Source organism: Rhizobacter sp. P2_G4 (genome assembly GCF_056403575.1).
On sequence record NZ_JBFUFG010000003.1, the window covers coordinates 628,268 to 684,928 of the forward strand.

The 56,661-nt window shown below is 66.7% G+C and carries 50 protein-coding genes (2 of these 50 only partly in view); 21 read left to right on the forward strand and 29 right to left on the reverse strand.

Going from position 1 to position 56,661, the window contains the following annotated elements:
• Positions 1–693, reverse strand: the 5' portion of a protein-coding gene (locus tag AC1DYS_RS15740) for a hypothetical protein (protein ID WP_477900699.1). Its footprint begins 183 nt before the window's first position; only the first 693 of its 876 coding nucleotides appear in the window; it begins with the start codon at positions 691–693; the stop codon falls past the left edge of the window.
• A 170-nt stretch (positions 694–863) separates the two neighbouring features.
• On the opposite strand from AC1DYS_RS15740, the gene AC1DYS_RS15745 reads away from it, so the two are divergent.
• Both AC1DYS_RS15745 and AC1DYS_RS15750 read left to right on the forward strand, forming a co-directional pair.
• On the forward strand, positions 864–1,937 hold the full coding sequence (locus AC1DYS_RS15745; protein WP_477900855.1) for a glycosyltransferase family 4 protein: 1,074 nt from the start codon (positions 864–866) through the stop codon (positions 1,935–1,937).
• 40 nt (positions 1,938–1,977) lie between these two features.
• Positions 1,978–4,146: an amylo-alpha-1,6-glucosidase gene (locus AC1DYS_RS15750; protein WP_477900701.1), complete on the forward strand. Its 2,169-nt coding sequence runs from the start codon at positions 1,978–1,980 to the stop codon at positions 4,144–4,146.
• Positions 4,147–4,178: 32 nt separating this feature from the next.
• Here AC1DYS_RS15750 and AC1DYS_RS15755 read toward each other — a convergent pair whose 3' ends face one another.
• Positions 4,179–4,457, reverse strand: a complete 279-nt coding sequence (locus tag AC1DYS_RS15755; protein WP_477900703.1) for an acylphosphatase — start codon at positions 4,455–4,457, stop codon at positions 4,179–4,181.
• A gap of 141 nt (positions 4,458–4,598) precedes the next feature.
• Here AC1DYS_RS15755 and AC1DYS_RS15760 point away from each other — a divergent pair, with 141 nt between their 5' ends.
• The 3 genes from AC1DYS_RS15760 to AC1DYS_RS15770 all read left to right on the forward strand — a co-directional run bounded on the left by AC1DYS_RS15760 (position 4,599) and on the right by AC1DYS_RS15770 (position 7,319).
• Positions 4,599–5,072 (forward strand): nuclear transport factor 2 family protein, encoded by a 474-nt coding sequence (locus tag AC1DYS_RS15760; protein ID WP_477900705.1) that lies wholly within the window; start codon positions 4,599–4,601, stop codon positions 5,070–5,072.
• 133 nt (positions 5,073–5,205) lie between these two features.
• Entirely contained in the window at positions 5,206–6,606 is a 1,401-nt protein-coding gene (locus AC1DYS_RS15765; RefSeq protein WP_477900707.1) for a hypothetical protein, read from the forward strand.
• A gap of 68 nt (positions 6,607–6,674) precedes the next feature.
• Positions 6,675–7,319, forward strand: a complete 645-nt coding sequence (locus AC1DYS_RS15770) for a DUF4142 domain-containing protein (protein ID WP_477900709.1) — start codon at positions 6,675–6,677, stop codon at positions 7,317–7,319.
• Between the two features lie 25 nt (positions 7,320–7,344).
• Here AC1DYS_RS15770 and AC1DYS_RS15775 read toward each other — a convergent pair whose 3' ends face one another.
• The 4 genes from AC1DYS_RS15775 to AC1DYS_RS15790 all read right to left on the reverse strand — a co-directional run bounded on the left by AC1DYS_RS15775 (position 7,345) and on the right by AC1DYS_RS15790 (position 10,279).
• Positions 7,345–7,617: a hypothetical protein gene (locus tag AC1DYS_RS15775; RefSeq protein ID WP_477900711.1), complete on the reverse strand. Its 273-nt coding sequence runs from the start codon at positions 7,615–7,617 to the stop codon at positions 7,345–7,347.
• A gap of 88 nt (positions 7,618–7,705) precedes the next feature.
• Positions 7,706–8,119, reverse strand: coding sequence for a response regulator (locus tag AC1DYS_RS15780; RefSeq protein WP_477900713.1), 414 nt, complete (start codon positions 8,117–8,119; stop codon positions 7,706–7,708).
• Positions 8,120–8,249: 130 nt separating this feature from the next.
• The gene (locus tag AC1DYS_RS15785; RefSeq protein ID WP_477900715.1) at positions 8,250–9,431 is read right to left on the reverse strand and encodes a DUF4382 domain-containing protein; all 1,182 of its coding nucleotides are present in this window, start codon (positions 9,429–9,431) and stop codon (positions 8,250–8,252) included.
• Positions 9,428–10,279 carry a DUF6502 family protein gene (locus AC1DYS_RS15790; protein ID WP_477900717.1) on the reverse strand — a complete coding sequence of 284 codons (852 nt, stop codon included), beginning with the start codon at positions 10,277–10,279 and terminating at the stop codon, positions 9,428–9,430. The genes AC1DYS_RS15785 and AC1DYS_RS15790 overlap by 4 nt, the downstream gene beginning before the upstream one ends.
• A gap of 242 nt (positions 10,280–10,521) precedes the next feature.
• Here AC1DYS_RS15790 and AC1DYS_RS15795 point away from each other — a divergent pair, with 242 nt between their 5' ends.
• The 4 genes from AC1DYS_RS15795 to AC1DYS_RS15810 all read left to right on the forward strand — a co-directional run bounded on the left by AC1DYS_RS15795 (position 10,522) and on the right by AC1DYS_RS15810 (position 15,569).
• Positions 10,522–10,788: a DUF4242 domain-containing protein gene (locus AC1DYS_RS15795; RefSeq protein ID WP_477900719.1), complete on the forward strand. Its 267-nt coding sequence runs from the start codon at positions 10,522–10,524 to the stop codon at positions 10,786–10,788.
• A gap of 20 nt (positions 10,789–10,808) precedes the next feature.
• Positions 10,809–12,050, forward strand: coding sequence for a vanadium-dependent haloperoxidase (locus tag AC1DYS_RS15800; protein ID WP_477900721.1), 1,242 nt, complete (start codon positions 10,809–10,811; stop codon positions 12,048–12,050).
• 7 nt (positions 12,051–12,057) lie between these two features.
• Positions 12,058–12,867, forward strand: a complete 810-nt coding sequence (locus AC1DYS_RS15805; protein ID WP_477900723.1) for a class I SAM-dependent methyltransferase — start codon at positions 12,058–12,060, stop codon at positions 12,865–12,867.
• Positions 12,868–12,953: 86 nt separating this feature from the next.
• Entirely contained in the window at positions 12,954–15,569 is a 2,616-nt protein-coding gene (locus AC1DYS_RS15810) for an ATP-binding protein (RefSeq protein WP_477900725.1), read from the forward strand.
• A gap of 67 nt (positions 15,570–15,636) precedes the next feature.
• Here AC1DYS_RS15810 and AC1DYS_RS15815 read toward each other — a convergent pair whose 3' ends face one another.
• The 3 genes from AC1DYS_RS15815 to AC1DYS_RS15825 form a co-directional block, all read right to left on the reverse strand.
• The gene (locus tag AC1DYS_RS15815) at positions 15,637–15,972 is read right to left on the reverse strand and encodes a hypothetical protein (RefSeq protein WP_477900727.1); all 336 of its coding nucleotides are present in this window, start codon (positions 15,970–15,972) and stop codon (positions 15,637–15,639) included.
• A gap of 110 nt (positions 15,973–16,082) precedes the next feature.
• Positions 16,083–17,078, reverse strand: a complete 996-nt coding sequence (locus AC1DYS_RS15820) for a cytochrome-c peroxidase (protein ID WP_477900729.1) — start codon at positions 17,076–17,078, stop codon at positions 16,083–16,085.
• 201 nt (positions 17,079–17,279) lie between these two features.
• Positions 17,280–18,350: a host attachment protein gene (locus AC1DYS_RS15825; protein WP_477900731.1), complete on the reverse strand. Its 1,071-nt coding sequence runs from the start codon at positions 18,348–18,350 to the stop codon at positions 17,280–17,282.
• Positions 18,351–18,524: 174 nt separating this feature from the next.
• On the opposite strand from AC1DYS_RS15825, the gene AC1DYS_RS15830 reads away from it, so the two are divergent.
• The 3 genes from AC1DYS_RS15830 to AC1DYS_RS15840 all read left to right on the forward strand — a co-directional run bounded on the left by AC1DYS_RS15830 (position 18,525) and on the right by AC1DYS_RS15840 (position 25,236).
• A complete protein-coding gene (locus AC1DYS_RS15830) occupies positions 18,525–20,582 on the forward strand; it encodes an AsmA family protein (protein WP_477900733.1) in 2,058 nt (685 codons plus the stop codon).
• A 296-nt stretch (positions 20,583–20,878) separates the two neighbouring features.
• Positions 20,879–23,371, forward strand: a complete 2,493-nt coding sequence (locus AC1DYS_RS15835; RefSeq protein ID WP_477900735.1) for an alginate lyase family protein — start codon at positions 20,879–20,881, stop codon at positions 23,369–23,371.
• A 440-nt stretch (positions 23,372–23,811) separates the two neighbouring features.
• Entirely contained in the window at positions 23,812–25,236 is a 1,425-nt protein-coding gene (locus tag AC1DYS_RS15840; protein ID WP_477900737.1) for a glycoside hydrolase family 43 protein, read from the forward strand.
• A gap of 68 nt (positions 25,237–25,304) precedes the next feature.
• Here the strand turns inward: AC1DYS_RS15840 and AC1DYS_RS15845 are convergent, their stop codons facing one another.
• From AC1DYS_RS15845 to AC1DYS_RS15855, 3 genes are all read right to left on the reverse strand, one after another.
• Entirely contained in the window at positions 25,305–26,330 is a 1,026-nt protein-coding gene (locus tag AC1DYS_RS15845) for a ribonuclease Z (RefSeq protein ID WP_477900739.1), read from the reverse strand.
• An 18-nt stretch (positions 26,331–26,348) separates the two neighbouring features.
• Complete coding sequence (gene ftsH / locus AC1DYS_RS15850) at positions 26,349–28,388, reverse strand: ATP-dependent zinc metalloprotease FtsH (protein WP_477900741.1); 2,040 nt, start codon at positions 28,386–28,388, stop codon at positions 26,349–26,351.
• A 103-nt stretch (positions 28,389–28,491) separates the two neighbouring features.
• Positions 28,492–29,724 carry a PQQ-dependent sugar dehydrogenase gene (locus tag AC1DYS_RS15855; RefSeq protein WP_477900743.1) on the reverse strand — a complete coding sequence of 411 codons (1,233 nt, stop codon included), beginning with the start codon at positions 29,722–29,724 and terminating at the stop codon, positions 28,492–28,494.
• A 171-nt stretch (positions 29,725–29,895) separates the two neighbouring features.
• On the opposite strand from AC1DYS_RS15855, the gene AC1DYS_RS15860 reads away from it, so the two are divergent.
• From AC1DYS_RS15860 to AC1DYS_RS15870, 3 genes are read left to right on the forward strand one after another with little or no spacing between them, the layout of a single operon-like run.
• On the forward strand, positions 29,896–30,573 hold the full coding sequence (locus AC1DYS_RS15860; RefSeq protein ID WP_477900745.1) for a PIG-L deacetylase family protein: 678 nt from the start codon (positions 29,896–29,898) through the stop codon (positions 30,571–30,573).
• On the forward strand, positions 30,563–31,471 hold the full coding sequence (locus AC1DYS_RS15865) for a glycosyltransferase family 2 protein (RefSeq protein WP_477900747.1): 909 nt from the start codon (positions 30,563–30,565) through the stop codon (positions 31,469–31,471). The genes AC1DYS_RS15860 and AC1DYS_RS15865 overlap by 11 nt, the downstream gene beginning before the upstream one ends.
• A gap of 28 nt (positions 31,472–31,499) precedes the next feature.
• A complete protein-coding gene (locus AC1DYS_RS15870) occupies positions 31,500–31,676 on the forward strand; it encodes a hypothetical protein (RefSeq protein WP_477900749.1) in 177 nt (58 codons plus the stop codon).
• Positions 31,677–31,722: 46 nt separating this feature from the next.
• On the opposite strand, the gene AC1DYS_RS15875 is transcribed toward AC1DYS_RS15870, so the two are convergent.
• Positions 31,723–33,927, reverse strand: coding sequence for a copper-transporting P-type ATPase (locus AC1DYS_RS15875; protein WP_477900751.1), 2,205 nt, complete (start codon positions 33,925–33,927; stop codon positions 31,723–31,725).
• Between the two features lie 253 nt (positions 33,928–34,180).
• On the opposite strand from AC1DYS_RS15875, the gene AC1DYS_RS15880 reads away from it, so the two are divergent.
• Positions 34,181–36,283, forward strand: coding sequence for a LamG-like jellyroll fold domain-containing protein (locus AC1DYS_RS15880; protein WP_477900753.1), 2,103 nt, complete (start codon positions 34,181–34,183; stop codon positions 36,281–36,283).
• 118 nt (positions 36,284–36,401) lie between these two features.
• On the opposite strand, the gene AC1DYS_RS15885 is transcribed toward AC1DYS_RS15880, so the two are convergent.
• Positions 36,402–36,779 carry a cupin domain-containing protein gene (locus AC1DYS_RS15885; RefSeq protein WP_477900755.1) on the reverse strand — a complete coding sequence of 126 codons (378 nt, stop codon included), beginning with the start codon at positions 36,777–36,779 and terminating at the stop codon, positions 36,402–36,404.
• 117 nt (positions 36,780–36,896) lie between these two features.
• Here AC1DYS_RS15885 and AC1DYS_RS15890 point away from each other — a divergent pair, with 117 nt between their 5' ends.
• Complete coding sequence (locus AC1DYS_RS15890) at positions 36,897–37,280, forward strand: hypothetical protein (protein WP_477900757.1); 384 nt, start codon at positions 36,897–36,899, stop codon at positions 37,278–37,280.
• A 66-nt stretch (positions 37,281–37,346) separates the two neighbouring features.
• Here the strand turns inward: AC1DYS_RS15890 and AC1DYS_RS15895 are convergent, their stop codons facing one another.
• Positions 37,347–37,814 carry a hypothetical protein gene (locus AC1DYS_RS15895; protein ID WP_477900759.1) on the reverse strand — a complete coding sequence of 156 codons (468 nt, stop codon included), beginning with the start codon at positions 37,812–37,814 and terminating at the stop codon, positions 37,347–37,349.
• A 118-nt stretch (positions 37,815–37,932) separates the two neighbouring features.
• On the opposite strand from AC1DYS_RS15895, the gene AC1DYS_RS15900 reads away from it, so the two are divergent.
• Entirely contained in the window at positions 37,933–39,225 is a 1,293-nt protein-coding gene (locus AC1DYS_RS15900; protein ID WP_477900761.1) for an SDR family oxidoreductase, read from the forward strand.
• Positions 39,213–39,692 carry a DUF2269 family protein gene (locus tag AC1DYS_RS15905; protein ID WP_477900763.1) on the forward strand — a complete coding sequence of 160 codons (480 nt, stop codon included), beginning with the start codon at positions 39,213–39,215 and terminating at the stop codon, positions 39,690–39,692. The genes AC1DYS_RS15900 and AC1DYS_RS15905 overlap by 13 nt, the downstream gene beginning before the upstream one ends.
• On the opposite strand, the gene AC1DYS_RS15910 is transcribed toward AC1DYS_RS15905, so the two are convergent.
• Both AC1DYS_RS15910 and AC1DYS_RS15915 read right to left on the reverse strand, forming a co-directional pair.
• Positions 39,665–40,240 carry a diguanylate cyclase gene (locus AC1DYS_RS15910; RefSeq protein WP_477900765.1) on the reverse strand — a complete coding sequence of 192 codons (576 nt, stop codon included), beginning with the start codon at positions 40,238–40,240 and terminating at the stop codon, positions 39,665–39,667. The genes AC1DYS_RS15905 and AC1DYS_RS15910 overlap by 28 nt on opposite strands.
• Positions 40,241–40,278: 38 nt before the next feature.
• Positions 40,279–40,779, reverse strand: a complete 501-nt coding sequence (locus AC1DYS_RS15915; RefSeq protein WP_477900767.1) for a DUF2231 domain-containing protein — start codon at positions 40,777–40,779, stop codon at positions 40,279–40,281.
• Between the two features lie 263 nt (positions 40,780–41,042).
• Here AC1DYS_RS15915 and AC1DYS_RS15920 point away from each other — a divergent pair, with 263 nt between their 5' ends.
• Entirely contained in the window at positions 41,043–41,432 is a 390-nt protein-coding gene (locus AC1DYS_RS15920; RefSeq protein WP_477900769.1) for a hypothetical protein, read from the forward strand.
• Positions 41,433–41,550: 118 nt separating this feature from the next.
• Here the strand turns inward: AC1DYS_RS15920 and AC1DYS_RS15925 are convergent, their stop codons facing one another.
• From AC1DYS_RS15925 to AC1DYS_RS15960, 8 genes are all read right to left on the reverse strand, one after another.
• A complete protein-coding gene (locus tag AC1DYS_RS15925) occupies positions 41,551–43,278 on the reverse strand; it encodes a DUF885 domain-containing protein (RefSeq protein WP_477900771.1) in 1,728 nt (575 codons plus the stop codon).
• A gap of 209 nt (positions 43,279–43,487) precedes the next feature.
• Positions 43,488–44,798, reverse strand: coding sequence for a xylose isomerase (gene xylA / locus AC1DYS_RS15930; RefSeq protein ID WP_477900773.1), 1,311 nt, complete (start codon positions 44,796–44,798; stop codon positions 43,488–43,490).
• Positions 44,795–46,258 carry a xylulokinase gene (xylB, locus tag AC1DYS_RS15935; protein WP_477900775.1) on the reverse strand — a complete coding sequence of 488 codons (1,464 nt, stop codon included), beginning with the start codon at positions 46,256–46,258 and terminating at the stop codon, positions 44,795–44,797. Before xylB ends, xylA begins: the two co-directional genes overlap by 4 nt.
• Complete coding sequence (locus AC1DYS_RS15940; protein WP_477900777.1) at positions 46,255–47,019, reverse strand: ATP-binding cassette domain-containing protein; 765 nt, start codon at positions 47,017–47,019, stop codon at positions 46,255–46,257. Before AC1DYS_RS15940 ends, xylB begins: the two co-directional genes overlap by 4 nt.
• A complete protein-coding gene (locus AC1DYS_RS15945; protein WP_477900779.1) occupies positions 47,016–48,149 on the reverse strand; it encodes a sugar ABC transporter permease in 1,134 nt (377 codons plus the stop codon). Before AC1DYS_RS15945 ends, AC1DYS_RS15940 begins: the two co-directional genes overlap by 4 nt.
• A 110-nt stretch (positions 48,150–48,259) precedes the next feature.
• A complete protein-coding gene (gene xylF / locus AC1DYS_RS15950) occupies positions 48,260–49,285 on the reverse strand; it encodes a D-xylose ABC transporter substrate-binding protein (RefSeq protein ID WP_477900781.1) in 1,026 nt (341 codons plus the stop codon).
• Positions 49,286–49,360: 75 nt separating this feature from the next.
• Positions 49,361–50,656, reverse strand: a complete 1,296-nt coding sequence (locus AC1DYS_RS15955; RefSeq protein ID WP_477900783.1) for an ROK family transcriptional regulator — start codon at positions 50,654–50,656, stop codon at positions 49,361–49,363.
• Between the two features lie 143 nt (positions 50,657–50,799).
• On the reverse strand, positions 50,800–51,447 hold the full coding sequence (locus AC1DYS_RS15960; protein ID WP_477900785.1) for a phosphoribosyltransferase: 648 nt from the start codon (positions 51,445–51,447) through the stop codon (positions 50,800–50,802).
• 158 nt (positions 51,448–51,605) lie between these two features.
• Between AC1DYS_RS15960 and AC1DYS_RS15965 the strand changes: the two genes are divergently transcribed.
• The gene (locus tag AC1DYS_RS15965) at positions 51,606–51,896 is read left to right on the forward strand and encodes a YegP family protein (RefSeq protein ID WP_477900787.1); all 291 of its coding nucleotides are present in this window, start codon (positions 51,606–51,608) and stop codon (positions 51,894–51,896) included.
• Positions 51,897–51,918: 22 nt separating this feature from the next.
• On the opposite strand, the gene dsbD is transcribed toward AC1DYS_RS15965, so the two are convergent.
• The 4 genes from dsbD to AC1DYS_RS15985 all read right to left on the reverse strand — a co-directional run.
• Positions 51,919–53,757 carry a protein-disulfide reductase DsbD gene (dsbD, locus tag AC1DYS_RS15970; protein ID WP_477900789.1) on the reverse strand — a complete coding sequence of 613 codons (1,839 nt, stop codon included), beginning with the start codon at positions 53,755–53,757 and terminating at the stop codon, positions 51,919–51,921.
• Complete coding sequence (locus AC1DYS_RS15975; RefSeq protein ID WP_477900791.1) at positions 53,757–54,845, reverse strand: hypothetical protein; 1,089 nt, start codon at positions 54,843–54,845, stop codon at positions 53,757–53,759. Before AC1DYS_RS15975 ends, dsbD begins: the two co-directional genes overlap by 1 nt.
• Complete coding sequence (locus AC1DYS_RS15980) at positions 54,842–56,383, reverse strand: pectate lyase family protein (RefSeq protein ID WP_477900793.1); 1,542 nt, start codon at positions 56,381–56,383, stop codon at positions 54,842–54,844. Before AC1DYS_RS15980 ends, AC1DYS_RS15975 begins: the two co-directional genes overlap by 4 nt.
• 99 nt (positions 56,384–56,482) lie before the next feature.
• Positions 56,483–56,661 carry the 3' portion of a glycoside hydrolase family 6 protein gene (locus tag AC1DYS_RS15985; protein ID WP_477900795.1) on the reverse strand. Its footprint extends 1,513 nt past the window's final position, so the window shows 179 of its 1,692 coding nt (coding positions 1,514–1,692); its start codon lies beyond the right edge, outside the window — the gene reads right to left on this strand; it ends in the stop codon at positions 56,483–56,485.

The window sequence follows — 56,661 nt, forward strand, 5'->3', positions numbered from 1 at the left end:
CTCTGCGACACCTTGCATGCCGCCAACGAGCACGGGCGCACTGGCGGCGCTACCCGCTTGAACTGAGAAGCCGACCTTGTCCTTGCCGGAGCCGGCTAGGTAGGCGTTGGTGGCCATGCGCGCTGCCCAGCCGTTGGCATAGGCATACGACAGGTGCACGAAGCTGCGTGCATCGTCCACCGGCATGGCCTCGAAATTCAGGTGGTAGTCGTGGGTGCCGAGCGGCCCTTGGTCCGCGCTCAGTTGAACTTGCAGGTAACGGCCCGCATCCGAGCGCGCGCTGTAGCGGAACTGAATCTCGAATGCATCACTCAGCGGTTGGTCGAATCGGCGCACGACCGCGGCGCGCACGGTGTGGTCACCTTCCTGGAACGTGCAGCGCTTGATGTTCGTTTGCAGCGACAAGATGTCGCACCAACTGCCCGCCGTGGCCAAGGTTTGGGCGACGCGCGCGAAGGGTTGGTCGAGGATGGCGTAGACCTCGCCTGACGGGTCTTCGGCAGACGCTTTCGACTCCACGAGCATCGGTCGACGGAAGGCGCTTTCGGCCAAGGCGTGTCGACGCTGCTCTAGCGCGGCGCGCAGGTCCGAACTGTTGTCGGCAGCAAGCGCCGGCACCTGGGCCGCAGCAAGCACCGCCCCGACGATGAAGCTGGCGGCCGTGACCAGCCCGCGCCGTCCCGGCGTTGTCATCGGTCGCGTCTGTCGATTTGACATGACGCAAGACTATCGGTCGGGCCATCGCCACTCCGTCAGTGCCGGTCGCAAGCGTGTGTCAGACAAGGGCGGGTAGGCCTGCGGGCCGAAAAATGGAATGCAAATTGCCGCTTCCCCGGGTACGGACCACCGACTGGTGTCGCACCATGAAGATTGCACAAGTCGCCCCGCTTTTCGAAAGTGTTCCGCCCCATGCCTACGGAGGGACCGAGCGCGTCGTCTCGTACCTCACCGAAGCGCTGACCGAACAGGGCCACGAGGTCACGCTCTTTGCGAGCGGCGATTCGGCCACTGCAGCCACCCTCGTGCCGATGGTGGAGCGCAGCCTTCGCCTCGACCCCCGGCGGCCCGACTGGGTCATGCGCCACGTGATGATGGTCGACAAGGTGTTCGAGCAGGCCGCAGCCTTTGACGTGATTCATTTCCACATCGACTTCCTGCACTACCCGCTCGCCCGGCGCAGCAAGACGCCCTGCGTCACCACGCTGCACGGGCGACTCGACATCCCGGACCTGCGGCCGCTCCATGCACAGTTCGGCACGCACCCGCTCGTGTCGATTTCAAATTACCAGCGCCGGCCGCTGTGGAACGCGAACTGGTGCGGAACGATTTACCACGGCCTGCCGAAGAGCTTGTATCGTTTTCATGAGCGGCCCCAAGACTACTTCGCGTTCATCGGCCGCGTGTCGCCGGAGAAAGGGGTGGACCGCGCGATCGACATCGCACTCGCCTGCGGAAAGCCCTTGCGCATCGCGGCCAAGGTCGACGCCGCCGATGAAGCGTATTTCAGGCGTGAGATCGAGCCCCGGCTCGCGCATCCGCTGATCGACTACATCGGCGAAATCGGCGACGACGAGAAGAGCGATTTCCTCGGCAACGCACGCGCGTTGCTGTTTCCCATCGACTGGCCGGAGCCCTTCGGCTTGGTCATGATCGAGGCCTTTGCCTGCGGAACGCCGGTGGTGGCCTTCGGTGCCGGGTCGGTGCGCGAAGTCATGCAGAACGGGGTCACCGGATACGTGGTGGATGACGTGGCAACGGCAATCGAAGCGGCGCGAGCCATCGAGCGCATCGATCGTCGCAGTTGCCGCCAGGTCTTTGAGAAACGCTTCACCGCCGAGCGCATGGCCCAGCGCTATGTGCAGGTGTACCAGGCCTTGCTCCGAGCGCCCGAAACCCCTGCCGGCAGTAGTACCGAAGATGCCCAGTTGCCCCTCTGATGGCGCAACATTGGCGCAAGCGCCTACCGGAGGAGCCAGCGTGAGCGACATCATCCAGATCGGAAACCAGTGGTATGTGGTGGCCGCCGCAGCGCGCGCCGATGAGAACCCGCACGTCGTCAAGAGCGATGACAGCTTCGCGCTGTTCGACCGCTTCGGCGACATCCGCGGCTGGGGTTCGGGCGAGCAGGGGCTGTACCACGAAGACACTCGCTTTCTGTCGCAGCTCGAGTTCTCGATCAACGGCGTGCGGCCGATGTTCCTCGGCGCGACGGTGAAGGAGCGCAACAACCTGTTGATCGTGGAGCTGATGAACCCCGACCTGACCGCGGGCGGGGCGCTCAGCGTGCTGAAGGGCGAGATCCACATCTTCCGCGCGAAGCTGCTGTGGGACGGTGCTTGCTACGAACACATCCGCCTGAGCCACCATGGGCTGGAGCCGGTGGACGTGGAAGTGGCGCTGCGCTTCGACGCAGACTTCCGCGACCTGTTCGAGATACGAGGCACGACGCGGGAAAGGGAGGGCCAGCGCATGGCCCCGGTGCGTCGCGCTGACGGATTCGAGTTCGGCTACCTCGGGCTCGATGGCCGCCGTCGTGCGAGCCGCATCAAGCTCGCGCCGGCGCCCACGTCGTGGGGTGAGCGGGAGGCGCACTACGCCTTGCACCTAGAGCCGCATCAGGATGTGCACCTGTACTGCACGGTCGAGTGCAATGTCGAGGAGCGAGCGCGCCCTCGCGCCGAGGGCTACGACGCTGCATTCCAGGCGAACACCAAGGTGCGGGCGCAAAACGAAAGCGTGAAGTGCCAGATCGAGAGCTCCAACCCGCTGGTGGACCGGTGGCTCGACCGATCGGCCTCTGACCTCGCGATGCTGACCACCGATCTGCCGACCGGGCCGTATCCGTATGCCGGCGTTCCCTGGTACTCGACCACCTTCGGGCGCGACGGCCTGATCACGGCGATGGAGTACCTGTGGATCGATCCGTCGCTTGCCCGTGGCGTGCTCTCGTTTCTGGCCGAGTCGCAGGCAACGTCGGAAGATTCGGAAAGCGATGCCGAACCCGGAAAAATCTTGCATGAGGCGCGCAAGTGCGAGATGGCGCGTACGCGTGAAGTGCCGTTCGAGCGCTACTACGGCACCATCGATGCCACACCGCTGTTCGTCGCACTGGCCGGCGCGTACTGGCGGCGCACCGCTGACCTCGCCTTCATCCGCAAGCTCTGGCCCAACATACTCGCCGCGCTGCGCTGGATCGACGAGAGCGGCGACCAGGACGGGGATGGCTTCGTCGAGTACGCGCGGCGCAGTTCGCGTGGCCTCATTCAGCAGGGTTGGAAAGACTCGCACGATTCGATCTTCCACGCCGATGGGCGCCTGGCCACCGCACCCATTGCGCTGTGCGAAGTGCAGGCCTATGTCTACCAGGCCAAGCAGTCCGCCGCCGAACTTGCCGCGGTGCTGGGCGAAGACGAGATGGCGGCCCGGCTCGAGATCGAGGCGATGAGGTTGCGAAAGAACTTCCAGCAGCAATTCTGGTGCGACGAGCTGGGCGCCTATGCGATCGCGCTCGATGGCAACAAGGAGCCGTGCCGCATCGCCTCATCGAATGCCGGGCATGCCTTGTGGAGCGGGCTGGCGTCGTCCGAGCATGCCGCACGCATGGCGCGCCGCTTTGGCGAGCCGGACTTCTTCTCGGGCTGGGGCGTGCGCACGGTGGCCAGCGGCCAGGCGCGCTACAACCCCATGTCGTATCACAACGGGTCGATCTGGCCGCACGACAACGCACTCATCGCCGCCGGCCTCGCGCGGTATGGCCACACCGACGCGGCGTTGCAAGTGATGGGTGGTTTGTTCGAAGCCACGCTTCACTTTGCGCAGCACCGCATGCCGGAACTCTTCTGCGGCTTCGGCCGGCGTGATGGCGAAGGCCCGACGTTGTACCCGGTGGCCTGTGCACCTCAGGCCTGGTCGGCGGCGGCGGTGTTTGCGATGCTGCAGGCCTGCCTCGGACTGGAGATCGACGCGCCCCGCGGCGTGCTGTCGTTCAGGGCGCCGCGCCTGCCTTCGTACATCGAATGGATCGAGATGCGCGATCTGCGCGTCGGCGAATCGAGCGTCGATCTGCTGCTGCAGCGCTACGAGCAAAGCGTCGGCGTGCAGGTCAGCCGCAAGCGCGGCCCGCTTGAAGTGCGCGTGGCGGTGTAGGGTCGTTCAGGTGCAGAGCAGGTCCGCTCCGCTTACGCGGTAGGCCGTTGCTCGAACGAGTCGAACGACCCTTCTCCGGGAAAGACCTCGACGGACGTGACGGCCGCCGTGGCGGGGCCCTTGCGCGCCCAGCTCATGAGCCGTTCGAGCGCCACGGACGACCCTGAAACCATCGCTTCGACGGACCCATCGCGACGGTTGCGCACCCACCCGCGAATGCCCAGCCGGCGCGCCTCCCCGACCATCGACCAGCGGTAGCCGACACCCTGGACAACACCCCGGATTTCGAGCCGCAAGACTGTGTTCTCCATGGTCATTCACTCGAAGTGCTCATTGCGCCAGCGTAACGGAAAGCCGGAGCGTGGTGGCGGAGGCGATGAACGTGTCCGTTTTCGGCCAGCGGCTTGTTGCCGCGTCGATACGATTTGGTGCTCACTCATCCAAGGAACACCGTGAGCCCGAAGGAAACGGTCATTGCGCTTTATGCCGCGTTTGCGTCCGGCGACCCGAAGCGGATATCCGATCTGCTGCATGAGGATGTCGTCTGGGTCGCACCACCCGGCAACGCCACGCAGGTGGCACTCGGCCTGGGACGGCCGGAAGACGCGGGGCCGCCGGATGGCTCGAACAACCTGGGGCACCGCGAGATCGTTCAGTTCATGGCGCACAACTTTGCGCGCTTCTTCTTGCGGCCGAGCAACGAGTTCCGCGCCATGGTGTCGGAAGGACCGATCGTGTTTGCAGAGCTCCGCATCTCTGCGGAGCTGCCGCATGGGCGTCGCTACGTGAACGACTACTGCTTTGCCTATGAAGTGCAGGACGGCAAAGTCCTGCACGTGCGCGAATACATGGACACGCGCGGCGGGTGGGCGCAGGTGTTCGGCGACGAAGAACCGAAGGTGCTGCTGGAGTTCGTTGAACGATAACCTTTCCCGTTTTTTCGGCAAACCGGCCCGATGCCAGCAAATCGCGAACGGCCCGGTTCGTAGACACGCTCCGTGCCCTCGCTCGGAACACCGTTTGCTCACGGGTTCTCCAAGACCAACAAGGAGAATTCGCGTGCATCTGCTCAAACACATCGCGCGGCTGGCAGCGGTTCCGGCGGCTGTCGTCGCGGTCAACGTCGGCGCTGCAGACCCCTTGCCGCCCGACACCACGTACCGGCCGCTGCCCACGCAGCCGTTCTCGGATGTGAAGCGCATGGACGAAGCGCAGAAGCCGAAGGTGATGCAGCGGCAGTCCGCGTTGCTGGGCCAGCGCTACGACCTGGCCAACCGGCCGGTGCCGGGCGTGATGATGTCGGGCGGCAGAAAGGCCGTGCAGGGCGGCGTTCGGGTGCGGCTGCGCGACGGCACCAGCTGGGACCGGCTGGCAGCGATGAGCCCGCAGGAGATCCGCGACCGGGGCCTTTTGCCCGACGGCTTCAAGCCGCTGCCGCACGTGAAGCAGGCGACGGGCGGGCAGGTCTTCCCGCAGAACCAGATCGACGAGATCAACCGGCTGGAGCAGCGCGACCTGCGGCGCTTCGATGTGGACCTGGACCTGCCCGACCACCTGACGCCGGAGTTCCCGCCGCCGATCTTTCTCACCACCCACACCGAACTGGGCGACGTGTCGCGTGGCCAGCTGCTGTCGATCCGCAATTTCTACGAGCTGATGACCGGTTTGATCACGCCGGTGCAGATGGAAGGCTTGCGCCTGCTGCTCACGCCGTTTCCGCAGGAAGAGTTCAATCAGACCGAAGACCGCAAGGTGGCAGCGCCGAGCCTGGGTGTTGCCTGCCTCGATTGCCACGCCAACTTCCACACCAATGCGGCCTTCCACCTCACGCCCGACGTGCGGCCGCAGGCGGCGCGCTTCCGGTTGGACACGACCAGCTTGCGCGGGTTGTTCAACCAGCAGATCCATGGCTCGAAGCGTTCACTGCGCTCGGTGGAAGACTTCACCCAGTTCGAGCAGCGCACCGCCTACTTCAACGGCGACCACGTGAGCGCCACGCGCAAGGGTGCGAACCTGCCGGACCGGACGAACCAGGTGGCGATGATGGCGCAGATGCAGAACATCATCGACTTCCCGCCTGCACCCAAGCTCGACTGGCGCGGCCGGCTGGATCCAGCCAAGGGAACACCGCAGGAGCTGGCCGGCGAGCGCGTCTTCTTCGGCAAGGGCCGCTGCTCCGAATGCCACGTGGCGCAGACCTCGTTCCTCGACAACAACATGCACGACCTGAAGCTCGAGCGCTTCTACCGCGTCGGCGAGACGGCGAACGACATGGTGGCCCTGCCGGACGGGCCGATCAAGACCTTCACGCTGCGCGGCATCAAGGACTCGCCGCCTTACCTGCATGACGGGCGCCTGCTGACCTTGGCCGACACCGTCGAGTTCTTCAATCTGGTGCTGGGCCTGAAGCTCACCGCGCAGGAGAAAGAAGCGCTCACGGCCTACCTGATGGTGCTCTGAGCGAAGGCGCTTTGAGAAATCGCCGTCGGCCCACTGCACGGACAACTTCTTCTTCGAAGGAATCTGCCATGCCCACCTCACGCTTCCACTCCGCGATGGCCGTTCTAGCACTCCTGCTGCCGTCGCTCGTCGCCGTGCCTGCCATGGGCCAGATCGGGAACCCGGGCGGCCTGGACCCGGCGACGACCGAGTCGGCGCCCGGCACGCCCGCGCCCGGGCAAGCCAATGCAGCCGACAAGCTGTTCGTCAAACTGGTGGGCATGGGCAATGCAGGCGAGGTCGACCTCGGCAAGCTGGCCGATGCCAACGGCAGCCACGCGGGGGTGAAGGCCTTTGCGCGGCGCATGGCTCAAGACCACAGCGCCACGGCCACCAAGTTGAGCGCGGCAGCGAAGCCGGCTGGCATCCCGGTGCCCACCGCGCCGGGCCCCGACCAGAAGGCCACGCGCGCGAGCCTGGAGGGCCTGCAAGGTGCGGCGTTCGATGCGGTCTACCTGCAGGCGCAGCTGATCGAGCACCAGAAGACCGTGCAACTGCTCGAGTGGGAAATCGGCTCCGGGCAAGAGGCTTCGCTTCAGCGGCTTGCGATGGAGACGCTGCCGGTGGTGCTCGACCACCTTGCGATGGTCCAGGCACTGATTGCCGAGACGAGAGGCACCGCGCCGCAGGGCCTCGCTGGGGCTCAGATGGCTGAACGGACGGCGCGGCCCTGAAACAACGGTTCGTTGGCGGGGGGCTTCAGACCGCGGTGCAACCGGCACGCGATCGCTTCGATGCGGCGTGCTCGCGAATGATTGCGATGGAAGCCTTCACCGCGAAGTGGAGCGCGTCTTCAGGGTCTTCCCACGCGTGCCCGCCCGACAGGTTCTCGTCGCGAAACACTTCGATCGGCTTTGGGACGCCGCGCACACGCGTCACAACAGCAGCCGCCCGGTAGCCGCCGGTGGGCACCTCCACTGCGTCGGCGTAGATCCGGTAGTCACCTTCATCGCGCTCATCGATGTAGATCATCTTGGGCCTCTCAGTAAGCACGGCTCAAGCCATGGTTGGACTGTCTACGTGAACGGGCCGCCTGCCAATACGCCAAATGGCTCATGACTTAAAGGGATAGACCCGTCAGCTTTGGTGGATCTGAGAAAGTTCGCGAACCGGCGTGCTGCACAGGCACCCACCGATCGAGCATCTGCAGCATGTCGGCGAGAAAAAAGGGTTTGAACAGGACGTCGTCCATCCCAGCCTTCAGGCATTCCTCACGTTCAGGGCCACACGAACTGGCCGTGAGGCCGACGATGGGCGTCGCCTGTCCTATGGCCTGCGCCTCTGCCATGCGGATCAGCGTCGTGGCCTCCACCCCGCTTCGAATGGGCAGGTGGTAGTCCATCAGGATGACGTCGAAATGACGGTCCATCGCGGCGTTCACTGCCTCGTCTCCGTCACGAGCGAGCGAGACCTCGCACCCGAAGTGGCGCAGCGCCGCGGTGGCGTAGATGGCGCTGGGTTCGTCGTCTTCCACGAGCAGCACATGGCCGCGTTTTGGCAAGGCGCCGGGGACATCTTCGAGTGAGTTCGACATGAGAGTCCTTTTCAATGCTTGACCGTTGTCCGCGAGGACAGTCAGTTCCTTGCGGACACCGGGTTGACCTTCACGGAAACAAGAAGCTGATAACCGGGACGGCGGCAGTCACGTCGATGGCCCGGGTGAGCAGGCTGCCAGCGGAATTGGCTTCCAGCGTGTACTTGCCCGCGACCGCGGCGTCTGCCGTGAAGACGGGCGCCACCCCTGCGGCGTAACTCGCCTTTACCGGTGCCTCGATCGGCAGCGCGAATCCAAAGGCGCCTGTTGTTCCGTCCACCGGTGCCCACGCGGTTTCGATGGTCGGCCCGCCGGTCAAGGTGGTGAGGGCGCGAACGGTCGCCGTGGGCGGCGTCACGGTGCCCAGCACAGGCAGCGTGATGGCCGCCGGCGGGTTGATGGGCAAGGCGGCTCCGTTGAGTGTGGTGAACGAGGTGGTCGTCACCGGCACGCCAGTCAGCACCGTGGGGACGTGGCCCGCTGAGGTGATGACGAGGTCGTAGGTACCGACGGGAACGGGGTAGAGAACGAAGCGACCGTCTGCGTCAGGCATCGTGGCCTTCACGATCACGCCTGCCGACTGCAGCGACACGCTGGTCGACGCGACAGCGATCGATGGCGTCACATAGCCGATGACGCGCAAGCCGGCATCCGAGAGCGCCGTGGTCGCCGAGATCACCGGCTTCAGGTTGTACTTGCCGGAGGCACCGCGCTTGACCACCGACTTGCAGGCGTCGAAGTCGAGCACCACGTCGGCGATCTTGTCAGCGGGCACGTCGGCGTCGAGGTTGATCTTGATGCCGGTTTGCGAGCCGCTGGGCGTGGTGAGCGCAGTCTCGACACCGCCGGTGGGAATCACCGAGTTGGCAAAGGGCGCAGCGCTGGTGTTCTCGGCGAGGACCAGGCGCAGCTGGGTGTACTTGCCGGCGGGCAGCAGGGTCTGCCCGAGTTCGACGAGCGCGCCGTTGGTGAGCGTCAGCAGGTCGAGCCTGCGCGGTGTGGCAAGCGTGATCTCGGACCAGCCGGCATCGCTGTCGACAGCGCTTGTGCTCTGGTGAACGCGAACCTTGGTGATGGTGACGTTGACCTCGTCATAGCCGCAGGCAGGCGCATCGGTGACCGATACGCGCATCGTTCCTTGTGGTGTAGCGCCCGAACCGCCGATGCCTCCACCGCAGGCGGCCAAGGTCAGCAGGCAGAGGAGAAACAGGCATGCCGTGACAAGCGCTGGCGTGGACTTGAAGAATCTCATGGGGTGTCTCCTTCTGCGATGAGAGGTGGGTCTGTTTCGAGGCGCTGCTGGAAGTAGTAAATGCCCATGCCGACGCAGGCGCGCGGCGTGGTGGTGTCGTCGGGTGTCTGGTCGAGGTCTCGCTCGGAGAGCCACTGGTCCAGCTTCACGAGCAAGGCTTGCGCATGCTCTGCACTGAACTTGCGAAACAGGGGCAGGGCCGAGACGGGGATGGCGTCGTACATGACCTTGCGCTGGAAGCGCGGGTCGGCGTGGCCGTGCTCGAGGTTGTGGTCGATGGTGTCGATCAGCGACGCGACATCGGAGCCCAGGATGGCGATCTTGTCGGGCGTGCTGCTGCTCGGCACATAGCCGGGCGTCAGCAGATCGAGTTGCCCGTCGAATCGACGGCCGACGGCACCGACGCGCATCAGTTCATCAAGCACGGCGCGCACGGGCATGTCGCCGCTGTAGCGTTTGACGAGCGCAGCGAACCCATGCTCGCCGTCGAGCGCCAGCGGGCGAGGGCCGTCGCTGTCGCGAAAGTCGGCATCGCGCAGCCAGCCTGTCAGCACGCGCGTTGCGCGGTTGTAGCGGTCAGAGACCTCTTCAGCTTCGGCGTCGCGTTGGATGAGCAGGCTCTGAACTTCCTTGCGGGTGAGGCCTGAGAGCACTGCCGCCCGGGAGATGCTGGGTTTCTTGCCTGGGAGCGAGAACTCGCGAAGTGCCACGTCCACATAGGCGCGCTTTGCGATCTCTTCGAAGGAGCGGAACGACATCGAATGCCGGATCAGCACCCGAAACAGCGGACGCAGCAACTTCTCGATTGCTCGCTGCAAGCCACGCTGAAGACGGAGGTCGAAATCCATATTGGGAAATTTATCCCAATTCAATCCCCTGCTCAACGAGCCCGCGGTCAGTATTTGTCACCGCCGCCTGTAGGCGAATGCGCCTATGGCTTGCATGGCCTGGCGGGCTGTTCCGTCCGCACCCTTTTGGGGTGTTCGAGAGGTGGCAGGGGTGCCGAGGCGCGCAATCTGGGCGATTCAACCGTATTCGGCTTGACAGCCGATCCGTAACGTCCCCGTCACCGCACACCCTGGAGCTCGTGATGCCTCGCTACCTCGTTGAACGCAGCTTTCCCGAAAGGCTCGGCTTGGACCATGGCGGCCACGCCGGGTGCGCCGCACTCATCGATGCCGATGCGCAGAGAGGAGTGACCTGGCTGCACTCGTATGTCACGCCGGATCGCCACCACGCGTACTGCATCTACGACGGGCCGTCGCCGGAAGCGATACGGGTGTCCGCCGGCGCCCAAGGGCTGCCGGTGGACCGCATCACCGAAGTGCAAATGCTCGATCCGTACTTCCTTCAATGAATCACGCAAAAGGAGTCTTCATGAACACTCTGAACTTGCCCCGTTTGCTGAAGCAGACGCTTCCCGTGGCCATCGCTGCCGGTGCGCTCGGCGCTCCCCCAGCGCACGCCGATGCAGTCACCGATTGGAATATGCGGTCCTGCGAGATCGTCGTCGCCTCGGGGCTCATCACGCAGCCGGCCAGCCGAGTGATGGCGATCGCGCACACGGCCGCGTTCCATGCGGCCAACGCGATCGCCAGGCGCTACCCGTCCGAGCGCGGGCCGCGGCTCGAAGCGGCAGACGGTGCCTCCGTCGAAGCGGCCATCGCGGCAGCGCACCGCACCACGCTCGTCCGCCTGCTGCCCGCCCAGCAGCCTGCCATCGACGAGGCGTATCGCACGGCGTTGAACATCGTCGCCGACGGCCCTGCGAAGGAGGCCGGCATCGCGGTGGGCGAGCGTGCCGCGCTCGCCCAGTTGAGCGCTCGCGCCAATGACGGCGCAACCGCGCCCGAGGCCTACCGGCCGTACACGACTCCGGGCCGCTACGTGCCCGCGGTGCTGCCCGCCGTGCCGCAGTGGCCGCAGCGCAGGCCGTGGCTGTTGAACAGCGCAGCGCAATTCAGGCCCGGTCCCCCGCCTGCACTGGACAGCGAGCGCTGGGCTCGCGACTACAACGAGATCAAGGCAGTGGGGAGCCGGCATAGCACCGTGCGCACTGCCGAGCAGACCGACATTGCGCGCTTCTGGGAGACCACCGCCCCACCCATCTACCACGGCGTGGTGCGCAGCGTGGCAGAGATGCCAGGGCGCGACATCGTGCGCAACGCCCGCCTGTTCGCGGCCGTAACGCAGGGCATCGACGACGCGATGATCGCCGTCTTCGATGCCAAGTACCACCACGGGTTCTGGCGGCCGATCACGGCCATCCGCAATGGCGACATCGATGGCAATGACTCGACCCAGGCCGATGCGTCGTGGCTGCCGCTCATCACCACGCCGGCGCACCCGGAGTACCCGTGCGCTCATTGCATTCAGGCGGGCGTCGTCGGTGCCATCCTGCAGGCGGAGCTTGGCAGCGGGCCTCAGCCGGTGCTGAGCACGGCGAGCGCGTCTGCCAGCGGTGCCGTGAGGCGCTGGTCGAGCGTGGCGGCCTTCGTGCAGGAAGTGGGCAACGCGCGGGTCTACGACGGCGTTCATTTCCGCTTCTCCACCGAAGTCGGAACCGACATGGGACAGCGTATCGGCGGCCTCGTCGTCCAGCGGTTCGCAGGCGAGTGAGGCAGCCGTGACGTTAGCCTCCACCACCTGTGTTCATCCCTGGCAGCGCGGCGATGGCTACGAGCGCTACATGGGGCGCTGGAGCCGGCAGCTCGCCCCTCCGTTCCTGCGCTGGCTCGCGGCCGAGCCGGCGCGCCGCTGGCTCGACGTGGGCTGCGGTACTGGCGCGCTGAGCGCTGCTGTTCTCAACGAATGCGCGCCACGGTCCGTCACAGGTGTGGACCCATCGGAAGGCTTTCTGCACATTGCGCGAAGCAGCCTGGGTATGCGCATGGCATGTCATCGCGCTTCCGCCGACGACCTGCCGTTGCCCGACAGCTCTGTCGACGTGGTCGTGTCGGGCCTGGTGTTGAACTTCGTGCCCGACGTGTCGGCCGCCCTGGGCGAGATGGTCCGTGTCACCGTGGATGGCGGTCTGGTGGGTGCCTGTGTGTGGGACTACGCCGGCAAGATGGACCTGATCCGCTTTTACTGGGATGCCGCCGCGCAGCTCGGTACCACCGCACCAGGCCAACACCAGGGCGAGCGTTTTCCGTTGTGCAACCCCGCAGCGCTGTTGGGCGCCTTCACGGGTGCGGGCCTGCACTGCGTGGAAGTGTCAGCCATTGAATTGCCGATGTGCTTTGCGGACTTCGACGACTACTGGCAACCGTTTCTCGCCGGCCAGGGCCAGGCGCCGGCGCATGCGATGAGCCTCGACGCGCCTGCCCGCGACCGCCTTCGGGAGCTGCTTCGCGACCGATTGCCCGCACAGCGTGACGGCACGATTCAACTCGCCGCGCGGGCCTGGATGGTGCGCGGCACGATCGTGAAATGACACGCCGCGGCTGCTAGCATTTGTCGCAGGCAGTGTGCTGTCCGGCGTCGGTCGCGGATCGATGCAGGCGCACGCGGGAGTGGGCGATGGGTGTGCTCGAGCAAGAGGCGTTGCTGGCGCAACTGCGTGCGCATTGGGCGGCTGCATGCGCTGGGCCCGGGCGTCTCGTGTTCGTCGAAGGCGAGGCTGGCATCGGCAAGACCACGTTGCTCCGATCATTTGCACAGTCGGTGCAAGGCCAGGCACCCGTTCATTGGGGTGCATGCGAAGCGATGCTAACCCCGCGCCCACTGGCGCCGCTCGACGACATTGCCCTGCAGTCGGATGGCTGTGACCTGCCGTTGCGATCGGGCCCTGTGCGCGATCGGCATCAGCTCTTCGTCGCCTTCGTCGACCTCCTGGCGAAGCAGCCGTCGCTCGCGGTGCTCGAAGACCTGCACTGGGCCGACGATGCCACCCTCGACCTGCTGCGTCATGCGGGGCGGCGCGTCGCGCGCACGCGATCGTTGCTGCTGGTGAGCTACCGCAGCGATGAGCTCGTGCCGGCCCATCCACTGCGCGCCGTGCTTGGTGATCTCGCCACCCTCGGCGTACCTCGGCTCGCGCCGCAGCCGCTGTCGGTCGACGCCGTGCGCACGCTGTGCGGCGGCCACCTTGTCGACGCGGCCGAGCTGCATCGCAAGACAGGAGGCAACGCGTTCTTCGTGACCGAGGTCCTGGCGGCCGGTGCGCAGGGCGTTCCCTCGACCGTTCAAGACGCTGTGCTGGCGCGGGCAGGGCGCTTGTCGCCTTCGGCCCGCGCGGTGCTCGACGCTGCCGCGGTGGCCGGACCGCGCATCGAACCCTGGCTGTTGCAGGAGCTGACGGCGGCCGAAAGCGCCTCCATCGATGAATGCCTCGCCACCGGCGTGCTGCGGCCAGATGACAGCTCGTTCTCGTTCCGACACGAGCTGGCGCGGCAGGCAGTGTTGACTGCGATGACGCCGACGCATGCGCAGAGCCTGCACCGCTTCACTTTGCAGGCGCTGCTGTCGCACCGGGCGCCGGGCACCGACGCAGCGCGCCTGGCGCACCACGCCGATGGTGCAGGCGATGCGAAGGCCGTTCTCCATTGGGCCGCGGCCGCGGCCCGGGAAGCGGCAGCGCAGGGAGCGCACCGCCAAGCGGCCGGGCACCTGAGCCGCGCGCTCAAGTACGCCACCTTGCCGGCTGAGCGCGCGGCCTTGCTCGATGACTATGCCGTCGAGGTGCAGATGGGCGGGGGCCTCGATGAAGCGATCGCCGCGCGGCGCGAAGCGGCAAGGCGTTGGCGGGAGCTGGGAAAGCGTGGCAGTGCGGCGGTATCTCTCGCCCGGCTCGCGCTGCTGCTGGTGCTGGCTGGCCGCAACGCCGAAGGAGAGGCCGCGCAACGCGACGCCGACGATCTGGTCGCAGCACAACCCGGCACGCCCGAGGCATTGGCGGTGCAAAACTGCGCAGCCGGGTTGCGCATGCTCGATCGAGACTGCGAGGAGGCCATCGCCCTGGCCATGCCTGGGCTCGCGCAGGCGGAGCGTGTGGCAGACGAGCCGTCTATCGTGAAGAGCCTCGTCACCATCGGCACGGCGTTGCTGTGCTCTGACCGTGTCGACGAAGGCCGCCGTCACCTCGAGCGAGGCCTCGCACTCGCCGAACGGATGCACAGCCATGTGCTGATGGGCCAGGTGCTCGCCAACCTGGGTTCCAGCTTGGGCGAAGTGCTGCAACTCGATCCGGCGGCACGCTATCTCCAGCGCGGAATGGTTTTTTGCGCTGAACGCGACCTCGATGCACCGCGCCTGTACCAGACGGCATGGCTGGCGCTCGTGCGGGTGATGCAGGGGCGGTGGGATGAAGCCAGCGTCGCTGCACAAGAAGTCATCGACGACCGGCGCGCCACCATCATCGCCCGCATCATGGCGCTGATCGCGCTCGGCCGGGTGCGCGCGCGGCGAGGTGAACCCGACGTTTGGCTGGCGCTTGATGAAGCCCGCGATCGGGCCGCCGGCGCCGCTACATTGCAGCGCACTGCGCCGATGCATGCTGCGCGCGCCGAGGCCGCCTGGCTGGAAGGGCGCCACGACGAAGCCGTGCGCGAGGCGAGGGCCGGTCTGCCGCTTGCGCTCGCCAAGCGGCACGCGGGTTTCACTGCCGAGCTGGTGTTTTGGAGCCGCTGCGGCGGTGATGAGGTGCCGTTGCCTGCGTTCTGCGAGCAGCACCCGTATGCGCTCGAAGCGCAGGGCCGCTGGCAGGAAGCAGCAGCAGCTTGGCGGGCGTTGGGTTGCCCGTTCGAGACGGCCCGGGCGATGAGCCTGGGTGACGAGGCGGCGCAACGCGAAGCGCTTGCGACCTTCGAAGCCCTCGGTGCGGGGCCGATGGTCGAGCGCGTGCGCCGTCAGCTGCGAGCGGCGGGTGTGCGCGCGCTGCCGCGCGGGCCGCGTTCGTCGACGCGGCAACACCCGTCAGGGCTCACGAGCAAGGAGGTCGCGGTGCTGAGCTTGCTCGCCTCAGGTTTGCGCAACAAGGAGATCGCCGAACGCCTGAGCCGCTCGGCACGCACTGTCGATCACCACCTGGAATCGATCTTCACGAAGCTCGGCGTGACGACTCGCGCCGAAGCGGTCAGTGCCGCTTACCGCATCGGCTTGGTCGATGTCTGCTCAGCTCAGCCGCGTATGGAGTGATCTGGCTCTGTCTTCGCTCACGAAGACAGCGGCCGCAGGTTTGGCCCCTGAAGTGCGGCCGGTGATGTCAGTTGCCCTTGATCGAGGCAGTGACGATGGGCTGGGCGACGGGCGTCGTCCAGGCGGTGGCTGCCGGCGGCTGGACGATGAAGGTGTTCGGATCGATGTGGCCGGTCTGTGCCGCGCGGTGCATCACGACGCCCGGGTGATCGAAGTTCGCGTGACCGGCGTGACCGGCATAGCCACCGGCGGGGTGGCCGGGGATGAAGGTGGAAGCTTCGATGGCAGGCAGCGAGCGGGCCACGAAGACGGCCGGGTGTTGGCCAACATCACCGGCAAAGCACACCTGTGCGGCAGCGCTCAGGGTGGCGAAGAGGAAAACGGTTTGCACAAGCTTGTTCATGGGGTCCCTTGATTCGATAGAGTTGTTGCGGCGCAGCACGATTATAAGGGATAACCCTAATTTTGCCGCTACCCTCAATCGGGGGACCTCTTCGGGAAGAAGCCAGGCGCCTACATGCTCGGGCGCTGGCCCGGTGGTGCGTAGTTGGCCGGCACGTTGCCGGTGAGCGAATCCAGGAACGAAGCGATGCTGTTGATTTCGGCTTCTTCGAGTGTTCGCCCGAGCTGCACCTTTGCCATGACGCGAATCGCGCGATCGAGGTTCGCGACCGAGCCATCGTGGAAATACGGCGCGGTCTTGGCCACGTTGCGCAGCATCGGCACCCGGAACACGAAGCGGTCTTCCTCTTTCTTCGTGACGGCGAAGCGGCCAGCGTCCGGCTTGTCGGAGCCGGTTTCGAGCCAGTAGTCTTTCACCAGCCCGAACTTCTGCATCATCGCGCCGCCGACATTGACACCGTTGTGGCAGCCCGCGCAGCCGACGGAGACGAAGGTCTTCAAGCCGGCTTTTTGCGCATCGGTGAGGGCCTTGTCGTCGCCGTCGAGGAAGCGGTCGAACGGTGCGGGCGTGGTGAGCGTTGTCTGGTAGGCGGCCAGCGCGCGTGCGTAATTGGCCGGCGTGAGCGGCTCGGCGTCTTGCGGAAAGGCGGCACGGAAGCTGGTCAGGTAATCGAGTTCTGCCAGCTTGGCGATGCCGATGTCTTTGGAGCCGAAGCCCATGGAGCCGGTCATTGAGCTTTCAGCCTGGTCAGCGCCATTCTTGCGGTCGCCGAGCCAGCGCAGTGTCGGCTGACTCATGGCGTTGAAGACGGTGGGCGAGTGCCGTGAGGTGAGCGCGCCGCGCGCATCCGGCGAGAACCGCCGGCGGTCGGCACCCCAGTCGCTGGCGGGGTGGCAGCTTGCACACGCGGTCTTGCCGTCGGAGGAAAGACGTGTGTCCCAGAAGAGCGCTCGCCCGAGCTCGGCTTGCGGAGACGATGCATCGGTACTGGCCTTGACCTGGCCGAAGAGCGAGGAGGCTTGCTGACGCAACGCCTCGTCTGTGTCGGCAGCGGCGAATGCGCCAACTCCGAGCGCGGCCATCGACGCAACGAGTACGTTTCTCATGTGTGCCCTTCCAGCAAGGTCGGCGAATCGACGCTTCATGAGGTGCCGCAGTGCCAACAACCGCGAGAAGCATGGGCCGAGTTCTGGCGAGTGGACCACTGCCGACACCGGAAGGGAATCCCTAGTTGCGCGGGTGGCCGCGCTGCGGCGCTCGATGCTTTGGAACCCCTTGCTGCAAGAACTGCTGCGAGCACCCTGCGCTCAGGGCAGCGCGTCTCCGGACTCCGCGGCGAAAACGCGCTGCGTGATGTCGGCGTTCTCAAGGTGGACGAGGTCTTTGTTGAGCTCGTCCGTCACGGTGGCGCTGACCTGGGCGTCGAGTTCCTTGCGCAGGTGGCCGAGAAAGCGCGGCGCCGCAACGATGCGCAGCTCGTCGAAGCGCCGCCGCCGCAGCGCTTCGGCCAGGTGCAACGCCACGCGCCGTGCGAACGACTGCGCTTCCAGGTGCTGCTGGTCCTCGCCGGCCGACGAGGTGACGTTGGCCGAGCTGCGCGTGCGGTGTGGGGTGTTCGGCCGCGCGCTGTGCGTGGCCGAGCCGGCGCGGCGGCCGTATGCGTCGTCGCGAATCTCGCCTTCCTTGGCGTGCGCCGCCGGGTCCGTCAGCTCCTCGACGCTTTCGAGTTCGTCGCCCACCTCGGGCCGCTGCAGGATCCGCGCGATCGCTTCATCGGCCACCAGCACCCAGATCTTCTTGCCGTCCGTTCTCGGCGGCACGCCGCGGTCGGCCCAGCGGCCGTCATCCGCCTGGCCGTTGATGTGGCTGGCTCTGCTTGCCTCCATCAATGCGGACTCGGTTGCCGCGTTGGTGTTCCTGCCGCCGGCTTCGACACTGGCACCGTCGCCTGGATCCGGCTGCGCCGGTTCCGAGACCTCCTGCAGCACGATGCCCGCGCCGTCGCCGTCGGCCTTCACCGCCACGTCACCCAGCGACAGCATGCCGACCAGATGCTCTTCATGGTCCAGCACTGGCACGCGCCGGATGCGTGCGTCGCGCATCTGCTCGAGCACCTCGTCGACCGACTGATCCTCGAAGCAACAGCGCAAGTCGCGGCTCATCACGGTTTCGAGCGGAGTCTGCTCGGCAGGCTGGCCGAGTGCGATGCCGCGCACGACGAGATCTCGGTCGGTGACCAAGCCGACCAGGCGCTCGCCCTCGCACACCGGCACCACGCCGACGTCGAGCTGCTGCATGGCCTGCGCGGCGACCACGAGGGAATCCTGCGGCGACAAGCTGCGCACGCCGCGGGTCATCACTTCAGAGACTTGTGTCATGGCTTGTCCGTTTGCTGTGTGGATGTGCAAACGAGGCAAGCGACATACCTCTGCCTCACGCTCTCGCGCGCGCTGAACCGAAAAAAGGAATGCAGGTTGCCGCAGTCCTGAAGGCGGAACTTCATCGGCCCGCTGTCGACACCACGCAGCTTCTCAATCCATCGCGAGGCTCTCATGGCCGCTACGACGCACTTCGGCTTTGCCCGCCGCCATCCGGTGTGGACAGGGCTCGCTCTCACGCTGCTCGTGCTGGTGGTGGCACTGGCGCTGCTGCTGTCCAACTTGCAATGGCTGCGCGGGCCGTTGCAACGCGTGGCGTCCTCGCAGCTGCACCGTGAAGTTCGTGTCGGCCACATCGATCTGCGCTGGGGTGGCCAACCGACGCTGCGTCTGGACGACGTGTCCCTGGGCAATTTGCCCGACGGCAGCGATGCCCAGATGGCGCGTGCGAAGGCAGTCGAGGTTCGACTCTCGCTGCGCGACCTGCTGCAAGGCCGCGTGTTCATGCCGCGGGTCGCAGTGACCGACGCAGACGTGCTGCTCGAACGCCTGAAGGACGGGCGCAGGAACTGGCAGCTCACAGACGACACCGATGCCGAGCCCGAGCAGTCACCGAGCCGGGTGCGGCTGGGTGGCGTCTCACTCGACCGCGGGCGCGTGCGTTACCTGGACCACCAGACGCCGATGGACGTGACCATCACCGCCCGCCCGCTCGACCGGCAGACCGATGCACTCGCCGAACGCAGCGATGCGCCGCCGCTGAACGACCGCTACGCCATGCGCTTCGAAATCGTCGGGCATTACCGTAGCAACACTTTTTCCGGCCGTGCAGAGAGCGGCGGCGTGCTGAGCCTGCAGGACACCGGCCAACCGTTCCCGCTGCGTGGCGAGGTGATCGCCGGCGAGACGCGGGTGCAGATGGATGGCGGCATCGCCGATGCGGCGCAGCTGTCGGGTGTCGACATGCGTTTGCGCATCTCCGGGCCGACGCTGGCGAACCTGTACCCCTTCCTGTTGCTGCCGCTGCCCGCTTCGCCACCGTACGCGCTGCAGGGCCGGCTGCGTCGGGATGGCGGCCGCTTTGCGCTGGAAGAACTCGGCGGGCGCATCGGCTCGACCGACCTGACCGGCCAAGGCAGCTACGTGGTGCGTGAACCTCGGCCGCTGTTGACCGTGCAGTTGCGCAGTGATCTGCTCGACATCACCGACCTCGGGCCGATCATCGGCGTCGAAACCAAGAGCCGCAGCGCAAAGCCTGCGAGCCAGGGCGAGGTGGCTAACCGTGAGGAAGCGCGAGCCAGCGACAAGCGCACCCGCGGCGACCGGGTGCTGCCGGCCGGCCGCTTCGACCCCGAGCGCCTGCGCGTGATCGATGCCGACGTGACGCTGCAAGCGCAGCGTGTGAAAGGCGTTGCGGGGTTCCCGCTGCAAGACTTCGCGGCGACCTTGCGGCTGCACGACGCGGTGCTGCAGCTCGACCCGCTGAACCTTGGTGTGGCCGGCGGCACGATGGTGTCGCGCGCGACGCTCGATGCTCGCAAGGGCGACACGCTGCACTCGCAGCTGCACACCGAGCTGCGGCGCCTGCGCATCGACCGCCTCGTACCCGACGGCCTGCCGCTCGCTGAAGGAGCCGGGCTCGTGGACCTCACGGGTTCGCTGGCCGGCAGCGGCAACTCGATCGCGGATGCGGCGGCCAAGGCCGATGGCCGCATTGTGATGACGATGGGGCAGGGCCGCATCTCCAATCTGGTGGACGCGGCCAGCGGACTCAATCTCGGCCGCGTGCTTCGCTTGCTGGCGACGGGCGACCGAGAGATCGCGCTCAACTGCGGCGCCACGGTGTTCGACGTGAAGCAGGGCCAAGGCAAGTCGTCTCTGTTCGTGGTGGACACGGCGCAGACGCAAGTGCTTGGTGCCGGCGCCTTCGATCTGGAGCAGGAGCGCTTCGCGTTGCGCGTCGAGCCCAAGCCGAAGGTCAAGGGGTTGCTGTCGCTGCGTACGCCCATCAATCTGGAAGGTAGCTTCTCCGACGTCCATGTCTCGCCGGACAAGAAGCCTCTGCTCGCGCGCGCCGGTGGCGCGCTTGCGCTGGCGGCTGTGTCGCCGCTCGCGGCGCTGATCCCGCTGATCGAAACAGGCCCCGGCGAAGACACGCCTTGCAACCGTGTGCTGCGCATGGCGCAGAACGGGGGCGCGCCGGAGCAGAAGGCGCCAGCCGCTGCGCGTTGAGCAGCGTTGGACGAAGCGCCGAGCGCCATGGCGGGCGGTCTTTCGGCCACTGAATCGCTGAAAGGCCGCTCGATCGAAACAAATTAAAACGGCGATTCGTGCTTTGTCACACATCGCGAATCCGCGGTCGTGCATTCGTCATAACTACGCGGGCTCGCGCGCTTACGATGCCGCCCAGGTGGCGGTCGATACGAACCGCACTGTTGGCGCCGACCACGATGTCGGAGCGAGGAAACGTCCCGCGTCATGTTGAGCTGGGCACGGCAATTGATCTGCCCTTACGAAAGACCGCTCACGTGTTCAACACCACCCACTTCACCCGCGCGCTGCTCCTGGTGACTTCCGCCGTACTCATCGCTTGCAGTAACGAGGAGGTCGGAAACGAAGGGTCGGCGTTGAGTGAAGGGGCGGCGGGAAGCGGCGGCTCACCGCAGGTCCGCGTTATCAAGCATCCAGGCGCGGGACTCACCCTCACGGATCTCCAGACGCTCAAGGCGAACGTCGATCAAGGCAAGGAGCCGTGGAAGTCCGGCTACAACCAATTGGCGAACAGTCCCACGTCCAGGCTCAGCTACGCAGGGCGCGGTGGCCCGTTCGCGAAGGTGAGCCGCGCCCCTGACGAGAATCTCAATGCTTGGCGCAGCGACATGGTCGCGATCTCGGACCTCTCGCGGATGTGGTATTTCACCCGGAACGAGCAATATGCGGTGAATGCGCGCAAGTTGCTGCTCGGGTGGGCCAACACCCAGACGGAGTTCTCGGGGCGCGAGTCGATGCTTGATCTGGGCGACTACGCTTCCGCGTTCGTCGGCGGTGCGGAAATCCTGCGCGGCACCTATCCGGGCTGGACGGAGGCCGACACGGCGACGGTCAAGAAGTACTTCAAGAACGTCCTGATTCCGGCATCCAACCCTTATGGCGACAGCTCGTACGGGGCCGCCAACAAGGGCGCACTGGCCCTCACCGCTCTTGGACTGATGGCGATCTACAACGACGACACCGAGTTGCTGGACAAGGTCGTCTACCAGACCCGCACGCTCGCCCACATCGGACTGCGAAATTCCAACGACATCGGCATGCTCGGCGACTACCTGCGCGACCAGGGGCACTCCTATGGGCAGCTCAAGTCACTGACCATGCTGGCCGAGGCGCTCTGGAGCCAAGGCATCGACATCTACTCCGATTTTGACGACCGCCTGCTGGCGGCCGGAGAGTATTTCGCGCGGGTGAACGAGCTCGTTCCGACGACAGCCCTGCCTTTCGGCACCACCGATCGCTACTACACCTCCGACGTCACCAATCGCGGTTGGAACGGCGCCAATGGCGGAAGCGTCGCGCTCACTCAGCTTTACGGCGCCTACGTCCTGCGCAAGGGTCTGCAGGCACCCTTCATCGCGCAGCGACGCCTCTGGATGCCCGTGGACGGCAGCAGCTTCATGTTCCTCAAGGACTCCGACACCTCGACGGCGACGGCGCCGCCGGCGCTGCCCATTCCTTCGACCACCTCCATCACCTCGGGGTTCAGCAGTGCTGACATCGGGGGCGCGAGCCCAGCCGGCGTGGCCACCTACGCCAACGGCAAATGGATGGTTCAGGGGGCGGGTAACGACATCTTCTGGGGCGAACAAGACGGCTGCCACTTCACCTACAAGGCCCTCACCGGCAACAGCGCCATCATCGCGAAAGTCGAGTCGGTCCAGAACACCAGTCCGGCCGCAAAGGCGGGCGTGATGATGCGAACAAGCCTGGAACCAGGCGCTCCCCGCGCCTGGATGGCCCTCTCCGGGCGAGGCCAGGTCGAACAGAACATGCAGAAACTTGCGGTGTATGGCGGCTCGAACTATGGGACCAAGGCCCTGGACATCGCGAGCTCCACGCCCTCGTACTGGGTGAAGCTCGAGCGCATCGGGAACATCATCACCGGCTACGTGTCTCCCGATGGCACCAATTGGGCGGCCACCGATGTCGGCCGCATCAACGCGCCTGTTCCCGACACGATCTATGTCGGGCTGGTGGTCACCTCAATCGGCAAGGGCCTGAACAGCTCGACGTTCAGCAACGTGCAAATCACTGGCGGCAACGGCGGTGCGCCAAGCGTCATCCCTGCGGCGCCCGCCATGCTGCTCGCATCGCCGGGCGATGGCGCCGTGCCGCTGCGCTGGCAGGCGTCCTTCGGAGCCACCAGCTACACGGTCAAGCGCTCCACCTCAAGCGACGGCCAATACGCAAGCATTGCGTCAGGCATCACAGGCAGCAGCTACACGGACAAGTCGGTGACCAATGGCACCACCTACTACTACACCGTCACGGCGATCAACTCCGCTGGAGCGAGCGGTAGTTCTCCGGCGGACAGCGCCACGCCGTTTCATCCGATGGTGAACGTCGCCACTGGTGGCATCGCAACCGACAGCGGGGGCACGAGCGGCGCCATGAGGGCCTTCGACCAGAACACGGGGTCGGGATGGTTCTATAAGGGCACGACCGGCTGGCTTCAGAATGACCTCGGCCACATGGAGCGCGTCCAGCGCTATGCCATCCGCAGCGCCGGCGGCGTGGTCCCCCGCGATCCGAAGGACTGGCAATTCCAGGGCTCCAACGACGGCGCCACCTGGACAACGCTCGACGCGCAAAGCGACCAGGCGTTCGCCCAACGCCTCGAGCTGAAGACTTACGCGATCGCGAATCCCGTCTCCTACCGCTACTACCGACTCAACGTGACAGCCAACAACGGCGACGTCGTCTTCACGGATCTTGGCGAATTCGAGCTGCTCGTTTCCAAGCCGCAGTGAACACCGTGCTCGAAGGGGCACGGGCACAGGGGTTCCACCTTTAGGGCCGCAGTTGTCCCGGCGCGTCGAGCGCCGGTGGCGGGGTGGGAAATCTGCTCGCCATTTCGCGGGCCCGCGCGTCGCCACCTTGGCCTCTCGCTACATCATTTTTCCCACGAAGTCTTCACCGAGCTGCGATGGTCCGTCAGGGCATTCCTGAATGCGCGATCCAGCATCGCAAGACGAGAAAAAACGATTGGTGCTCACGCTGACGCCTCCCTAGCATGGCCGTCGCCAACTCGCCCAATGAGCGAGAAGCAACGAGCCCGTGAAGTCGTGAGTGCGTCCTTTGAACGACGCTGCACTTGCGATCACGGGAACTGGGCAAGCCTTTCAACTCAACGCCTGCAGATGAGGCGCGAACGAAAAAGGCTGCCTTCCATGGAGACAGGAACTCACTCGTGAAAACTTTTCTGAAATCGATTCGTTCGGCCTTTGCCGCAACCATGCTCGCTGCCGCGTTCTGCGGTGCGCAGGCGCAGTCGGCCGGTTATCTGCTGGTTCACTTCACCGGCGAATCAGCGCAAGGCGAGCAGACCTACATGTCTCTCAGCACCGATGGCCTGCATTGGTCTGACCTGAACAACAGCCAGCCTGTCCTCATGTCGACCGTGGGCGAGAAAGGCGTGCGCGACCACACCATCGTGCGATCCCCTGACGGCACCAAGTACTGGATCCTCGCCACCGACCTGCGCATCGCCAGCGGCAAGGGCTGGGACGTCGCGCAGCACTCCGGCAGCACCAAGCTCGTCATCTGGGAATCGACGGACCTCGTGCACTGGTCCGAGCCGCGTCTGGTCGATATCGCCGGCGCTATTCCAAATGCAGGTTGCGCGTGGGCGCCCGAAGCCATCTGGGACCCGGCATCGAACGCGTACATCGTGTACTGGGCGACCATCTCGCCGCTCAACGGCACCGACAAGCCGCGCATCTACTACGCGAAGACGACCGACTTCCGCACCTTCACCGCGCCGCAGATGTACATCGACCGGCCCGGCACGCAAGGCATCATCGACACGCAGATCATCGAGGTCGCGGGCAGCATCGGCGGCTTCAAGTACGTGCGTGCATCGGGCGACGGCCAGATCACCGTCGAAGGCAGCCAGTCGGTGCTGGGTTCTTGGACGACCATTGGCGACCTCTCGCAGATCGGCTTGACGGGCAAGATGGTCGAAGGTCCCATCCTCTTCAAGTTCAACGGCGAGAACAAGTGGGGCATGTGGGTCGACCAGTACGCCGCGAACAAGGGCTACCTGCCGCTGACCTCGATCAACCTGGGCAGCGCACAGAACTGGCAGATCGTGCCGTCGGGCTCGTACAACCTGGGCGCGGACCGCAAGCGGCATGGCGGCATCCTCAACCTGAGCGCCGCGGAGATGAGCCGCTTGAACGCGCAGTGGGGAGGCACCACGCCGATCAACCGGATCCAGTCTTCCAACTTCCCGGACCGGTATGTGCGGCATTCCGGCTTCACCACGGTGCGCATCGATCAGAACGTCTCGCCGCTGGACGATTCGAAGTTCCGAGTGGTGAAGGGGCTGGCGAACAACTCAGGCTACGTGTCCTTCGCCTCGGTGAACTTCCCGGGCTACTACCTGCGCCACAGGAACTTCGTCTTCGAGCTCGCACCCTACGACGGATCGCCGCAGTTCGCTGCCGACGCGACGTTCAAGGAAGTACCAGGGTTGGCCGACACGGGTGCCGCTTCCTTCCAGGCGTACAGCGATTCGACCCGCTATATCCGCCACTACGCCTACGTGCTGCGCCTGGACGTCATCAACAACCAGACCGCCCGCAGCGATGCGACCTTCCATGTGACCAACTGACGCCGCTGCATGCAGGCCGCGCGCCGGCCTGCTCTCATCCTCGCCTGCGAGCTCCTAGCCCTTCACCTTCACCCGCTCCAGGCAGCGAACAGCTCGGTGCGCAGTTCCACTTCGCGGCCCCGGTAGCGCGGTGAGAAGTGGAAGGGCACCACGTGCCGCGCGCGCAGGTGGCGTGCGATCTCGCCGGCCTGGCGCGCGGTCAGGTGGTTCTTGCGCAAGGCATGGTCACGGTCGGCATGCATGAACACCGACTCGATGTGCAGCAGGTCCACATCAGCCAGCAAGTGCATCAGCTGGTCGATGTTGGCCTCGGTGAAGCGCAGGTCGGTCACGTAGCCGATGCGCCGGCCCGGCACCGTGTCGAGCACGACCGGGCGCAGCTCGCCGACGGTGCGTTGTTGCGTGTGCGCGCCGTGGCGGTCGCGCCAGGCCACGTCGATCGGCGTGGCGTCAGGGGCGCCCAACAGCACTGCATCTTTCAGCGTGCGCAGCCACGCGTCTGCGGTCAGCCCCATCGCGGCGATGCGGTCGGCGGCCACGCGCACCTGCGCTTTCTCTTCGAGCGCGAAGGCCAGCACCGCCATCTCGTGGTCCACCACGCGGGCACGCACGCGCACCAGCGGTTCGTCGAGCAGCACATCGCTTTCGACCGGGGTGATGGTGTTGTCGGACTCGGCGGATTCCACGGGCTCGAAGCGGCGCAGGCTGCTGAACCGCGCGTGCACATGGCGGCCATCCGCTTCCAGCGCGTGGGCCTCGATGGTCATCGGCACTTCATAGCGGTGCACCACGTTCCAGGTGTAGGCCCGCAGCTTGTGCTCAACCTGCTCGGTAAACCCGGGTCCGCCCCACAGCACCAGCCGTGGCATCCGGCCGAGGCCGAGTGCGAGCCAGTGGTCGAAGCCGGCGAAGTGATCCATGTGCGTGTGTGTCACGAACGCATGGCTGGTGCGCAACAGCACCCGAGCGGCCAGCTGCGCAATGCCGGGGCCGAGGTCGAACAGCAGCGCGCGGCGGCGGTCGCGCAGGTCGGCCAGCAAGCCCGGCTCGGCGCCGCTCGGGTCCACCAGGCGGGTGTCGACCGTCGTTCGCATGCAGCTCGGCGCGCGCCGCTAAGCCGGCGCTGTCGCGGTCAATGGCTGGTTCAACAGCGCCGGTGCAGGCGGCAGGCCGGTGACATCGAGGATCTCCTGCTCGCCCAGCGTCTCGCGTTCCAGCAGCGCGCGCACCAAGGCGTCGAGCTGCTGCCGGTGCTCGCGCAGCAGGCGTTTCGCCTCGTCGTGGCTCTCGTGGATGATGCGTTGCACCTCGGCGTCGATGAGGCGTGCCGTTTCTTCGCCGAAGGGGCGCGCCGCTCCATATGAGCCCCCGATGCCCAGGTAGGGGTTGTCGCGCGGCGCCAGCTCCACCATGCCGAGCTTGTCGCTCATGCCCCATCGCGTGACCATGTTGCGGGCCAGCCGCGTGGCCTGCTCGATGTCGCTTTCGGCCCCGGTGGTCTTGGTGCCGTACACCAGTTCTTCGGCCGCCCGGCCCCCGAGCATGCCAACGATGCGTGCCCGCAGGTACCCCTCGGGGTAGTTGTAGCGATCGGTCTGCGGGCGCTGGTAGGTGACGCCGAGTGCCTGGCCACGCGGCACGATCGTGACGCGGTGCACCGGGTCCGCGCCCGGCACCACGAGGCCGAGGATGGCATGGCCGCTCTCGTGATACGCGATGCGTTCGCGGTCTTCTTGCGTGAGCAGCAGCGGCCGTTCGGGCCCAAGCACGATCTTCTCCAGCGCGTCGAGAAAGTCTTTCTGCCGCACCTCGTTCTGCTTGCGGCGCGCGGCCAGCAGCGCCGCCTCGTTGACGAGGTTCTTCAGGTCGGCACCCGAGAGCCCCGGTGTCGACGCGGCGAGTTCGCCGAGATCGACGCCCTGCGCCAACGGCACCTTGCGCGTGTGCACCTTCAGAATCGCTTCGCGGCCCACGCGGTCGGGCAGGTTCACCACCACCCGGCGGTCGAAGCGGCCCGGTCGCAGCAGCGCGCGGTCGAGCACGTCAGGCTGGTTGGTGGCGGCGAGCACGATGATGCCTTCGCGGCCCGAGAAGCCGTCCATCTCGGTGAGGATCTGGTTCAGCGTCTGCTCCTGTTCGCCCACGCCGCCGATCGCCGTCGGGCCGCGTGCGCGGCCGATCGAGTCGATCTCGTCGATGAAGATGATGGCCGGGGCGCTCTCGCGCGCCTGCCTGAAGAGGTCGCGCACGCGCGCCGCGCCCACGCCGACGATCATCTCCACGAACTCGGCGGCGCTCATCGAGAAGAAGGGCACGCCCGCCTCGCCGGCGACGGCCCGGGCCAGCAGTGTCTTGCCGGTGCCCGGCGCGCCCACCAGCAGCACGCCCTTGGGGGCAGTGCCGCCGAGCCGGGTGTACTGCTCCGGCGCCTTCAGGAAGTCGACGATCTCGACCAGCTCGTTTTCCGCCTCGTCGATGCCGGCCACGTCGCCGAAGGTCACGCGGTTCTCAGCATCCTGGTCATAACGGCGCGCCTTGCTCTTGCCGATGCCCATCAACGCGCCGCCGAGGCCGCCGCCTTGCTGGCTGGCACGCCGGTACAGCCACACGTAGAACGCGATGATGAGGATCGCCGGGCCGAAGCCGAGCAGGAAGGAGCCGAGCCCGCCGCCGGTGCGTATCGGCACCGCGCTGATCTCGACCTTGTGGTCGATCAGGAAGTCTTCGAGTCCCGGGTCGACGAACGCCGGCAGCGTCGTCATGAAGGTCTCGGCCGGCTCGGGTGTGCGCGCCGTGACCCACGGCGGCGCGGACGCAGCGCGTGCCGTGCTCTCGTGCCCCGGTGGCGGCCACGGCACCGCTTCGATGAAGCGGCCCTCGATGCTCACGCCCTGGCTGTAGATGGCCCGCACGTTGCCCTTGGCGACCTGCTCCTTGAAGACGGTGTAGGGCACGGTGACCGGCGCGTCGGCGTCAGGGAACAGCGAGCGCACCACCAGGTAGTTGATCAGCAGGATCAACACGAAGGTCCACCACATCCTGCGCGGTGGAACGCGTGCCGCATCGGCATTCTTGTCGTTGGTGCTGCTGCCCTTGCTGCCGCGTGTGGGCCCGTCCGGCTGGCCTGTGGCCCAGGGCGCCCACCGCTTCATCGTCTGCTCCGGCCGTCAACGCCAAGGCGTCTGCGTGATGCCGTCGGACCGGTGATTACCGATCCGGCGCGAACGTACTGCAAGGCCTTCAGCCCCATCACGGTCAGTGCCCGACGTAAGAGATGCGGTAGATCGCTCCGTTCCAGTCGTCCGTCACGAGCATGGCCCCGTCGGGTGTGTAGGCAATGCCGACCGGCCTCGCGTAGGCCACCGCGTCGCGCTCGTCGATGAAGCCAGTGACGAAATCGTCGAACCCGCGCGGCTCGCCATTGCGGTCGAACTGCACCCGCACGATCTTGTAGCCGGCCGGGTCGTCGCGGTTCCACGAGCCGCGCATCGCGACGAACGCATCGTTCCTGAAGTGCTGCGGGAAGCGCTGGCCGACATAGAAGCGCATGGCCATCGGCGCTGAATGCGCCTGCGTGGTCAGCACCGAAGGCTCCGTCTTCGCGCAGTAGTCCTCGCGCGACATCGGCATGCCGATGGGTTCCGCCTGGCCGGGTTTCAGGGCCATGCGCGACGGAGGCGCGTTGGTCATGTCGTCGACACGGCGCTCCGCAAAGCAGATCGGCCAACCGTAGTTCTTGCCGGCCTCGATGCGGTTGAGTTCTTCCGGTGGCGTGCGGTCGCCGCGGAAGTCGGAGCCGTGGTCCATGCCCCACAAGACGCCGGTGGCGGGGTTCCAGTCGTAGCCGATGGTGTTGCGCAAGCCGTTGGCGATGATCTCGCGCTGCTGGCCGTCCGGCGTGTAGCGGATCATCGTGGCGCGCTCGAGCTGATTCTGTTCGGCACAGTCGTTGCAGCTGCTGCCGACCGACACGTACATCATTCCGTCCGGGCCGAAGCGAACCATGCGGTTGCCGTGCTGCCCGCCGTCTGGCAGGCCGGTGATGATGGCCTGTGGCGCCGCCACGTCGCGCGGCGTGCGCCACACGGTGGTGGATGAGGCGAGGTACACGAAGCCGTTGTGCAAGGCCACGCCGTGCACGTTCGGCAGCTTGCTCGCGAAGACGCCGCGCTGGTCGGCACGGCCGTCGCCATCGCTGTCGCGCAGTACGAGCACGTCGCCTTCATCGCGCCGCGTCACGTAAGCAGTGCCGTCGCTCGCGACTTCGATCATGCGCGGGTGGCCGAGTCCGCTCGCCCACACGTCGACGCGGAACCCCGGCTGCACCCGCAGCCTGCGCACGATCGCTTCGCTGAATGCGCCCTGGGCCGGCGTGTCGCGGTGCACGAGCGCGCGGTCGGTCTCATGCTGCTGTTGCGGCCACGCACTGGGAGAGAGGGCGGCCGTTGCGGCGCCGATGACGGCGATCCAGAGGGGATTGATGCGCATGGAAAGTCTCCTTGTCGAGTAGCACACGACTCGGCAATTGGCGTACCGGCTTCGCGATTTGYGGCCGCCCCTGGCTCCGGCAACCCGGTTCGAACGACGACCGTGCGGCATGTCGGTTGCTGCGCGTGAATGACCAGGAGGAATCCGACGCGAGTGCCTCCCATCGACAGCATGCTGGTCATCTCGCCACACCTTGACGACGCCGCACTCGGCTGCGGCCAGCTGCTTGCTGCCTCTCCGGGCAGCGTGGTTCTGACGGTTTTCGCAGGCACGCCCGACGATGCCGATCGGCTCACCGACTGGGACGCCCGCTGTGGCTTCGCGAGTGCCCGTGATGCGATCACGCAGCGGCGGGCCGAAGATGCGCGGGCACTCCGGCTGCTCGGTGCCGAGCCGCATTGGCTGTCGTTCTCCGATGACCAATACGGGCAGGCGTGTGATGCCGAAACCCTGCGCAATGCGCTGCTGCTCGCCGTGAAAGCCTTGCGGCCGCAGCGCCTGCTGTATCCCATGGGGCTGTTCCACAGTGACCACAGGCGCGTGCACGATGCCGTCCGCGCCGTTCTGCCGAATCTGCCCGGCGTCGAGACGTGGGTGTACGAGGACGCGCTGTACCGCGGCATGCCTGGCCTGCTGCAGCGGCGGCTCGCCGAGTTCGCGAATGCGCAGTTGCGTGCCACGCCGATTCGGCTTACCGCCCTGACGGGTTCTGCTGCGCTGAAGGCAGAGGCCGTGCAGGCGTATGCGAGCCAGGTGCGCACGTTCGGGCCGCACGGCCTGGACGACGCCGCCGAACCGGAACGCTGCTGGCTTCTCGTTCCCGAAGAGGAGGGCGATGATGACCGCTGATCCACGCATCAGCGTCGTCGTGCTGACGCATGAGCGGCCCGATGAACTGGCGCGCATGCTGCGTCGGCTGATGGCGCTGCCCGAGCAGCCGCAGGTGATCGTCGTCGACAACGCGTCGCAGCCCGGCAGCGTGGAGCTCGTGCTCAGAGACCACCCACAAGTCGAAGCGGTGCGATGCGAACAGAACCGCGGCGCAGCGGGCCGCAATGCCGGCGTGGCGCTCGTGCGCACGCCATACGTCGCCTTTTGCGACGACGACACCTGGTGGGCGCCTGGGGCCTTGCGACGCGCGGCGGACCTGCTCGATGCTCACCACGGCGTGGCCGCGCTGTCTGCCCGCGTGCTGGTCGGCGAGGCCGAGCGCGAAGACCCTGCCTGTGACGCGATGGTCCACAGCCCGCTCGATTCGAGTGGGCTGCCAGGGCCGGCGTTGATCGGTTTCATGGCTGGTGCCGTGGTGATGCGCACGGCCGCATTCCATGCGGTGGGTGGCTACGAGCCGCGCTTCTTTCTGGGCGCCGAAGAATGGTTGATGGCGCTCCATTTCCCGGCGCGGGGCTGGCACATCGTCTACGCGCACGACGTTGTCACCCACCACCACCCGTCACCGACCGCGCGTGACCCGACGCGGCGCCACATCGTGGCCTCACGCAACCGCCTGTGGATCGTGTGGATGCGGCTGCCGGTGGCCATTGCCGGCCGCTTCAGTCTGCGCATGTTCCGCGACATCGCGCGCACCGGCATGCTGCAGCCGGTGCTGCGCGAGGCGCTTGCCGGTTTGCCGTGGGTCTTGCGAGAGCGGGTCGTGGTGCCGCCGAGGGTCAGCGCGATGGTCGGCAGGGTTCTCGGCATGCGCACGCGAGCCCGGAAGCATGGGCACGGGAACGAGCCTTGCTGATTCCATGGACACACCTCAGGAGTACCGCATGCCCCAGACCGACGAGCAGCTGTCCATCGACCAGATCTACGAGAAGCTCACCCAGGGGCTCGGCCACGAGTTCGTCAACGACGACAACGTGTTCGCGCTGATCGAGCGCGCCGAGCGCGACCGCCATACCGTGTTGGCGCAAGAACTGCGCGAATGGCAATCGCCCTGTGGGTGACCCGGGATGACGAGCCCGCGTCACCGAGCGAATGGCTCGCGGGCATTCAGTCGGGGCCGATGTCTGCGCGGCGCAGGCGCAGCGCATTGCTGATCACCGACGCCGAGCTCAGGCTCATCGCCAGTGCGGCGATCATGGGTGACAGCAGCCAGCCGGTGAACGGGTACAGCAGCCCCGCGGCCAGCGGCACGCCGAGCGCGTTGTAGACGAAGGCGAAGGCCAGGTTCTGCTTCATGTTGGCCACGGTCGCGACCGACAAGCCCCGTGCCGTGGCGATGCCGCGCAGGTCGCCCTTGACGAGCGTGAGCTGCGCGCTGTTCATCGCGACGTCGGTACCGGTGCCCATCGCGATGCCCACGTCCGCACGCGCCAGGGCCGGGGCGTCGTTGATGCCATCGCCCGCCATTGCGACGGTGCGGCCTTCGGCCTTCAACGTCTCGACCAGCTTGAGCTTGTCGGCCGGCTTGACCTCGCCGTGCACTTCGTCGATGCCCAGGCGCCGGCCCACAGCTTGCGCCGTCGTCAGGCCGTCGCCGGTGGCCATCACGACGCGCAGGCCGGCCTTGCGCAATGAAGCGAGTGCATCCGGCGTGGTCGCCTTGACGGGGTCGGACACCGCCAGCAGGCCAAACAGTTTCTTGTCGACCGCCAGGTGCATCACGCTCGCGCCTTGCGCGCGCAGCGCTTCGGCCGGCGCCGACAAGGCCGACACCTCGACGCCCAACTGCTCCATCAACGCCGTATTGCCCAGTGCCAGCGATTTGCCGGCGACCATGCCGCGCACGCCGATGCCCGATTCGGAATCGAACTGCTCCGGCTTGTCGAGCGAGAGCCCGCGCTCCTTGGCGGCCGTGACGATGGCTGCGGCGAGCGGGTGTTCGCTGCCCTGGTCGAGGCTGGCGGCGAGGCGCAGCACCTCGTCTTCCGTCACGCCTTCTGCGGCGACGGCACGCTCGAAGCTCGGCCGGCCTTCGGTGAGCGTGCCGGTCTTGTCGACGATGAGCGTGTCGATCTTGCGCAGGTTCTCTATGGCAGCGGCATCGCGAAACAGCACCCCGCTGGTGGCGCCGCGGCCCGTGGCCACCATGATGGACATGGGCGTCGCCAGGCCCAGCGCACACGGGCACGCAATGATCAACACCGCCACGGCATTGATGAGGCCATAGACCCAGCTCGACCCGCCGACGCCAGAAGGCCCGAAGATGCCCCAGCCGAAGAAGGTGAGGATGGCGATGCTCACCACGCCGATGACGAAGTAGCCGGCCACGGTGTCGGCCATGCGCTGCATCGGCGCCCGCGAGCGCTGCGCCATCGCGACCATCTGGACAATCTGGGCCAGCACGGTCGACGAGCCGACGTGCTCCGAGCGCATGACGAGCGCGCCGCTGGTGTTCATCGTGGCGCCGATCAACTTGTCGCCCGGGCGCTTCGTGACCGGCAGCGGTTCGCCGGTGAGCATGGATTCATCGAGCGAGCTGCTGCCTTCGACCACCACGCCGTCGACTGGCACCTTCTCGCCGGGCCGCACGCGCAGCAGGTCGCCCACGTGCACGTGGGACAGCGGCACGTCGCCCTCGCTGCCATCGGGCTCGATGCGGCGTGCCGTCTTCGGTGCGAGGCCGAGCAGCGACTTGATGGCCGCCGAGGTCTGCGAGCGAGCCTTCAGTTCCAGCATCTGCCCGAGCAGCGTCAGCGAGATGATCACCGCCGCGGCTTCGAAGTACACCGCCACGCGCCCCATCGACATGAACGAGGCAGGAAAGAGCTGCGGCGCCACGGTGGCGACCACGCTGTACAGAAAGGCTGCGCCCGTGCCGAGGCTGATCAGGGTCCACATGTTGGGGCTGCGGTTCGCGACCGACTGCGCACCACGCACGAAGAAGGGCCAGCCGGCCCACAAGGCGATGGGCAGCGTCAGCACGAGTTCGATCCAGCTCTGCCGCGCCATGTCGAACCAGCCGAGGCGGTGCCCGAACATGGCGAGCACGGTCGCCACCAGGGTCAAGGGCAGCGTCCACCAGAAGCGGCGTTTGAAGTCCGCCAGTTCAGGGTTCTCTTCGTCGCCGAGGGCAGGCAGCACCGGCTCCAGCGTCATGCCGCACTTGGGGCAGTTGCCGGGGTGGTCCTGGCGGATCTCCGGGTGCATTGGGCAGGTGTAGACGGTGCCGGCCTCGGCGGGTGCGGCCGTCGCCGGGGCGGAACCCGCATGGTGGTGATGCGTGTGGTCTGTGTGGGCTTCGTGGGTCTGCATGTCTGCGCTCCGTTTGTGTTCGAGGTGCCCTCGGCGCGAAGGAGACGACGCTTGAAACGATAGACCTTCCGATCGTGGGAAGGTCAAGTGAGCTCACTCATGCAAAAGGGGAAACGAGGTCGATGGGTCGGCACGGCGTGGGTTTCGAGTTCATGTTCCCGTCAGCGCCGCAGCATCAACGGTCATGCAGCCGCCACACGGATGACATCTCGCTTCGGCAAGCTCGTGCGTTTCATCTTCCGAAGAAATGTCCATGTCATCCAAGAATCTGAGCGCCACGCCGTCCTCCATCTCCTCAGTGCGTGAACTCGAAGGCCTGCCCGATCGCCAGCGCAGATTTTTGCTACGCGCGGGCCTGGGTCTGTCGATGGGTGGCTCTGCGCTGCTTGCGGCGTGTGGTGGCGGCGACGACGCCAGCGGAGCCGACACCGATGGCAGCCAGGCAGCGGCCAAGGTGTCGAGCTTCGCGCTGGCCGTGTTGCCCGATACGCAGTTCTACTCGCGCTACGCGACGACCGACGAGAACCTGCAGTTCCAGCGCAAGTACGGCTCGACGCCTTACATCGCGCAGACGAAGTGGATCGCCGACAACGCGGCCGCGCTGCACATCCCGTTCACGATCCACCTCGGCGACGTGGTCGATCAGCAGAGCAAGCCCTTGCAATGGCAGGTTGCCGACTCGGCGATGAAGGTGCTCGAGTCGGCCAAGATGCCTTACTCCATCTTGGCGGGCAATCACGACGTGATTTCCGACGTGGACTATGTCGACGCGAGCAGCCAGTCGGCCAACACGGATGCGCAGCGCAACCTCGCCAAGGAGCCGTACCTGCAGACCTTCCCGACCACGCGGGCGCAGCAGCAGGCGACCTTCGGCGGCAGAGACCCGTCAGGCTTCCATGAGTACCACGTGTTCAACGTCGACGGCAACGCCTTCATGGTGTTGTCGATGTCGTGGCGCGCCTCCGATGCGGCGATCACCTGGGCGCGCGGCGTGCTGGCCAAGCACCCGACGCTGCCGACCATCTTGTCGACGCACCAGCTGCTCAACATCGCGGCCGACGGTGTCAGCCCGCTGGAAGTGCCCTACGGGCTGATGCTCTGGGACAAGCTCATCCGCGACAACGACCAGATCTTCATGACCCTGAACGGCCACTACCACGGTGGTGCGCGTCTTACCAAGATCAACGACTTCGGCAACGCCGTCGAAGAGATGGTCGTCGACTACCAGATGGCCTACATGGGCGGCAATGGACTCCTTCGCCTGTACGAGTTCGACCTCACGCACAACAAGATCAAGGTGCTGTCCTTGTCGCCGTGGGTCACGCAGAAGCCCACCGACACGCTCAACGAGTTCGACGTGGCCGTGCTGACCGACGCGAACCACCAGTTCGAGATCGACATCGACTTCAAGCAGCGCTTCTCGCGCTTCAACCCGAAGTTCACCGTGCCATCGGCCGCCAACGCGCCAATCAACGAGCGCGCCAAGGCTGCGTTGCTTGCCAACTTCACTGAGCCGGCTGCCAACACCAAGGCGCCGGCAGCGAACACCGCCGACTACCCGGTGGTCGCGTCCACCGTGGCCCATTGGCGCTTCTTCGGCGGCGCAGACGGCGCAGTGGTGCCGGCGGGCCAGGTCATCAACGACGAAGCAGGCGCCAACCCGATCTCGCGTCAGCCGCTTGCCCAAGGCGGCGCTGCGCAGGAGGCCGATCTCACGTGGTCGAGCGACCACCACTACCTGTCGGCGGCCCCCGGCAGCGTGCGCTTTGCCAACTCGGTCAACTCGCCGCTGCGGATGAGTTCTTTTGCCACCGACACCAATGCGCCGCTGAACGCACTGACCTTCAACGCCGGCTACACCGTCGAGGCGTTCCTGAAGATCCCCGCCAACTGGACGGCGAGCAACAACGCGTGGATGAACATCATGGAGCGCGAGGGGCGCCGTGGCGACGTCAGCGGCATCGATGCAGGCACCGACGGCGACGAGAGCGCGCTCATCTTTGCCATCTCGAGCCTGCGAGAGGTGCAGTGGGAAGTGACCCCGAGCACCGCGGGCACCAAGTCGCCGGCGGCCAATTTCTCGGGCGAGATCATTGCCGAGCGCTGGATCCACGTGGCGATCGTCAATGACCCTGCACAGAACGACACCATCATGTACGTCGAGGGCGCGCCCATCCTGCGCAACGTGTCGAACACCAACGGCATCGCCGTCAGCAGTGCGACCGATCGCATGATCGTGGGCGGTGGGGTCTACGCCAACACGCCGTCGAATGGCTATCTCGGCAACATTGGCGAGATTCGCATCTGCAGCGAGCCGCTGGCCGCGGACAAGTGGCTCACTGCCCGCAAGGGCTGAAGCCGCCGGCGACGATGTGCGCCAGCCGTTCTGGGATCGGCTGGCGTTGCTGCAACTATTGCCGGACCGGCCCATCCGAACCGGCAACGAGCGGTGCCGGCCTGACGGAGCCGCAGCCCTAGGTCGGCGGCACGCCACCGCCATTGCTGCCGCCATCACCCGCATCGCCGGTCTGCAGCAGCAGCGTCATCAGCACGGCCGAGTCGACGCGGGCGCTGAGCGAATGCCGCTGCCGGGCCGGCAGCACCACCAGCTGCCCGGGCCCGAGCCGGCGTGAGCCGCTGGGCATGCGCACTTCGACGTCGCCTTCGAGGCAATGGATCGTGCACTCGTCGTCAACGTGATGCTCCGGCTGGTCGCGCCGCGCCGGCAGCACCAGGTGCAGCAGCTGCAGGCGCTCGGTTTTCAGCAGGCTGGTGCTGACGGCGTCGTGCAGCGCCGGGCCAAGCGGGCCGATGTGGATGACGTCGAGCAGCTGGGCGTGGGGCAGGGCCATGTCGTTCTCCGTAGGAAGGTCGAGTGAAACGGGCATACGCGGTGCCCAAGCACCTTGGCGGGCCTCTCGATTGCTGAGCAGCGTATATCCGTCTGCTACTGCACTAAAGGAGACCCCATGACGCTCACCCGCCTTGTGCTGACATTCGCCTTCACCGGCATCGTCGCCAACCTGTACATCAAGAGCCGGCGCGGCACGGGCTTGCTGTCCGGCCCGTCTGCCGGCGCCACCACCGGTGCCATGCCGGCGCCCGACGACCAACCGTCGTCCGTCGCCAGCCCACGGGCCGACGCACCGGCCAGCACATCGGCAAGCACATCGGCAACGCCTGCCGCCATGATGTCCGGCACCGAATCGCCGAACGCCGCCGAACGCCTGCAAGCCAAGGGCGTTGCCCAAACGACGGGCGACAGCCGAGCCGACAACCAGTTCCAGTCGACCTCGCAAGACAGCCCGTACGCCAGCTCGCCCGGCCTGCCCGACTTCACGCGGGGCGCGTGAGCAAGGCACGACCGGAGCACCGCGCGAAGATCACGCTGAAGTCAAGCAGCAGTTAGGTCGGTCACGTCAGGCGTTGCGGCGCCGTACCCACTGGCTGCCCAGTGCCACGCCGATCGCAAAGCCGGCGTACACGAGCACGAGGCTCGGCTTGGAGAGGCGCCGCTCGAATCCGGGTGTGAAGCGCTTCGGCGTGAGTACGAAGTCGACCGTGGCGGCCGCCGCTGTGGCCACCGCCGCGTCGCGCAGTGCGAGGGTTGCGGTGGGGCGCGGGCGTGCCACGAAGCGCTCGTACAGCACGCCCCACATCAAGGCCGACGCCTGGTGGATCAGCAACCCGAGCGCCGTGTAGCGCAGGCTGTGGCCGTCTTGCCGCAACGCGCGGTCTCCCCACACCCAGTGGCTGGGCGCGTTGAGTGGCGCAAGCGGCTTGCCGATCTCCGAGCGGCCTCTCAGCAGCAGCACCGCAGTCGACAAAAGTCCAGCCAGGTTGCCGGGTAGCAGGCCGTCACGCATCGATTGTTTCCAAGTCTTCATCGTCGAGGCTCCGTCTTCGGGTCGTGAATCTCGGGGCACGTCGCTTGCTCGCTCGCGACATGCAGTTCGTGCCCTGTGATTGGCAAACGCCGTGCCTTCGCCCGGGCGGGGGGCTCGCATGAAGGTGCTTGTCTGCGGCGCCACAGGCTTTATCGGCCGCCACCTGGGCCGCAGCCTGCTGCGCAGCGGCCACATGGTGGTGGCGGTGATGCGGCATCCATCGAACGGGCCGGTTGGCGACTTCGCCAGCCACGCGGTGACGGGGGACTTCAGCCGCGACATGTCGGCCGCCGACTGGTTGCCGCGGCTGACCGGTGTCGACGTGGTGGTCAACGCCGTCGGCATCCTGCGCGAAAGAGGGGCCCAGCGATTCGAGCGTTTGCATGTGCGCGGACCCATCGCGCTGTTCGATGCGTGCGTGCAGGCCGGTGTGCCGCGCGTCGTGCAGATTTCGGCACTGGGTGCCGACGAGCACGCACAAAGCGCCTTCCACCTGAGCAAGCGCGTGGCCGACGAGCACCTGCTGTCATTGCCGCTCGCGGGCACGGTGGTGCAGCCCTCGCTCGTCTACGGGCCGGGCGGCGCCAGCGCAGCGCTCTTCGCGCTGCTGGCCAGCCTGCCGCTGATTCCCTTGCCGGGACGCGGGGACCAGCCGGTGCAGCCTGTGCACATCGATGACGTGGTGCAGGCCCTGCAAGCGCTGATCGAGCGCGAGACGGACGCCGGCCAACGCTTGCCATTGGTCGGCCCGCACCCGTTGGCGCTGCGTGAACTCATCGTGCGGCTGCGCGCCGGCATGCGGCTGCCACCACCGCGCTGGTTCGCGGTTCCGCTGCCGCTGGTGCGAGCTGCCGCGGCTGTCGCCGAGCACGTGTCCGGTCTGCCCTTCGACCGGCAGACGTTGCAGATGCTCGAGCGCGGCAACACCGCACCGGCTGAATCCACGCAGCGCCTGCTGGGCCGGCCTGCTCGACCGGCGGAGTCGTTCATCGACATGGAGCACGCTGCAGGTGCGCGTGTGCAGGCGCGGCTGGCCTGGCTGCTGCCACTGCTGCGGCTGTCCATCGCGCTGGTGTGGATCGTCACCGGGCTGTTGTCGTTCGGCCTCTACCCGGTGCAAGACAGCTATGCATTGCTGGCCCGGCTCGGCATCACCGGCGCACTGGCCCCGTTGATGCTGTACGGCGCCGCAGCGCTCGACCTCGCCCTCGGTGTGGCGACGCTGGTGCTGCGCCGCCGGGTGCTGCTGTGGTGGATGCAGATCGCGCTCATGCTCGGCTACATGGCGCTCATCACCTGGGCGTTACCCGAGTTCTGGCTGCACCCCTTCGGCCCGATCTTGAAGAACCTGCCCATGTTGGCGGCCGTTGCGTTGCTGCTGGCGCTGGAGGAACCGCGATGGAATACCTGATCGTCAAATGGCTGCACATCCTGTCGTCGACATTCCTCTTCGGCACCGGCATCGGCTCGGCCTACTACATGCTCTTCACGAGCCTCGCAGCACGCCGGCGACACGACGACCCGCGGGCGGTGGCGGTGGTGATCGGCTACGTGGTCAAGGCCGACCTGTGGTTCACCACCACGACGATCATCTTCCAGCCGCTCAGCGGCTGGTACCTCGCACACCTGGCGGGCCTGCCGCTCTCCAGCACCTGGATCGTCGCTTCCGTGGTGCTCTACCTGGTGGCCGGAGCGTGCTGGCTGCCGGTGGTGTGGATACAGCTGCGCATGCGCGACATGGCGCGCCAAGCCGAGGCGAGCGGCAGCGTGCTGCCGCCGCTGTACTGGCGCTACCTCACGATCTGGACGCTGCTCGGCATACCCGCCTTCGTCGCGCTGGTCATCGTGTTCTACCTGATGGTTGCCAAGCCGGCCTGAGCCTGCACAGCGCGACATCGCCTGTACTCCTCCAAAAACGGCAAGACCACCAGCACCACAGCAGCCGCAAGCACGGTGCCCCAGGCCCAACCTGGCAGCGGCGGATCGCGCCAGCGCAGGTGCCAGTCGGCCACGCCGTCGCCCAGGCCAGCCGCCGCAAGCACCTGCCCGCGGTGGGCCACGGCGAGCGTGCACACGCCGATCCACGGCAGCGCCAACTGAAGGCTGTGCACCCATTGCTCGTAGGGCGGGATGGTGCGGCGCGTGCTGGCATAGGCCAGGTCCCACCAGGTCGTGAGCTCATGCGCGATGCAGGCGATCAGCAGCCAGGCCAGCAGGCCGGCCGTGGGCTGCAATGCGAGCGCGGCCAAGATGCCGAGCCCCACTTCGGAGAGCATGGCCAGGTGCAGCAGCGCTTCTTTCGGACCTGCGTTGTGCTCGATGCGCTGCACGCGGTGGCAGGCCCAGTCGCCCAGGCCGGCCAGCAGCCACAGCGGCAGCATCACGCGCAGCAGCAGCTGTTCCAGCAGGCGCGCGGTCTCATCCAACGCGTCGTGCCCACGCGGCGGTGAAGGTCACCTCCAGCTCAGCGGTAGCCGGGCCGGCCTGCAGGGTCATGCGTGCGCAGCGAGCTGGGCGCGTCGAGATGTGCGCCTTCGGACACGCCAACGCCCAGCCGGTCCACCAACTCGCCGCCGAGCCAGGCGGTGACGAGGGAGAGCAGGGCGCCGCCGAATGACAGCACGTGCTCCAGCACGGTCGGCGCGTCGGGAGCGTCGCGGCGCATCCACCAGCTTGCTGCAAAAAGCGCCAGCACCACCACGTTGCCGATGGCGTGCATGGCACCCACCGACTTGGCACGCGTGCCTTTGGGGATGCCCAGCCAGTCGATGGTGCCGAAGGGCGCTGCGATCACGCCGGCGATCAACCCACCGGCGATGAGGTAGTACGCGACCACGGCCATCTGTGCGCTGTCGAGGCCGCGGTAGAGCAGGTCGAACACGACCGAGGCGCCGAGCAGGCCGAGGGGGAACACGACCAGCATCTGGTGAATGGGGTGGCCAAGAAGGCGGGCTCTGCTTTCCATGGTGCTTCCTTTCGTCAACGGTGGCGGGCGGGACCGAAGAACTGGCGCGTTTTCAGTGGCATGAATACACGTAGCTTCGAGGTCAGGCAACTCGGCCGCCGACCCATTCAGGCAAGTGGGATGCCAAGCGACAGGGCCCCTGATCGGGGTGGCGTGGGGCGCTTCCTGTTGCGGCGAACGTGGTTATTCGGGAGCCACGATGCCCCAGGTGCGCAACTTGCCCCAATCCCTGCGAACCCTCCTCGAGGACGCAAGGATCCAACATGCTCGCCTTCAACGACCCCCAACTGGAGCCGGACGAGAAGCTCCTCTTGCGCTACCTGCAACTGGACGTCATTGCAGTGCGAAGACTCAGCACCACGCCCTTCGACGTCGAAGTGGATTTCCAGCTGCCCTTCAGTGATGAGCACTTCACCTCGTGGCTGCCGCTCCACTTGCTCTACACCGAATGGCAGCTGCGCCCGGCAGAGATAGCCGCGCTCGCCGAGGACGCCGGCGGCGCCCGGGCCTACAAGTTCCGCAGCAACTGGGCGTATTCGAGCGAACTCACCGACGAAGCCGTGTGGTCCGTTTTTCACGGGCTGCGGGCAACGATACGGGCGCGCTACTTTCCGATGCCGCCGCGGCCGTCCAAGCCGGAGCCCATGCGCTGACGGCTTGGACCAGCCGCCGCCGGAGTGAAGGAATGGCTGCGGCGTCCCCAAAATTGCCGCAAACACGGTAAGGGAGGCGTGCGGTCCGACTCGGCTGACTCAAGCCCCTGCCGCAGCCTCAACGAGCCGCCAGGGCGCGCCGCTCCGCAATCCAGGCATCAATGCGCTTCTCGAGCGCGGCCAGCGGCACGGAACCCGTGCCCAGCACGGCGTCGTGGAAGTCGCGTGCATCGAAGCGGTCTCCCAGCGCAGCGGCTGCGCGAGCGCGCAGTTCGCTGATCTTCATCTGGCCGATCTTGTAGGCCAGTGCCTGGCCCGGCGTGCCGATGTAGCGGTCGATCTCGTTGACGATGTCCTGGTCGGTTTTCGGGCTGTTGTCCTTGAAGAAACGGATCGCCTGCTCGCGGCTCCAGCCCTTGGCGTGGATGCCGGTGTCCACCACCAGGCGCACTGCGCGCCACATCTCGTAGGCCAGCTGGCCGATGCGGTCGTACGGGTCGCCGTACAGACCCATCTCGTAGCCCAACTGCTCGGCGTACAGCGCCCAGCCTTCGCCGTAAGCCACGAAGTACGCGGTGCGGCGGAACATCGGCGAGTCGGGCAGCTCGAGCGCGAAGGCAAACTGCGAGTGGTGGCCAGGCACGGCTTCGTGCAGCGTCAGCGGCACCATCTCCCAGGTGGGCCGGGCCTCGGGCTTGAAGAGGTTGACGTAGTAGTAGCCGGCGCGCGAGCCGTCGGCCGCGCCGCCCTGGTAGTAGGCCGTGGTCGTGTCGGGCGCGATGTTGTCGGGAATCGGGCGCACGCCGTACGGCAGGCGCGGCACCGTGCGGAACACCTTCACCAGCTCGGGGTCGATGCGCTTGGCCAGGTCGCGGTAGGCGGCGAGCAACGCATCGCCGCTCTTGTGGAAGAAGCGCGGGTCGGTGCGCAGGTGGCTGAAGAACTCGGCCATCGTGCCTTGAAAGCCGGTCTGGGCCTTGGCCGCTTCCATCGCGCCGCGCAGCCGCTCCACCTCCTTCAGGCCGATGGCGTGGATGGCGTCTGCATCGAGCGAGGTGGTGGTGTAGTAGCGCGCCAGGAAGTCGTAGTACGCACGGCCATCGGGTGCGTCGGCCGCAGCGATCGAGGTTCGCGTCTTGGGCAGGTACTGCGTGTCGAAATAAGTGGCCAGCTTGCGGTAGGCCGGCACGACGCGCTCGCGGATGGTGCTCTGCGCTTGCGTCGTCAGTGACGCGCGGTCGGCCGCACTCACGGACTCCGGGAACTTCGTGAACGGCCGGTAGAACGGGCTCTTCGTCGCGTCGCTGACCAGCTGCTGCGCAATCTGCGCCGGTACGCGCTGCATCAGCACGCGCGGCGGCACCAGGCCGGCTTTCACGCCTTCTTGCATCAGCGCGATGGTCTGGTCCACCAGCGTGGGAACTGCGGCGATGCGGCGAAGGTAGTTGCGGTAGTCGTCGGCACTCGCAAAGGGCGTGGCCTCGCTCACGCCGTCGGCCGTTTGTACGCCGCCCTGGTGGCCGATGGGTTGCAGGTACTCGCGGAACTTCTGGCGCTCGACGGCGCGCAGAAGCTGCCATTCGAAGGTGTCGTAGTCGAGCTGCTCGGCCGGCGACAGGCGTGCGCGGTCGAAGCTGCGCAGCCGTGCGAGCGCAGCGCGGTCCGCGGCTTCGCGCGCCGCGATGGCCGCGAGGCTCAGGTCGGACCAGCGGTCGTTGAAGCGCGTGTCACCCTGGTAGGTGGCGGTCTCGGGGCTGTCGCGAAGGCTGCGCTCCCATTCGTCGGCAAAGAACCGGCGCAGTGCAGACGGCGCTGCGGTTTCTGCGGCGCCTGCGGTACTCGGCATCCAGACAGCGCAGGTCAGGCAGGCGAAAGCTAGGCCGAGGAATCGTGTGAATGAGGGCACCGAGGGATCGTATCAGCGGCCTTGGTTCAGCCTCAACTCCGTTCGCCCCGAGGTTGTCGAAGGGTGCGCCGTGCACTTTGCTGGCTTCGACAGGCTCAGCCCGAACGGATATCGGGTCGAGCTGAGCATGTCACTGACCAAGACGCGTCTTACACGAAGCGATTGACGACGTTCTCCAGACGCTCCTGCCGGCCAGACTCAGGCTTCGGATCGAAGCCTCGCGTCTGCGCCAGCGCGGCGACCTGTTCGAGGCTCGCACCGCCGAGGATCGTGCTTCCGAGTTCGCCTTTCCACCCCGCATAGCGCGCGGTCCGGGCGCTTTCCAGCGCGGCGGATTCGTACAGCGCCGCCGCACACAGGAAAGCGCGCGCCAGCGTGTCGATGCCGCCGATGTGCCCTTCGTACAGGTCGCCAGCGTCGATGCTCTGGCGGCGAAGCTTGGCGTCGAAGTTCATGCCGCCGCTGCTGAAGCCGCCGCCGCGGATGAGTTCGAGAAGCGCGGGCACCAGTGCGACGTGGTTGTTGGGGAACTGGTCGGTGTCCCAGCCGAGCTGCTCGTCGCCGCGGTTCGCGTCGAGCGAGCCGAAGATGCCGAGCGCGAACGCGGTGGTGACCTCATGCTCGAAGCTGTGGCCCGACAGCGTGGCGTGGTTGACCTCGATATTGACCTTGACCTCGTTCTCCAGCCCGAAGCGCTTGAGGAAGCCGAAGACCGTGGCGGTGTCGTAGTCGTACTGGTGCTTGGTCGGCTCCTTTGGCTTCGGCTCGATCAGGATCGCGCCCTTGAAGCCGATCTTGTGCTTGTGCTCGACCACGCTCGCGAGGAAGCGGCCATACGCATCGAGCTCGTGCTTCATGTCGGTGTTGAGCAAGGTCTCGTAGCCTTCGCGGCCGCCCCACAGCACGTAGTTCTCGCCGCCCAACCGGGCTGTCCACTCGAGCGCGTGCTTCACCTGGGACGCGGCGCAGGCGTAGACCTCGGGGTTTGGGTTGGTGGCGGCACCACCCATGTAGCGTGGGTGCGAGAAGAGGTTCGCGGTGCCCCACAGCAGCTTGACGCCGGTGTCCTGCATCTTCTTGGCAGCGCGCTCCAGCACGGTATCGAGTATCGCGTTGGATTCGCGCAGGCTGGCACCCTCGGGTGCGACGTCACGGTCGTGGAAGGTCCAGTACGGCAGGCCGAGGCGCGAGAAGAAATCGAAGGCCGAATCGAGCTTGAGGTTCGCGGCGGCCACGGGCTCGCCCTGGAACCAGGGCCGGTCGAACAGCTGCGTGCCCAAGGCGAACGGGTCTTCGCCGCGCCAGCAGAACGAATGCCAATAGCAGACAGCAGGGCGAAGGTGCTCGGCGAGCGTCTTGCCCAGGACGACGCGCTTGGCGTCGTACCAGTGGAAGGCGAGCGGGTTGGTGCTTTCAGGCCCTTCGTAGCGGATGGGATCGATGTTGGAAAAAATGGTCATGACTTCTCCTCAGTGGTGAGTTGGCGCAAGGGCGCATACGCCTTGCGAAAGCGATTCAGCCGTTCGGCGAGTGCCGCCGCATTGCTGGCATCGGATGTGAAACTGCGTGCGATCGGTGGCGTGGCATCGGTGAGCTGCACGCCGCGGCCGCGCAATGCCAGGCGCGCTGCGCCGAGTGCGGGGCCGACTTCGGCGCCGCTCGGCCGGTCGATGGTCACGCCGAGCGTGTCGGCCATCAGCTGCAGCCAGACGTCCGAGCGCGCGCCGCCGCCGATGGCGAGCAGCCGCTCGGGCACCGGGCCGGCTTCGCGCAGCGCAGCCACGCCGTCGGCAAACGAGAACGCCACGCCTTCCAGCACCGCGTAGCTCATGTCGTTGCGGTCGGTCGTGTGCGTCATGCCGATGAAGCCGGCTTGCGCACGAGGGTCGGAGTGCGGTGTGCGTTCGCCGGACAGGTAGGGCAAGAACAGCGGTGCGTCGCGCCGCACGGCGCCGGGCTGAAGCGTCTTCAGCAGCGCTTCGGGTGCGCTGTCGTTGATGCCGCACCACCAGCTGAGTGCGCTGCTGGCCGAGAGCATCACCGCCATCTGATGCCACACGCCGGGCAGTGCGTGGCAGAAAGTGTGCACGCCACGATCGGGGTTCGGCTTGGGGCCGTCGGTGGCAACAAAGACCACGCCCGAGGTGCCGAGCGAAACGAAGCCGGTGCCCGGCACGGTAACGCCCACGCCCACCGCCCCGGCCGCGTTGTCGCCCGCACCTGCGGTGACGGCGATGCCGGCCGGCAACTGCCATTGCCGCGTCCACCGCGGCAGCAGCGTGCCGACCTCGTCGCAGCCTTCGTGCAGCTCGGGCATCTGCTCGGCGCGCATGCCGGTGGCGCGAAGCATGGTGTCGCTCCACGCGCGGCGAGCCACGTCGAGCCACAGCGTGCCCGAGGCGTCGGAGCAGTCGCTGCTCATCACGCCGGCGAGCTGGTACACCAGCCAGTCTTTGGGCAGCAGCACCTTCGCGGTCTTCTCGAAGACCTCGGGTTCGTGCTCTTTCACCCACATCAACTTCGGCGCGGTGAACCCGGCCATGGCCTGGTTGGCGGTGATCTGGCGTGTGCGCGGCTCACGCGCTTCGAGTGTGGCGCACTGCGCCTGGCTGCGGCCGTCGTTCCAGAGGATGCAGGGGCGCAGCACGGTTCCTGCGGCGTCGAGCAGCGTGGCGCCGTGCATCTGCCCGGCGACGGCCAGCGCAGTGACCTGCTGCCAGGTGCTGCCGGCCCGCTCGCGCAGCTGGTTCATCGCGTGGTCGGTTGCTGCGAGCCAGGTGGAAGGCGTCTGCTCGCTCCACAGCGGGTGAGGGCGCGAGACGTCGAACGACGCGCCTGCCTCGGCAATGAGCTCGCCGTTTTCGCTCAGCACCACGGCTTTCACAGACGAGGTGCCGAGGTCGATGCCGATGGTGTTCATGGTGAGAACCTCTGTTCGATGCGGGAGACCGGCTTGCCGCCGATGATCATGGCCAGCACCTCGTCTTCAGTGAGATCGGACGTGCGGTAGGTGCCGACGACCTTGCCGTTCTTCATCACGCTCAAGCGGTCTGACAGCTCGAACACGTCAGGCATGTCATGCGTGATGAGGAAGATGCCGACGCCGTCGGCCTTCAGGCGGCGCACGAGCTCGTGGACCATGCGTGTTTCTTCGGGGCCGAGGGCGGCGCAGGGCTCGTCCATGATCAGCACGCGCGCCTTGAAGTACAGCGCACGCGAGATCGCGACGACCTGGCGTTGCCCGCCCGACAGCGAACGCACCGGCTCGCGGATGTTCGTGAAGTTCGGGTTCAGGCGATGGAAGGTCTGGCGCGCAGCATGCTCCATGCTGTCGTCGTCGATGAGGCCGAGGCCTGTCACGAGTTCGCGCCCGAGGAAGAGGTTGGCAACCGCGTCGAGGTTGTCTGCCAGCGCGAGCGTCTGGTAGATGGTCTCGATGCCCAGGGCCTGCGAGTCCGAGGGCGAGGCGATGTGGGCGGCCTTGCCGTCGACCAGCAACTCGCCCCCGTCCATTGCGTGTGCGCCGGCGAGCATCTTCATCAGCGTGGACTTGCCGGCGCCGTTGTGGCCCAGCACCGCCACCACTTCGCCGGGGTGCAGCTGCAGGCTGACGTCGTCGACGGCGCGCACGCCGCCGAAGGTCTTGCATGCGCCGCGGATCTCGATCAATGCACTGCTCATGTCAGCCTCTCGCCACTGAAACGCCGGTAGACGACGTCGAACACGACTGCCACGATCAGCACCTGGCCGATGATCACCATGCGATAGCCGATGCTCACGTCCATCAGCAGCATGCCGCTCTCGAGAAACTGGATCATCAGCGCGCCCAGCACCGAGCCGAGGATGGTGCCGCTGCCGCCCGAAAGTGCCACGCCGCCGATCACCGCGGCGGCGATCACGTAAAGCTCCATGTTGGTTCCGAGCGAGTTGGTGCCGGCGTTGAGGCGCGCCACCGCGACCACCGAGGCCAGCGTCGTCAACGCGCCCAGCAGCAAGAAGAGCTTGATCGTCACGCGCTTGACTGGAATGCCCACCAGGCGCGCGGCCTCCGGGTTGCCGCCGATCGCGAAGACGTAGCGGCCGAAGCGCGTGCGCCGCACGATGAAGCTGACGACGATCACGACGACCGCCCAGATGAGCACCGGCACCGGCACGCCTTGCGCCTCGGGTTTGCCGTTGAGCTGATAGGCATTCATCGTGGCGACGAACGCGAGCACGAGGACCGAGGTGCCGAGCATCAGCGCCACGTCGAAGGCCAGCGGGCGCAGCGGAAACCCATGCTTCACCTTGCGTGCCCGGCGCGCCATGCTCGACCAGATGATCAGCACCGTGAGCGCCGCACCGAGCACCCAGCTCAGCATCGGGCCGAGCGAGCCATCGAGCCCGCCACCCAGCGCCAGGAAGACGGGGTCCGTGACCGGTTGCGTCTTGCCGTCGGCCACCAGAAAGGCGGCGCCGCGGAATGACATCATGCCGCCCAGCGTGACGACGAAGGAGGGCACGCCCACCACGGCGGTGAGCCAGCCTTGGTACAGCGCGATGGCCAGTGCCAGACCCATGCCGGCCAGTGAGGCCGGCACCCAGTGCCAGCCTTTGGAATACATCAGGAACGCGATCAGCACGCCGACGCAACCGAGCACCGAGCCGACCGATAGGTCGATCTGGCGCGCCACGATGATCAGCGTGATGGCAGTGACCACGATGCCGTCGACGGCGGTCTGCTGCGCGATGTTGTAGAGGTTCTCCGGCGAGAGGAAGTTGCCGGTCGCGAGATGAAAAAGGATGGCCATCGTCGCGAGGACGACGGCCATCAAGGTCAAACGCAAGTCAAGAGCGCTGATTTGGAATTTGCTGTTCATGTCAGGCCAGGCAAGCCCGCGGGGGCGGGCTTGCCATCACAAAGTTGAGGACCGAGCGCGCGTTACTTGCAAGCTGCGGGCGCGCTCTCCTTGGTCACGCCCTTGCAGACTTCGTCCTTGGTGATCCAGCCGGCCTTGATGACCACGTCGAGGTTGTCGCGCGTGATGGACACGGGCTTCAGGAACTTCGACTGCATCGGCACCTTCTTCTCGCCTTCGGCCCAGGTGACGGCGCCGTCGACCTTCTTGCCGGCGGCCAGGGCCACTGCGGCTGCAGCGGCTTCTTTGCCCAGCACGCGAGCGTCCTTCCAGACTGAGACGGTCTGCGAGCCGAGCGCCACGCGGTTGAGCGCGGCATGGTCGCCGTCCTGGCCCGAGACCGGCACGCCCTTCAGGCCCTTGCTGGAGAGTGCAGCGATCACGCCGCCGGCGGTGCCGTCGTTCGAGGCGACGACCGCGTCGACCTTGCCGCTGTTGCGCGTCAGGATCTGCTCCATGTTCTTCTGCGCGGTTTCGGGCTTCCAGCCGTCGGTGTACTCCTCGCCGACGACCTTGATGTCACCCTTCTTGATGGCATCGGCCAGCACTTCGCCCTGGCCGTCACGCAGGAAGTTGGCGTTCGGGTCGGTCGGCGAGCCCTTGATGAAGACGTAGTTGCCCTTGGGCTTGACCTTGAACACGCCACGTGCCTGCTCACGGCCGACTTCCTTGTTGTCGAAGGTGATGTAGAACACGCCGGGCTGCTCGATCAGGCGGTCGTAGGCGACGACGGGCAGGTTCTTCGCCTTGGCCTTGGCCAGTGCGGGCACGATCGCGTCCTTGTCCATCGCGAGGATGATCAGCGAGGTCGCGCCCTTGGCGATGAGACCGTCGACGTCGGCGATCTGCTTCTCAGGCGAGCCGCCTGCATCCGCGCTCACGTACTTTGCGCCCAGCTTGCTGAGCTCGGCCTTGATGGCTGCTTCGTCGGTTTTCCAGCGCTCCTCCTGGAAGTTGGACCAGCTGACGCCGACGACGGCTTGTGCAGCAGCGAGTGTGCTGCAGGCACCGATGACTGCGCTGGTCACGATCTTGTATGCGAGTTTCATTGACTTGTCTCCAAATATTGGTGTGTTGGCTTGCGCTTGATGCGCCCCGACGCAGAGCGGTGGTCGGGCGGTGATTTAGAACGCAGTCCGTCTCACTGCGGGTTGATGGGATTGGTGGGATACGTCTTCGAAGTCGTGGCGCGAGGCCGAGGCCACGATCTCCGCAGATTCATCCAGGCGTTGCAGCACGAGCGAGGCGGCGCCGCGTGCCCAGGCTTCGCTGCCTTCGTGGCCGATGACGAGTGAGACCTTGCCTCGGTGGGGCAGGGCCATCGCGTCGTCCATCGCGGCGCGCAGCGGGGCCTCGAAGAGTTCGATCGCGAGCTGGCGGCCGCCGTCGAGGATCACCAGCTGCGGCGCCAGCAGGTTCACCACGTTGCCGATCCAGATGCCGAGCTGTCGCCCTTGGCGCTCGAAGATCTGAAGTGCCTTTGCATTGCCATCGCGGGCGGCGCTGGCGAGCCGGTCGTAGGCGGCCTCGATCTCTTGCGGTGGCATGTCTCCGGCGGGCAGCAGGCCGGCCTCCTGACCTTGCTGCACGATGGCGTAGTGGGCGACGTACGCTTCGAGGCAACCGCGTTTGCCGCAGTGGCACTGGCGTCCGCCGGCTTCGATCTGCATGTGGCCGAGTTCGGCCGCCAGGCCCGCACGGCCGCGGTACAGCTCGCCGTTGATCATCATCCCGAGGCCCAGGCCCTGCTCCAGCGTGACCACTGCCACGTGCGAAAGCCGGGCAGCCTGGCCGAACCACTGCTCGGCGAGCGCGCGGATGTTGGCCTCGTTCTCGATGAAGACCGGCACGCCCAGTTCCTTGGCAATGGCGCCGGACAGGTTGTGAACCGCCGTCGATCCTTCGGTGGCAAACACGGCGGACCAGTGCACCACGTCGCCCAACGAGTCGACGAACCCCGGCAGGGCGATGCCCACGCCGGCCAGCCGCGCGGTGACGGGGGCGCCATCAGCGTCGGCCACGCAGGCGCGCACCTCCTTGACCAGCCGCTTGACGAGGGCCGCCTTCTGCATCGGCGTGACCAGGGGCGCGCTGCGCGTGCGGCGCACCACGCCGGCGAAGTCTGTGAGGGTGACGGTGAGTTGGTACAGCGAGATGTTGACGCCGACGACCCAGACGAAGTCGGGGTTCAGTGCGAGCTCGCGTTCACGGCGGCCGCCGCCATTGGCCGGCCGGGCGCCCACTTCGGTCAGCGCGCCGCTTTCGATCAGGCGCCGCGTGAGCGACGAGACCGCGGGTTGGCTCAAGCCGGTGGTGACGCCGATCTCGGCGCGAGACATCGGAGCGCCATGGCCACGCACGGCATGCAGCACCTGGTACAGGTGCAGCTGCGAGAGGTGACGAGAACTGAGGCGCGCCATGTGGGACAGGTGGGGTCGATGTCTGAAAGTATTTCGCCATTTTATTTCGGCGGAATAAATCACCATCGGGACTTTCCCACCCGGGTCCGTGGAAACCCTCGGGGCACATTGCGGTCGGCTGAATTTGCGAACGGGCTCGCGACTTAGCGTGCTGCTGCCAGCAGTGCGCGCACCTCGTCGTCGCTCGTCTGGGAGAAGTCTTCGTACCAGCGGCCCACGGCCTGGAAGAACTCAGGCGTGCTCGCGCAGACGACTTCGTCGGCCTCGTTGCGCAGGGACTCGCAGACGTCTGCGTCGGCCACCGGAATGGCCGCCACCAGATGCCTGGGCTGCTGCTGGCGGCAGGCGCGGATGGCAGCCCGCATCGTCGAGCCGGTGGCCAGGCCATCGTCGACCAACAGGACGGTACGCGCGTGCAGCGAGGGCATCGGCTTTGCCTCGCGGTACAGGTGTTCGCGCCGCGCCAGTTCCAGCCGTTCCGCTTGCAGCACCGCGTCGATGTCAGCTTGCGAGATGCCCAGCCAGTCGACCACTTCATGGTTCAGCACGCAGACCTCACCGCTGGCGATCGCTCCCATGGCGTATTCCTCGCGACCGGGCACTCCTAGCTTGCGAACGATGAACACGTCCAGCGGCGCGTGCAGCGCCTGCGCCACCTCAAACGCCACCGGCACGCCGCCGCGGGGCAAGGCAAGCACGATCACGTCGGGCCGGTCCTTGAAGTCGACCAGGCGTTGCGCCAGCACCTGGCCCGCATGCCGACGATCGCGATAGACCTGCTTGGCTTTCATCGCTGCAAGACGCTAGACGCCGAGTGTGGTTCCGGGCCTCCCGCTGGGGATTGGGGGTTGTACCTGCTTCAAACAGGGGAGCAAACCACGTTCCCGTACGCACGAGCCTCTTCGTCCACGCGCTATCCTTCTGTTACCAGCAAAGAGGGGGCTCGGACATGTGGTTTGAGATTTACGGCGACTCGCGCGGCCAGTTTCGCTGGCGCCTGTGGGCAGACAACGACGTCGACAAGATCGCCGACAGCGCCAGCGGTTATGACGACCGCGGTGACTGCGAACGCGCGGTCAATATGGTGCAAAGCACCACCCACTTCACGCCGATCGAAGACAAATCGTCGACCGAGCCGCAGGGGTTGTGGGGCCGGGCCAGCACACCGCGTGCGGCCCCGGTGACCGCCGACAGGCGGAAGCTGGCCGACGCGTTGGCGGCACTCGCCCGCCGGAAGTAGCCCGCCGCGGCGGGCGCTGCGATCAGAGCCCTGCCGAGGTCAGCGAGGCGCCGAACTCCTGCGGAGCCTGGAAACCGACCACGCGCGTGCCGGCTTTCTCGCGGCCGGAGCCGTCGAAGAACACGATGCCCGGTGGGCCGAAGAGGCCGAAGCGCTTGAGCAGCGCCTTGTCTTCGTCGCTGTTGGCCGTCACGTCGGCTTGCAGCAGCAGCGCGCCGGCCAGCCGCGACTGCACCGGTGGTTGGTTGAAGGTCAGGTGCTCCATCTCCTTGCAGGCGACGCACCAGTCGGCGTAGAAGTCCAGCATCACCGGCCGTCCGCCGGTGCTGTTCAGCACCGTGTCCAACTCGGCGGTGCTGCGCACGCGGCGAAACGAGGGAGTCTCTGCCGCCTGTGCCGAGCCGCGTGTGCCACCCGCCGTGAAGCCGGCGAGCGGCTGCAGCAGATCCCCGCCGCCGGAGAGCGCGCCGGCCACCTGAGCCACGCCGACCAGGCCCAGCACCAAGGCGAATCCACGCACCAGGCGTTGCGATCCCGATGCTTGTGCCGAGCGCCGGTCGAACAGCCACGCAGCGCCGACCAGGAGCCCGGTGCCGACGATGCCCATCACGACCGCGCCCGGCAGCACCGGCGAGACGATCCACAGCGCCACCGCGAGCAGCAGCACGCCGAACAGGTGCTTCACTCCTTCCATCCACGCACCGGTGCGCGGCAGCAGCGAGCCAGCCGACACGCCGACCAGCAGCAGCGGCACGCTCATGCCGGCGGCGAGGCTGAACAAGGCGAGGCCGCCGATCAACACGTCGCGCGACTGGCTGATGAACACCAGCGCGCCAGCCAGCGGCGCTGCGACGCAGGGGCCGACGATCAGCGCCGACAGGCCGCCCATCGCGAACACGCCGACATGCTGCCCGCCGCGCAGCTTGCCCGCGCCGGCGTTCAGCTTCTCCTGGATCGCGCTCGGCATCTGCAGTTCGTACACGCCGAACATCGAGAGCGACAGCAGCGCCAGCAGCAGTGCAAAGGTGCCCAGCACCCAGGCGTTCTGCAGTGCAGCGGCCAGGCCTTCGCCCGCCAACCCGGCGGCCACGCCGAGCGCGGTGTAGACCAGCGCCATGCCGAGCGAGTACGCGAGCGCGAGGCCGAAGCCGCGGGCGCGCGACACCGGCCCGTTGGTGCCGACGATGATCGACGACAGGATCGGCACCATCGGCAGTACGCAAGGCGTGAACGAGAGCAGCAGACCGGCCACGAGGAACACACCGGCCACCGTCAGCAGGTTGCCCGAGCGCAGCGCCGACTCGACGCGGCCGCTGGCCGAGGGCTCGGTGGCTGCGGGCGTGGCGGGCGTTGATAGCGCTGCCGCCGGGGAGGCAAGAGCCATGGTTGCCGGTGCTGTCGCAGAGGGCAAGCCTTCGGGCATCCAGGTGACCTGGGTCAGCGCGCCGTTCTTCACGCGCGCGGTGATGCCGCCGTCTTGCGGTGGGTAGCACAGGCCCTTGTCGGCACAGCCCTGGTAGCTCAGTGCAACGCCGAAGTCGCGGCTGGCGCTGCGCAAGGGCAGTTGCACGACGACCGCACCGCGAAGCGTCTCGACCGTCTTGCCGAAGGCCTCGTCGAACTCGGGTTGACCACGCGGTAGCACCGGCTCGCCCAGCGTCGCAGCGCCGACGAGCGGCGTGACGATGATGCGGTCGCGGTAGAGGTGGTAGCCCGGTGCGACGTCGAAACGCAGCTCGATGGTCTGCGGGTCACGCACCTGCACGCTGGCGCGGAAAGCCTGCGCCGGCTCGAGGAAGTCATCGGCCGCGAAGGCCGGTGCCGCGAGCAGCGCGACGCAGCAGAGTAGAAAGCGCCGCATCACGATCCGCAACCGATCCGGCTGGTGTGCAGCGCGATGTCGTCGAGCCAGACCGTGTTGCCGTTGCCGCCGTAGGCTTCCCAACCGAGCTTCAGGTCGGTGACCGAGGGCTTCCACGATGGGCGGCTGCCGAGCCATGCCTGGTCCACATCGGCCGTGGGCGTCGAGTCGAGTTGCAGCGCGCTGACGGCGCTGCCGTTGACCCAGGTCTGCATCGTGCCCATGGACGAGTTGAGGCCGAACTCGATGCAGGTCCAGGTGGCCGCCGGAATCTTGGTGCTGAGCGAGATGCCGGTGGGGCTGAGGGACGGCAGTGTCGCGTCGTCCTTCGAGCGGTTCCACATCAGGATGCCGCTCTGGCCGCCCATGCGCAGGTCTTGCGTGCTGCCGTCGACCGATTCGATCGCGTCGTGCATCGACATGATGGTCACGTGCGGGTCGCCCAGCGTCTGGGCGAGGCGGATGTAGAAGCGGCCGTAGACGACCGGGCCCATGGTGGCCACTGTCGGGCTGATGATGAACGCGTGGCCGCAGTAGCTGCTGCCGGGGTCGATGCGCACCGAGCGCGTGCCGCCGTGCGACACCGCGCCGTCGATCGTCGCCTTGCCGCTGCCATCGAAGCAGTTCGGCCCGCCGACGGACCAGCGCGCTGTGTCGGGCACGGCACCCGCCGCGGTCGACTCGAAGTCATCGCACAGCGTCATGTCGCTGCAGGCCACCGTGGCAGGTGCTGGAGCGGGCGAAGGAGCGGGGGCCGGCGTAGGCGATGGAGCCGGAGCCGGAGCGGGCGCCGGTGCGGGAGCAGGGGTCGGCGCCGGTGCCGGTGCGGGCGCTGGCGAAGGAGCCGGCGCTGGCGCTGGCGCAGGGGTGGGGGCCGGTGCGGGTGCAGGGGCTGGTGCGGGAGAAGGCGCGGGCGCGGGCGAGGGGGCTGGTGCCGGTGCAGGAGGCGTGCTCGCAACCGGCCCGAGCGAGGAGCCGCTGTCGCTCCCGCCGTTCCAGGTCGGTTCTGTCGAACTGCCGCCGCAGCCGCTCAACAGCGCTGCAGACACCGCGATGAACAACGGGCCCAGGCCCGCGCCGCGCTTCATGGCTTGACGGTCAGCTTGCCGGTGCCGGCTTGCGCCTGCACCGAGGTCTTAACTGACGTCGCCGGGAGCAGCGCGTACGAATACGGCACCTTCCAGCCCACGTCGTTCGAGAAGCCGCATTGCGACATCACGAGTGCCGAGCCGTTCACGAGTGAACCGGCGTCGGTGATCGCACCCGTCTTGCTCGACGAGCCCGGGTTCTTCAGCACGCTTTGGCAGCCATTGGCGCCTTGAATGTCAAACACGTTGTTCTCCGAAATGATCTTGGCCAGGTAAGCCACACCGATGCTGTAGCCGTGTGGATAGGCTGCATCGGCCTTGCTGCCGAGGTAGAGGTTGTTGTAGACGTGCACCTTGCCGAAGCGCACACGCGGTGCGCGCTCGGTGATGTTGGTGAACAGGTTGTTGTTGAAGGTCACGGTGAGGTGGCCGTTGTCGGTGGTCTTGCTGTCCGACGAGCCGATCAGGTTGTTCTTGTCATGCTGATCGAAGACGTTGTTCGAGATCGTCACGTAGTCCGAACCGTTCTTCACGTCCAGCGAGCCGTCATGGCACTGCTTGCGCTTGCCGTTGACGACCGCCAGCAGGTCGTCTGTGACCGGCGAATCGGTGAACCGGTTGTGGTCGATCCAGACGTGGGTCGAGTCGTCCACCGTGATGCCGTCGAACTCCGAATTCCAGTTGCCACTCGAGCCGTCGTTCGGGTCCCACAGCGGCGATACGTCGCATGGGTCGACGATGGTGAGGTTGCGCACGATCACGTTGTCGACGCCGTTGATCTTGATGTTGGCGTTGACGAAGCCTGCGGTCGCGCCCACACCGATCAGCGTGGTGTTGCTGCCGAGCTTCAGCTCGCCGCGGTTGGCCTGGTCCGAGGTGCTCTTGAACGCGCCGCCGTTGTCGGCGGCTGCCATGTCGATGCGGCCCGTCACCTTGATGATCTTCGGTGTGTCGGAGCCGGCCTTGATGGCTGCGAGCAGCTCGGTGGCGGTGTCGACCCTGTAGACATAGGCAGACGCAGCGGCCGAGCCGCCACGCGTGCCGCCAGACTGGCCGGCCCAACCGGTCGCGGGCGCGATGTCGGTGCTGGCGTCAGCTGAGGGAGCGGGAGCTGGGGCGGGAGCCGGCGCGGGAGCAGGTGCAGGAGCAGGAGCAGGAGCAGGAGCAGGTGCCGGCGCCGGTGCCGGTGCCGGTGCCGGTGCCGGTGCCGGTGCCGGTGCCGGTGCCGGCGTTGGTGCAGGAGCCGGGGCCGGGGCCGGTGCGGCGGTCGGCCCGACTGCACACTTCTTCGCCTTGCCGGGGTACGGGTCGGAGCCGAAGGTCGCGACCGTGCAGGCGAGGTTGCCCGAGAGCTTCTTGGTGACCCACTGGTTCTTGATGCCGAAGGAGACCAAGCGGCTGGTGCTGCCAACCTTGCAGGTCTCGCCTTCGTCGGCGCATTTCGAATAGCCAGCCGGCCAGTCCACGGCGAATGCCGGGGACGAGGCGGTGGCGAAGAGGGCTGCCACGGCGAGCATGGCGGATGTGGGACGGTTCATTGTTCTTCTCTCCTGAAGTTGTGTGTCGATGGCTGTGCGTCTATTGATCTTTTGATCTTTTGATTTTTCTTGGTCTATCGATGCGGTCTTGCGGGAACGTCACTTGATGGTTGGAGACGCATTTCGCAGGAGCATCAGGAACTGGTCGTGGAACCATTGGCCTGCGTGCGGTGCGCCGCTCAGCGCGTCGACGTTGCCCGAGCCGCACATCGCGTCGAAGCGCTTGCCTTCGGCATTCGGCGACGTGGCCGTGCTGTCGCTGGTGCCATCGGAGTCGC

Coding starts and splice junctions, on each gene's coding strand:
- AC1DYS_RS15745 (WP_477900855.1), top strand. CDS start 864: ATGAAGATTGCACAAGTCGCCCCGCTTTTCGAAAGTGTTCCGCCCCAT.
- AC1DYS_RS15830 (WP_477900733.1), top strand. CDS start 18,525: ATGGCCGCTACGACGCACTTCGGCTTTGCCCGCCGCCATCCGGTGTGG.
- AC1DYS_RS15945 (WP_477900779.1), bottom strand. CDS start 48,149: ATGGCCGTCGTCCTCGCGACGATGGCCATCCTTTTTCATCTCGCGACC.
- AC1DYS_RS15905 (WP_477900763.1), top strand. CDS start 39,213: ATGGAATACCTGATCGTCAAATGGCTGCACATCCTGTCGTCGACATTC.
- AC1DYS_RS15925 (WP_477900771.1), bottom strand. CDS start 43,278: ATGCCGAGTACCGCAGGCGCCGCAGAAACCGCAGCGCCGTCTGCACTG.
- AC1DYS_RS15865 (WP_477900747.1), top strand. CDS start 30,563: ATGACCGCTGATCCACGCATCAGCGTCGTCGTGCTGACGCATGAGCGG.
- AC1DYS_RS15915 (WP_477900767.1), bottom strand. CDS start 40,779: ATGGAAAGCAGAGCCCGCCTTCTTGGCCACCCCATTCACCAGATGCTG.
- AC1DYS_RS15820 (WP_477900729.1), bottom strand. CDS start 17,078: ATGAGAAACGTACTCGTTGCGTCGATGGCCGCGCTCGGAGTTGGCGCA.
- AC1DYS_RS15755 (WP_477900703.1), bottom strand. CDS start 4,457: ATGGAGAACACAGTCTTGCGGCTCGAAATCCGGGGTGTTGTCCAGGGT.
- AC1DYS_RS15955 (WP_477900783.1), bottom strand. CDS start 50,656: ATGGCGCGCCTCAGTTCTCGTCACCTCTCGCAGCTGCACCTGTACCAG.
- AC1DYS_RS15845 (WP_477900739.1), bottom strand. CDS start 26,330: ATGCGAACGACGGTCGACACCCGCCTGGTGGACCCGAGCGGCGCCGAG.
- xylA (WP_477900773.1), bottom strand. CDS start 44,798: ATGACCATTTTTTCCAACATCGATCCCATCCGCTACGAAGGGCCTGAA.
- AC1DYS_RS15775 (WP_477900711.1), bottom strand. CDS start 7,617: ATGATCTACATCGATGAGCGCGATGAAGGTGACTACCGGATCTACGCC.
- AC1DYS_RS15825 (WP_477900731.1), bottom strand. CDS start 18,350: ATGACACAAGTCTCTGAAGTGATGACCCGCGGCGTGCGCAGCTTGTCG.
- AC1DYS_RS15855 (WP_477900743.1), bottom strand. CDS start 29,724: ATGCGCATCAATCCCCTCTGGATCGCCGTCATCGGCGCCGCAACGGCC.
- AC1DYS_RS15870 (WP_477900749.1), top strand. CDS start 31,500: ATGCCCCAGACCGACGAGCAGCTGTCCATCGACCAGATCTACGAGAAG.
- AC1DYS_RS15875 (WP_477900751.1), bottom strand. CDS start 33,927: ATGCAGACCCACGAAGCCCACACAGACCACACGCATCACCACCATGCG.
- AC1DYS_RS15785 (WP_477900715.1), bottom strand. CDS start 9,431: ATGAGATTCTTCAAGTCCACGCCAGCGCTTGTCACGGCATGCCTGTTT.
- AC1DYS_RS15975 (WP_477900791.1), bottom strand. CDS start 54,845: ATGAAGCGCGGCGCGGGCCTGGGCCCGTTGTTCATCGCGGTGTCTGCA.
- xylB (WP_477900775.1), bottom strand. CDS start 46,258: ATGAACACCATCGGCATCGACCTCGGCACCTCGTCTGTGAAAGCCGTG.
- AC1DYS_RS15790 (WP_477900717.1), bottom strand. CDS start 10,279: ATGGATTTCGACCTCCGTCTTCAGCGTGGCTTGCAGCGAGCAATCGAG.
- AC1DYS_RS15880 (WP_477900753.1), top strand. CDS start 34,181: ATGTCATCCAAGAATCTGAGCGCCACGCCGTCCTCCATCTCCTCAGTG.
- ftsH (WP_477900741.1), bottom strand. CDS start 28,388: ATGAAGCGGTGGGCGCCCTGGGCCACAGGCCAGCCGGACGGGCCCACA.
- AC1DYS_RS15795 (WP_477900719.1), top strand. CDS start 10,522: ATGCCTCGCTACCTCGTTGAACGCAGCTTTCCCGAAAGGCTCGGCTTG.
- AC1DYS_RS15895 (WP_477900759.1), bottom strand. CDS start 37,814: ATGAAGACTTGGAAACAATCGATGCGTGACGGCCTGCTACCCGGCAAC.
- AC1DYS_RS15940 (WP_477900777.1), bottom strand. CDS start 47,019: ATGAGCAGTGCATTGATCGAGATCCGCGGCGCATGCAAGACCTTCGGC.
- AC1DYS_RS15890 (WP_477900757.1), top strand. CDS start 36,897: ATGACGCTCACCCGCCTTGTGCTGACATTCGCCTTCACCGGCATCGTC.
- AC1DYS_RS15885 (WP_477900755.1), bottom strand. CDS start 36,779: ATGGCCCTGCCCCACGCCCAGCTGCTCGACGTCATCCACATCGGCCCG.
- AC1DYS_RS15960 (WP_477900785.1), bottom strand. CDS start 51,447: ATGAAAGCCAAGCAGGTCTATCGCGATCGTCGGCATGCGGGCCAGGTG.
- AC1DYS_RS15920 (WP_477900769.1), top strand. CDS start 41,043: ATGCTCGCCTTCAACGACCCCCAACTGGAGCCGGACGAGAAGCTCCTC.
- AC1DYS_RS15815 (WP_477900727.1), bottom strand. CDS start 15,972: ATGAACAAGCTTGTGCAAACCGTTTTCCTCTTCGCCACCCTGAGCGCT.
- AC1DYS_RS15810 (WP_477900725.1), top strand. CDS start 12,954: ATGGGTGTGCTCGAGCAAGAGGCGTTGCTGGCGCAACTGCGTGCGCAT.
- dsbD (WP_477900789.1), bottom strand. CDS start 53,757: ATGCGGCGCTTTCTACTCTGCTGCGTCGCGCTGCTCGCGGCACCGGCC.
- AC1DYS_RS15980 (WP_477900793.1), bottom strand. CDS start 56,383: ATGAACCGTCCCACATCCGCCATGCTCGCCGTGGCAGCCCTCTTCGCC.
- AC1DYS_RS15900 (WP_477900761.1), top strand. CDS start 37,933: ATGAAGGTGCTTGTCTGCGGCGCCACAGGCTTTATCGGCCGCCACCTG.
- xylF (WP_477900781.1), bottom strand. CDS start 49,285: ATGAAACTCGCATACAAGATCGTGACCAGCGCAGTCATCGGTGCCTGC.
- AC1DYS_RS15860 (WP_477900745.1), top strand. CDS start 29,896: ATGCTGGTCATCTCGCCACACCTTGACGACGCCGCACTCGGCTGCGGC.
- AC1DYS_RS15965 (WP_477900787.1), top strand. CDS start 51,606: ATGTGGTTTGAGATTTACGGCGACTCGCGCGGCCAGTTTCGCTGGCGC.
- AC1DYS_RS15800 (WP_477900721.1), top strand. CDS start 10,809: ATGAACACTCTGAACTTGCCCCGTTTGCTGAAGCAGACGCTTCCCGTG.
- AC1DYS_RS15770 (WP_477900709.1), top strand. CDS start 6,675: ATGCCCACCTCACGCTTCCACTCCGCGATGGCCGTTCTAGCACTCCTG.